Below are 57,671 nucleotides of genomic sequence, written 5' to 3'. Positions count from 1 at the left end.
CTGCTGTGCGTGGCGGTGGTCCGCGCGCACGGGCGCGCCGCCCTGGGCGGGCTGGCGCGGTCGCTGGGGGCGGCGGCGGCCGGCGGTGTCGTGGGATGGTGCGCGGGGCGTGCTCTGGTGCCGGTCATGCCGGTGGACGGTGTGGGGCCGACGCTGGGGGCCGCGGTGGCGGCGGCGACGGTGGCGCTGGTCGGTTACGCGGTGGTGGCCGCCGTGGTGGACCGGGCGGCGGCGGGCGCCGTCGCCGGCCGGGTCAGGAGCGCACTCGAGAGTCGAAGGGGGAAGCGGTGAACGGCAGGATCGCGCTGGTCGTGGGGACCAGTACTGGAGGTGTCGGCCGCCATGTCCGCTCGCTGGGCGCGGGTCTGGTCCGCAGGGGGATGCGGGTGGCCGTGCTCGGTCCGGCTTCGGCGGAGCGGGAGTTCGGGTTCACCCGGGAGGGGATGCGGTTCTCTCCGGTGCCGATCGGGCCGTCTCCGTCGTGGTCGGACCCCGGGGCGGTCATGCGGCTGCGTGCCCTGGTCCGCGGCGCGGACCTGGTGCACGCGCACGGTCTGCGGGCGGGCGCTCTGTGCGCCCTGGCAGGGTTGGCTCCGCTCGTGGTGACCGCGCACAACGCCCCGCCCGCGGTGCGCGGGCCGCTCGCGGCGGCCTACCCGGCGCTGGAGCGCCTGGTGGCTCTGCGCGCCGAGGTGGTCCTGGGGGTGTCGGGGGACCTGGTGCGCCGTCTGCGAGCCGCCGGGGCCCGCGACGCGCGGATGGCCGTGGTCGCGGCGCCGTCCACGGGCACGCCGTTCAACGGGCGCGAGGCCACCAGGGCCGACCTGGGTGTGCTGCCGGAGCGGCCGCTGGTGCTGACCATCGCCCGTCTGGCGCCGCAGAAGGGCCTGGGCACCCTGTTGGAGGCCGTGCCCCTGATCGCCGACCGGCGGCCCGAGCCGGTGGTCGCGATCGCGGGGGACGGGCCGTTGTGGGGCGAACTGCACGATGCGGCGGCCGAGCTGCGCGGCGACGTGCGCATGCTCGGGCACCGTTCGGACGTGGCCGACCTGCTGGCGGCGGCCGACGTGTTCTGTCTGACGAGCCAGTGGGAGGGGCCCTCGCTGGTGATCATGGAGGCTCTGCGGGCGGGTCTGCCCGTGGTCTCCACCCGGGTGGGGGGTATTCCGGACCTGTACACCGGGACGGTGCTGATGGTGCCGCCGGGCGATTCGCGCGCCTTCGCCGCGGCGGTGGGACGTGTGCTGGACGAGCCGGGGCTGGCCGAGGACCTGCGCTCGCGTTCGCGCAGGGCGGCGGCGGCCCTGCCCACCGAGGACGACGCCGTGGAGGCGGCGGCCGCAGTGTACAAGGCGGTGACGCAGGGGTGAGTGGCGCCGCCGGCGCCGGCCCGGTGCCTACGGAGTGTGTCCTGGCGGTAGCGGGTCTGTAACGCCCGGGTGCGGTGAACGCCACCGTGGCGGTGACTTCCCTGGAGAGGATTCTGCTGGCATGCTTGGTGGGGTTCCGGTATGGGCCGATCGGCGGAAGGTACCGGTATCCTTGCATGTCACGTGAGGGGAGTATCCCTGTCGCGACGGTGCCGTCATCACGGAGGACAACGACGTACTCCCGGTTCCGTCGGTCCGAGCCCGGTCGGCTCGGGCGGGAGAGACCTCCGGTACTCGATCGTGCGCGCACTACGTCCGCGCGCGCCTACCGGAGGAGAATCCACCCGTGAACGTTCCCTTGTGGGTCTGGGCTGCCACGATCGGTGCCATGGTCGTGATCCTGGTCATCGACCTGGCCATCGTCGACCACCCCTGGAGCAAGAAGAGCGGCCCCAAGGAGTTCGGGGTCCGCCAGGCGGCCTGGTGGGCGGCCTTCTACATCGGCATCGCCATCGTCTTCGGCTTCGGGGTGATGTACTTCGGCGGTTCGGCCGCAGGAGCCGAGTACTTCGCCGGGTTCATTACCGAGAAGAGCCTGAGCATCGACAACCTCTTCGTGTTCTACCTGCTCATGGGCGCCTTCGCGGTGCCCAAGAAGTACCAGCACGAGGTCCTGCTCATCGGTATCGTCATCGCGCTGGTCATGCGCGGTGTCTTCATCGTCCTGGGCGCGCAGGTCATCAACGCCTGGAGCGAGGTCTTCTACCTCTTCGGCGCCTTCCTGATCTACACCGGGTACAAGATCGTCCGCGACCACGTCAAGGGCGATGAGCACCAGACCGACTACACCCAGAACCCGGCGGTGAAGCTGGTCGGCCGGTTCTTCCCGGTGACGGAGGACTACCACGGCGCGCACATGTTCGTGCGCCTGGACCAGCGCCTGCACGTCACTCCGATGCTCATGGTCATCGTCGCCATCGGTGTCATCGACCTGGTCTTCGCCGTCGACTCCATTCCGGCGATCTTCGGTCTGACCCAGGACGCCTACATCGTGTTCACGGCGAACGCCTTCGCGCTGCTGGGCCTGCGCCAGCTGTACTTCCTGCTGGCGGGCCTGATGGACCGCCTGGCCTACATCAGCTGGGGCCTGTCGGCGATCATGCTGTTCATCGGTGTGAAGATGATCCTGCACGCCCTGCACGAGAACGGTGTCCACGTGATCGACATCGGGATCGGCGCCTCGCTGACGGTCATCATCGGTGTCATGACGGTCACCATCGTCGGCAGCCTGGTCAAGTCCTGGGTGGACGATCGGCGCCGTGCCGCGGTGGAGGCCGCGCGGGAAAGGGACACCACGGCCGACCGCTCCTGATACCGGACGGCTCCCGGTGCGGGGCCTCGAAGTCGTCTCCCGAAAACAGCCCGAATCGAACACGTGTTCGTCTATAGTGGTGGTGTTCCGGCGCTCAGCCGTCGGGGCACCACCACTTTCCCGTGTTGGAAGAAACCGACGTCGGTGGTCGTTAGTCTTGTCGGACGGGGTGGCGGACGGCTGTGACCGCGCCCCTCAACGGCCCGGATCCGCGGCCCTGCGCGGCCGCCGGAGGCCTTCGACCGCCACACCGCGAAGACACACGGGTCCAGCCGACGTCGCGTGACGCGGCCCGTCTCCTGTGCGCCCAAGCCGAAGGATGTCCTACTCGATGGTCGAACAACTGGTAGTCCGGGGAGCCCGCGAGCACAACCTCAAGGACGTCTCGCTGGACCTCCCGCGCGACTCCATGATCGTGTTCACCGGCCTGTCCGGCTCGGGCAAGTCGTCGCTCGCCTTCGACACGATCTTCGCCGAGGGCCAGCGGCGCTACGTGGAGTCCCTGTCCGCCTACGCCCGGCAGTTCCTCGGGCAGATGGACAAGCCGGACGTGGACTTCATCGAGGGCCTCTCGCCCGCGGTCTCCATCGACCAGAAGTCCACCAGCCGCAACCCCCGTTCGACGGTCGGCACGATCACCGAGGTCTACGACTACCTGCGCCTGCTGTGGTCGCGCGTGGGTGTACCGCACTGTCCCGAGTGCCGACGCGAGATCGCCCGGCAGACGCCGCAGCAGATCGTCGACCGCGTCCTGGAGATGACCGAGGGCACGCGCTTCCAGGTCCTGGCGCCGGTCGTGCGCGGGCGCAAGGGCGAGTACCTGGAGCTGTTCAAGGACCTGCAGTCCAAGGGCTACACCCGTGCCGTGGTCGACGGCGCCGCCGTGCGCCTGGACGAGGCGCCCAAGCTGGGCCGCTACGACAAGCACGACATCGCCGTGGTCGTGGACCGCCTCTCGGTCAAGGACACCGCGCGCGGACGCCTGACCGACTCGATCGAGACCGCGCTGAAGCTGGCGGGCGGCACCATCGTGCTCGACTTCGTCGATGTGGAGGCCGACGACCCCGAGCGCGAGAAGGTCTTCTCCGAGCACCTGTACTGCCCCTACGACGACCTGTCCTTCGAACAGCTCGAACCGCGCTCGTTCTCCTTCAACGCCCCCTACGGCGCCTGCCCCGACTGCTCCGGGCTGGGCACGCGGATGGAGGTCGACTCCGAGCTGCTGGTCCCCGACCCCGAGCGGACGCTGTCCGAGGGCGCTCTGGCCCCCTGGTCGGGGGGCTCCACCAGCGGCTACTGGGACCGCATCCTGCAGGCGCTGGGCGAGGCCCTGGGCTTCGACCTGGACACGCCCTGGGAGCGGCTGTCCCGGCGCGCCCGCAAGGCGATCCTGGAGGGCCACGACACCCAGGTGCACGTGTCCTACCGGAACCGGTACGGGCGCAACCGCTCCTACTACACCGAGTTCGAGGGCGTCATCCCCTGGGTGAAGCGGCGCCACTCCGAGACCGAGAGCGACTACGGGCGCGAGCGGCTCGAGGGCTACATGCGCACGGTGCCCTGCCCCACCTGTGAGGGGACGCGGCTCAAGCCGGTCGTGCTGGCGGTGACGGTGGGCGGGAAGTCCATCGCCGAGGTCGCGCAGATGTCGCTGAGCGACAGCGCGGAGTTCCTGGCCGGGATCAAGCTGTCCGAGCGCGACATGGTCATCGCCGCCCAGGTGCTCAAGGAGATCAACGCGCGGCTGGGCTTCCTGCTCGACGTGGGCCTGGACTACCTCAGCCTGGCGCGCTCCTCCGGTTCGCTCTCCGGCGGCGAGGCCCAGCGCATCCGGCTCGCCACCCAGATCGGCTCCGGCCTGGTGGGTGTGCTCTACGTCCTGGACGAGCCCTCCATCGGCCTGCACCAGCGCGACAACGCCCGGCTGCTGGAGACCCTCCAGCGGCTGCGCGACATCGGCAACACGCTCATCGTCGTCGAGCACGACGAGGACACCATCCGCGCCGCCGACTGGGTGGTCGACATCGGCCCCGGCGCCGGCGAGCACGGCGGGCACGTCGTGGTGTCGGGCATCGTCGACGAGCTGCTGACCTCCGACACCTCGCTGACCGGCGAGTACCTGTCCGGGCGGCGCGCCATCGCGGTGCCCGACACCCGGCGCCCGCTCACCCGGGGGCACGAACTCGTGGTCCGCGGGGCGCGGGAGAACAACCTGGACGGCATCGACGCCGCCTTCCCGCTCGGCGTGTTCACCGCCGTCACCGGGGTGTCCGGGTCGGGCAAGTCCACCCTGGTCAACGAGATCCTGTACAAGGCGCTGGCCAAGGAGCTCAACGGCGCCAGGGAGGTGCCCGGACGGCACCTGCGGGTGAACGGCACCGGCAAGGTGGACAAGGTGGTGCACGTCGACCAGAGCCCGATCGGCCGTACGCCGCGGTCCAACCCGGCCACCTACTCCGGTGTGTTCGACCACATCCGCAAGCTCTTCGCCCAGACCACCGACGCCAAGACGCGCGGGTACCTGCCGGGGCGGTTCTCGTTCAACGTCAAGGGCGGCCGGTGCGAGGCGTGCTCGGGCGACGGCACGCTCAAGATCGAGATGCAGTTCCTGCCGGACGTGTACGTGCCCTGCGAGGTGTGCCACGGAGCCCGCTACAACCGCGAGACGCTACAGGTGCGCTACAAGGGCAAGAACATCTCCGAGGTGCTGGAGATGCCGATCTCGGAGGCCCTGGAGTTCTTCGAGCCGATCAACGCCATCCGCCGCCACCTGCAGACGCTCACCGATGTCGGTCTGGGGTACGTGCGGCTGGGCCAGCCCGCCACGACCCTCTCGGGCGGTGAGGCCCAGCGGGTCAAGCTCGCCGCGGAACTGCAGCGCCGCTCGACCGGCCGCACGGTCTACGTGCTCGACGAGCCCACCACCGGTCTGCACTTCGAGGACATCCGCAAGCTCCTGGGCGTGCTCAACCGGCTGGCCGACACCGGCAACACGGTGATCGTCATCGAGCACAACCTCGACGTCATCAAGACCGCCGACCACGTCATCGACATGGGCCCCGAGGGCGGTTCCGGCGGCGGCCAGATCATCGCGCAGGGCACGCCGGAGGAGGTCGCCGCGGTCGCGGAGTCCTACACCGGGCGGTTCCTGGCCAAGCTGCTCTGACACCCCGTCCGCGGTGTGGCCCGGCCTCCGCGCCGGGCCACGCGTGTTCGGGGCGCCCGGCGGTCCCCGGGGGAACGTGGAATGTGCGAGAGGCGTCTTCTCTGCCCGTGGCGTGCACGCCCGCCCGAGCAGCAAAGCCTCCGACCGGAGACCCGGCCGGAGGAAGTCGCAACAAGGTCAGACGGAGACGCCTACACAGAACCCTGGCAGGGCTCCGTCATCGGCTCGCCGCAACCGCACGAGCACTGGCCCATGACGTTGGTGGTGTTGTCCTCGGACTCGTCCTACCGTCGCCTCCCGGACAGACCCCGTGGAGGAGCCCGCGCATGAGGATGACCCACCAGCACGGCCGCCGGGCACTGGAGGCCCTGGGTGCGGAACTCGACGGCTCGTGGCGGCTCGGGATGCTCGACGCCACCGTTTCCGCCACCGCCACCCGCGCGGGAGCCCGCTACTGGCTCCGGGTAGCCCCCGTACGCGATGAGACGTCGTGGGTGCGCGCGGATGCCATCGAAGAATCGCAGGCGCTCGCCGAACGAGTTCCTATGCCCAGGCTCGCCGACAGCACCGAGTGGGAAGCGACCGACCCTGAGGACGGGCAGGTCCGGGTGCGCGCGCACCTGTTCGAGTACGTCGACCAGCGGGCGGTGTCGTCCGAGCCTGCGATCACCACAGAACCGGCAGTGGACGACCGGTGGTGGGAACGCCTCCACGTCTCGCATGAAACCATCCGCTCCTCCACTACCGCCGGGCCGTCCCGGTCGGCAGAGCACGTCGCACGGTGGGTGCGCAAGGTCGCCCCAGACTTGGACACATCGGATCTCCGGTGGGAGTCCTCGCATGGCGATTGGCACTGGGCGAACCTCCTGTCCCCTGAACTGGTCGTGCTCGACTGGGAGGGCTTCGGGCTGGCGCCTGTGGGGTTCGACGCCGCGTCGCTGCTCACGTACTCACTGGCGCACCCGCCGACCGCTGGGCGCGTCCGGTCGGAGTTCGCCGACGAACTGGCCGGGCACGACGGTCTGGTCGCCCAGCTCTACTGCGCATCGTGGATCTCCTCGGCGATCGGCGCGGGATTCCACCCGCAGCTTCGGGAACCCCTGCGACGACACGTGGCAGACCTGCTGGGCTAGTCCTCTCCCCGGCGCTTCGACCTACTCCGTCGTCTGGGAAGTGGAGGGAGAACCGTGGGGGTCGGCCGAGGGGGTTCGGGGCGCCTGGGTTGGACGAGGCGGGCGAACTCGGCGAGCGTCGTCGCCCTGGGAACATCCCGGCGGGGCCGCTCGGTCATGACGTGCCACCCGAGTCCACATGGAGTCCGGCGTACTGGCGGATGATCGTGTCGACGGTGGTCCCGGGCGTGTGGATGTCGCCGTGCTGGGGTTGACCGGTCGGCCCGGTCCACCGGTACCAGTGGCCGTACGCGTTGATCTCGACCTGCTGGCGAAGGTACGGGTCGTTGACGACGAGGGTGTCGTCTCGTCGGTAGTTCAGCATCTGCCGGTGCGTGAACGCCGCACCGAGGTTCCTGAGAGCTTCCATGTCCCGAGCGTCACCCGGCGCAGGCGGGTGTCGCCACACAGTGAGATCTTCCGGCAATCGCCTGACGCGGAGTGGAAGCAGAGCGTAATGTTCCGCTCATGACCGACCCCCCGTTCAGCGAACTTCTGAAGAGATTCCGTGAGATTCAAGGGCTGACGCAACAGCAGCTTGCTGCGCGTATCCAGGCGTCGCCTGCTTCGGTTTCAAGGTGGGCGAACGGGCACGGTATACCGCAAAGGCCAACGGCTGAACTCCTGGACGACTACCTGCAGGCACAGGGGCGGCTCATGGCCGCGTGGAGGCTGGTCGCGAGCGGCAGCACCCTCCCTGAGTGGGCGCGGGGCCTGGCCGACATCGAGATCGTGGCTCGGTACCTCGAATTCCTGTCCCCTGTACTGGTGCCTGGGTACCTTCAATGCCCCTCGTACGCCCGCGAGGTGTTCCGGGCTGGTCAACCTCTGTTGACCACGGACGAGATCGACAACCTGGTGAAGCTCCGGTGCGGAAGACTGAATCAGCTACGGGAACTGGCGGTCACTGCGGTGTTCCCCGTTCTGGGCATCCGAGCGTTCGGCGAAGAGACCCAGAGGGAGCAGGCATCCCACCTGCTGTCGTGGGCTGCGACGGGTAGGGTGATCGTGCTTCTGGTGCCGGACGGCACTGTGCTTGCCGGGATCACGTCGCCGTTGCTGGTCTTCACTTTGCAGGATGGAACGATGGCGGCAAGTTCCGACCACATCAGCGGTAACTTCATCCATGACGATGAGTCTCACCCCCGACTCACTTCGCTGGTCAAGGGCGCTCTCTCATCTGCCCTGCCTGCGAGGGAGTCCCGCGAAATCCTGGAAGGTCTCAGCAATGAATGAATGGCACAAGTCCAGCTACAGCAGCACCGGTGGGCAGTGTGTCGAAGTTCGGGAGCACGCCGCGGGCGCGGACATCAGGGACACCCAGAACCGTGACCTCGGGTACCTCACGGTTCCCGGCCCAGAATGGATGGCGCTGCTCACCCGGGTGCGGGCGGAGAGGTAACCACACCGAACATGCGGAACCCCCTGGCAGGCCGCCGGGGGTTCCGCTGTGTCGGGCTACCCGGTCTCCGTGGGTCGGCCAGGATCGCGCGCGGCCCGGGGAAACGTTGCTCACACCACCCCCGAACGGGACACCCCACCACACCTACTACAGTACGTAGTGATTCCCAGTGCAGGTGAGGAGCGTTCTGTCGTGTCTGGTCAGAGGACGTGCGGGTGCGGAGTGAGCAGGCGGCGCCTGCTCGGAACGGCGGGAGCGGCGGCGACCGTGACCGCCGTGAGCGCCTGCGGCGGTGAGCCGCCCGATCCGCAGGAGATCCGGCGCGGCCAGGTGGTCGGCCAGACCACGGACGTGCCCGTGGGCGGCGGGGCGGTCTTCAGCGACAGCAAGCTCGTGGTCACCCAGCCGCGGGAGGGCGACTACCGTGCCTTCAGCGCCGCCTGCACGCACGGCGGATGCACGGTCCAGGAGGTCGACGAGGTGATCGGCTGCCTGTGCCACGGCAGTGAGTTCGACGTCGCCACCGGCGAGGCGCTCAAGGGTCCGGCCACCGAGCCGCTGCAGGGGTTCACGGTCACCATCGACGGCACCGACATCATCCTGGACTGAGTCCGCACGGCGGTGCGGTACCGCACGAGGGCGCCCGGAGCGGAATCCGCTCCGGGCGCCGTGCTGTGCCCGGTGGGTGTGGCGGGCCGCTCAGGCCTCGCCGGGGTCGCCGCCGGGCGGGTTGGCGGAGCCGTTGCGCGGGGTTCCGCCGGCCGCCCGGGCGGCCGGGTTCTGCCGGAAGGCGGAGGTGGGGAACTGCGCGGCGTAGGGCGAATCCTCGCCGGAGGTGATGAACTCGGTGCGGTGGCGCGGCAGGGACTCGGGGTAGTGCTCGACGAGCCAGCCGATGAGGTGCTCGCGGATCTCGCAGGCGATGTTCCACTGCGCGCCGGTGTCGGCGGCGGTGGCCACCACCCGCACCATGACCTCGCCGGACTCGGTGATGTCCACGACCTGGCAGGACCAGCTGCGCCCGTCCCAGTTCGGGCTGGCCGTGATCAGCCGGCCGGTCTCCTCGCGCAGTTCGGCGACCGGGACCTCCCAGTCCAGCGGCAGGACCACCTTGGCGGTGATCGCCGTCCCCTGCTTGGTCCAGTTCTCGAAGCTGGTGGTGGTGAAGTTGGCGACCGGGACGACCAGGCGGCGCTCGTCCCAGATCTTGATGGTGACGTTGACGAGGCTGAGTTCCTCGACCCGGCCCCACTCGCCCTCGACCACGACCACGTCGCCGATGCGCAGCGAGTCGCTGAAGGCCAGCTGGAGTCCGGCGAAGAGGTTGCCCAGGGTGGACTGGGCGGCCACACCGGCGACGATACCGATGACGCCGGCCGAGGCCAGCAGCCCGGCGCCCAGCGCCTTGACCTGGGGGAAGGTGAACAGGATGGCGGCGATCGCCAGGACCACGATGACCGAGGTCACCACCCGGCGCAGCAGACGGACCTGGGTCTGGTAGCGGCGTGCCCTGCGGTCGGCGTCCCCGTTGGACACCGACAGCCGGTCCAGGATCATGTCCGTGGCGGCGTAGGCCAGGCTGATGCCCAGACCGGTCAGCGTGCCGATCATGAGGATGCGCATCAGGTGCTGGATGGCCTGGTAGGTGCTCCACCCGACGTCGGCGGGGCTGGGCAGCGCCAGGTTGGCGCCGACCACGGCCGCCGCGAGGTAGGCGGTGACGGCCGAACGCGAGACCAGGTACCGCGCCATCGGCCAGACCTTGCCCAGCTGGTGGTTCAGGAGCCAGTGGACCACGAACACCAGGGTCAGGGCGAGGGCGATCACGATGCCGAGCGCGATCCATTGTTGGGCGGTCACGGTCGGGGACCCCCTTGTCGTCAAGTCGGTCAGATGGTTCGTACCCGCCCAACCTAGACCATGGAGAAATCCAATCGTGACGTTTGAGGTGAGGTATGCGCGACGGTGCCCTGTGACACCGGGGCCTCGGGTGGCCAGATGTCACCGGGACCCAGGAGAATAGCGCCATGGCTGCGACTCCTCACCTGCGCCCGGCGCCCGGCTCCATCCCGACCTCCCCCGGTGTGTACCGGTTCCGGGACCAGGCCGGCCGGGTCATCTACGTCGGCAAGGCCAAGAACCTGCGGTCGCGCCTGTCCTCCTACTTCCGCGACTTCGCCGGGCTGCACCCCCGCACCCAGCAGATGGTCTCCACCGCCGCCGACGTGGACTGGACCATCGTCGGCACCGAGGTCGAGGCGCTCCAGCTGGAGTACTCCTGGATCAAGCAGTACGACCCCCGCTTCAACGTCAAGTACCGCGACGACAAGAGCTACCCCTACCTCGCCGTCACGCTGAACGAGGAGTTCCCGCGCGTGCAGGTGATGCGCGGCGCCAAACGCAAGGGGGTGCGCTACTTCGGCCCCTACTCCCACGCCTGGGCCATCCGTGAGACCGTCGACCTCCTGCTGCGCGTGTTTCCCGTGCGCACCTGCTCCCCGGGCGTCTTCCGCGGGGCCCGCAACAGCGGGCGCCCCTGCCTGCTCGGCTACATCGGCAAGTGCGTGGCCCCCTGTGTGGGCAGGGCCACGCCGCAGGAGCACCGCGACCTCGTGGACGACTTCTGCTCCTTCCTGGCCGGCGACACCGGGCGCTTCATCCGCCAGCTGGAGGGGCGGATGGCCGAGGCGGCCCAGGAGATGGAGTACGAGCGGGCCGCACGGCTGCGCGACGACATCGAGGCGCTCAAGGCCGCCCTGGAGAAGCAGGCCGTCGTGCTGCCCGACTCCACCGACTGCGACGTCATCGCCATGGCCGACGACCCCCTGGAGGCGGCCGTGCAGATCTTCCACGTGCGCGGCGGCCGGATCCGCGGCCAGCGCGGCTACGTCGTCGACAAGGTCACCGACGCCGGGCCGGGCGAGCTCATGGAGACCTTCCTCGGGCAGCTCTACGGGGCCTCGCAGGGCACCGACGAGACCGCCGGGACCGGCACGGCCGTCCCGCGCGAGGTCCTCGTCTCGCACGCCCCCGAGGACGTGGGGGCGGTGGCGTCGTGGCTGTCGGAGCACCGGGGCTCGACGGTGGACCTGAGGGTGCCCCGGCGCGGGGACAAGAAGGCGCTCATGGAGACCGTGGACAAGAACGCCCGTGAGTCGCTGGCCCGGCACAAGACCCACCGCGCCGGCGACCTGAGCACGCGCGGGCGCGCCCTCAACGAGATCCAGGAGGCGCTCGACCTGCCGGAGGCGCCGCTGCGCATCGAGTGCTACGACATCTCCAACCTCCAGGGCGAGCACGTGGTCGCCTCCATGGTGGTGTTCGAGGACGGGCTGGCGCGCAAGTCGGAGTACCGCCGCTTCGCCATCCGCGGCAGCGGGCCCGGCGGCGCCGAGCAGCACGACGTCGCGGCCATGCACGAGGTCATCACCCGCCGGTTCCGCCGGTACCTGGAGGAGAGCTCGCGCAGCGGGGAGGTGGCGCGGATGGGGGAGACGGGCGACCACGCCGGTCATCACGGCGACTCCGAGCCTTCACCCGGCAAGTTCGCCTACCCCCCTAATCTGGTGGTGGTGGACGGCGCGCGGCCCCAGGCCGAGGCGGCGCGCCGGGCACTGGACGAGCTCGGTATCGAGGACGTGGCCGTGTGCGGGCTGGCCAAACGCCTGGAGGAGGTCTGGTTGCCCGACGACGAGGACCCGGTCATCCTGCCGCGGACGGGGGAGGGCCTGTACCTGCTGCAGCGGGTGCGCGACGAGGCCCACCGGTTCGCGATCACCTACCACCGCAAGATGCGGGCCAAGGCGCTCACGGGCAGCAGCCTGGACGAGCTGGCCGGACTCGGTCCGGCCCGCCGGTCCGCGCTGATCAAGGAGTTCGGTTCGGTGAAACGACTGGCCTCGGCCACGGCCGAGGAGATCGCGGCGGTGCCGGGCATCGGCCCCAAGCTGGCGGAGGCCGTGCACGCGCACCTGACGGGAGGGCCCGCCGGAGGGGACACCGACCGGTCGGCGGGACAGCAGAGTACTGACGGGGGAGGAGACACATGACGGTCGAACTGGGCGGGGAGCTGCCGCCCGAGGTGGTCATCGTGACCGGGATGTCCGGTGCGGGCCGGAGTACGGCGGCCAGGGCCTTGGAGGACCTGGACTGGTTCGTGGTGGACAACCTGCCGCCCGGACTCCTGCCGACCATGATCGAGCTGGCCGGCCGCACGCACGGGGCGGTGCCCCGGGTCGCGGTGGTGGTGGACGTGCGTTCGCTGGCCTTCACCGAGGACCTGCTGTCCACGGTGGAGGAGCTGCGCAAGCGGGACATCGTCGCGCGCGTGCTCTACCTGGAGGCGAGCGACGAGGCCCTGGTCCGGCGGTTCGAGGGGGTGCGCCGCCCGCACCCGCTGCAGGGTGACGGGCGCCTGACCGACGGCATCGACCGGGAGCGCCAGACGCTGCTGGCGGTGCGCGGTGAGGCCGACCTGGTGATCGACACCTCACAGCTCAACGTCCACCAGCTCAAGGCGCGCGTGATCGGGTTCTTCGGCGAGACCGACGAGGCGCGCCCCCGCGCCAACGTCGTCTCGTTCGGGTTCAAGCACGGCCTGCCCGTCGACGCCGACCTGGTCCTGGACTGCCGTTTCCTGCCCAACCCCCACTGGGTGCCCGACCTCAGACCGATGGACGGGCGCGACGAGCCGGTGCGCGACTTCGTACTGGCCCAGGACGGCGCCAAGGAGATGATCGAGGCCTACGCCGAGGTCCTCAAGCTGACCATCGCCGGGTACCAGCGCGAGGGCAAGCACTACATGACACTCGCGGTCGGATGTACCGGAGGCCGGCACCGCAGCGTGGCCATGGCCGAGCAGTTCGCCGAGCAGTTGCGCGGCCAGGAGGTCGACGTGCACGTGGTGCACCGGGACGTGGGGCGCGAATAGCCCACCCGACGCGGGGCGCCGTGCGCGGCGGTCCGCCGCCCCGCGGAGGGCTTCCGGCTCGGCTTCCCCGTCGGGCCGGGGCCCCGGAACGGGGTCCTGGGCCGGGGGCGGGATGGACCGCGGAGGGACCGAATCGCCAACGGGGGCGTCTTGGCTTACATTGGCCCGGTCACCGCCGGTCCCGGTTCCTCCACGGACGGGGAGCCGGCGGTCCGGGGGCGCGGGTGCCCGCAGCTCCGCCGTGGGCGGTGCGGTCGTCCGTGCTTGCTGCACACGGGACGAGGGGGCAGACCAGAGCCATGTCGAACAGCACCGCACCGGACGAGGAGGGTCGACGCCCGCCGCGGGTGGTCGCCCTGGGGGGCGGGCACGGCCTGCACGCCTCCCTGTCCGCGCTGCGCCGGGTGACCACCGACGTGACGGCGATCGTCACGGTCGCCGATGACGGCGGGTCCAGTGGCCGGCTCCGCGAGGAGCTCGGCGTCCTCCCCCCGGGCGACCTGCGGATGGCCCTGGCGGCGCTGTGCGGTGACGACGAGTGGGGCCACACCTGGCGCGAGGTGATCCAGCACCGGTTCCGTTCCGAGGGCGACCTGCACGGCCACGCGGTGGGCAACCTGCTGATCGTGGCGCTGTGGGAGCTGCTGGGTGACTCCGTGGCGGGTCTGGACTGGGTCGGCCAGCTCCTGGGTGCGCACGGGCGGGTCCTGCCGATGTCGTCGGTGCCGTTGGACATCGTGGCCGAGGTGGCCGGGATCGATGCGCGGCGCCCCGAGGAGACCACGATCGTGCGGGGCCAGGTGGCGTGCGCCAGCACCAGCGGCCGGGTGCGGTCCATCTCGCTCATTCCCGAGGAGCCCCCGGCCAGTCCGCAGGCGGTCAAGGCGGTGCGCGAGGCCGACTGGGTGGTCTTCGGCCCCGGATCGTGGTTCACCAGCGTGCTGCCGCACCTGCTGGTCCCCGAACTCGCCGAGGCCTTGGTCAGTACCCGTGCGCAGCGCATGGTCACGCTGAACCTGTCCCCTCAGCGCGGGGAGACCGACCACTTCCGGCCGGAGACCTACCTGGAGGTGCTGCACGAGCACGCGCCCAAGCTCGGTGTGGACGTGGTGCTGGCCGACCGGGGGACCGTGGAGGACGTCGAACCGCTCACGACGGTGGTCCGCCGACTGGGCGGGCGTCTGGAACTGGACGAGCTGAACCGGGGCGACGGTACGCCCCGGCACGACCCGGAGCGGCTGGCCGCGGCCCTGGAACGCATCCTGACCACCTGACCGTGCGGGCGATTGCCCGGGGCGCGGTCCGGGCACACCCGCATCATGACTGGTCACCGTGTCGACGTCGAGCGGGTCTACGACGAGGTGCGCGAGCACCCGGAGGGCGGCGGGCCCGGGGGCGCGCTGTTCCTCGTGGACCGGCTCTGGCCGCGCGGGGTGCGCAAGTCCGCCCTGGAGGGGGTCACCTGGCTCAAGGAGGCGGCGCCCAGCCGGGAGCTGCGCACCTGGTTCGGGCACGACCCCTCGCGCTTCGACGAGTTCGCCGAGCGCTACCGCGCCGAGCTGCGGGAGCGGCCCGAAGCCCTCGACCCGGTCCTGGAGGCGGCTCGGCGGGGGCCGGTCACCCTGCTGTACGCCGCCCGCGACACCGACCACAACCATGCGCTCGTCCTGCGCGACCACGTGGCGGACCTGCTCGCCGACGGGAGCAATTGACCGCACACCCCCATGAAGGCCCACAGGGCCCCCGGCCAGCGCGGATGGTGGCTCGCCGACACGCCGTGAAGGGGTCGGCCCGAAGCCGCCGGTGACGTAGTCTGCCACGGAGACAGCCGCACGCGGCGGGGCCGCGGCGGCGCACACCGGCGTCAGGCGCGCGACGCCGGTGCAAGCCAGTTCAAGGGGAGGTTCGCGGCGATGGCGATGACCGGCGTGGTGAAGGACGAGTTGAGCCGACTGGCGATTCTCAAGCCATGCTGCCGCAAGGCGGAAGTGTCCACCATCCTGCGCTTCACCGGAGGGCTGCACCTGGTGGGCGGACGGATCGTGATCGAGGCCGAACTCGACACCGGTGCCGCGGCGCGACGGCTCCGCAAGGACATCTCGGAGGTCTTCGGGCACGAGTCCGAGGTCGTCGTGCTCTCCCCGAGCGGCCTGCGCAAGGGCAACCGGTACGTGGTCCGGGTGATCAAGGACGGCGAGTCGCTGGCGCGTCAGACCGGTCTGGTGGACAACCACGGCCGACCGGTCCGCGGTCTGCCCCGGCACGTGGTGGCGGGCGGGGCCTGTGACTCGGAGTCGGCTTGGCGCGGCGCGTTCATCGCGCACGGGTCGCTGACCGAGCCCGGCCGGTCGATGTCGTTGGAGGTCACCTGCCCCGGACCGGAGGCGGCGCTGGCGCTGGTGGGTGCGGCGCGGCGCCTGAAGGTGCACGCCAAGGCGCGCGAGGTGCGCGGGGTGGACCGGGTGGTCGTGCGCGACGGCGACTCCATCGGGGCGCTGCTGACGCTGCTGGGCGCCCACCAGAGTGTGCTGGCGTGGGAGGAGCGGCGGATGCGCCGCGAGGTGCGCGCCACCGCCAACCGGCTGGCCAACTTCGACGACGCCAACCTGCGCCGCAGCGCCCGGGCCGCGGTCGCGGCCGGCGCGCGGGTGGAACGGGCACTGGAGATCCTGGGCGAGGAGGCTCCGGAGCACCTGGTGGCCGCCGGCCAGCTGCGGCTGGCGCACAAGCAGGCGTCGCTGGAGGAGCTCGGGCAGCTGTCGTCCCCGCCGCTGACCAAGGACGCCATCGCGGGCCGGATACGGCGCCTGCTGGCGATGGCCGACAAGCGGGCGAGCGATCTGGGGATCGAGGGCACAGAGGCGAACCTCACGCCCGACATGCTCGTGCCCTGACGGGGGCGCGTCGGCGGTCGGGGGTTCCCGCGCGCCCGCGGACGCCGGAATACCGCCGTCACAACGTTGTTCGACTTTGTTAACAGCACGAACACGTCGATAACTTCCGACAATGGTATAGACCTCTTCGCCGAGCAGTGCCAGGATGGTTCACGAATCCACGAGGCCTGGTGAGCGTGGCGGACGTGGGTCGAGAACGGCCCGCCGCCGATGCTCCGCTAGGCTCTTCGTCAACACCCGGCGCATGTTAACCCTGTTCAAAGCCGTCACTCGGGTTCACATCCGGGTGCATCGTCCCTGGCTGGGGGAATGCGCGGGTGACATTGATGTGCGACATATGAGGAGATTGGTTCCGTGACCATCCGTGTAGGCGTCAACGGCTTCGGTCGTATCGGCCGCAATTTCTGGCGCGCGGTCGCCGCTGGCGGCAGCGACATCGAAATCGTCGCGGTCAACGACCTCACCGACACCAAGACGCTCGCGCACCTGCTCAAGTACGACACGGTGCTCGGCACCCTCGACGGCGACGTCGAGGTGGGCGAGGACTTCCTTCGCGTCGGTGACAAGAGCGTCAAGGTGCTCGCCGAGCGCGACCCGGCCAAGCTGCCCTGGTCCGACCTGAACGTGGACGTGGTCATCGAGTCCACCGGTCGCTTCACCAAGGCCGAGGACGCCAAGAAGCACCTCGCCGCCGGCGCCAAGAAGGTCATCATCTCCGCCCCGGCCAAGGGCGAGGACCTGACCATCGTCATGGGCGTCAACGACGACAAGTACGACGCGGCCAACCACCACGTCGTGTCGAACGCCTCCTGCACCACCAACTGTGTGGCGCCGATGGCCAAGGTCCTGCTGGACAGCTTCGGTATCCAGCAGGGTCTGATGACGACCGTGCACGCGTACACCAACGACCAGGTCATCCTGGACTTCCCGCACTCGGACCTGCGTCGCGCCCGCGCGGCCGCGCAGAACATCATCCCGACCACGACCGGTGCCGCCAAGGCCACCGCTCTGGTCCTGCCCGAGCTGCAGGGCAAGCTGGACGGCATGGCCATGCGCGTGCCCGTCCCGGACGGCTCCGTCACCGACCTGGTCGTCACCCTGGACCGCGAGGTCACCAAGGACGAGGTCAACGCCGCGTTCAAGGACGCCGCCGAGGGTCCCCTCAAGGGCGTTCTCGTCTACACCGAGGACCCCATCGTGTCCTCGGACATCGTGGGTACCTCGCCCTCCTGCACCCTGGACTCCAGCCTGACCATGGTCTTCGGCAACCAGGTCAAGATCGTCGGCTGGTACGACAACGAGTGGGGCTACTCCAACCGCCTGGTGGACTGCGCCAAGCTGGTCGGCTCCGGCCTGTAGGGCGCTGGGCCACCGCCCCGACGGACGCCCGCGGCGCGGTTCCCGCCCACCACGGACGGGCACTGCGTGCTGCGGTGGGCCGTCACCCCGCACCCCCTCGCCCGCACCGCGCGCGAGGGGGTGCCGTCGTGGACGCCACGGCCCAGCCCGCCGTCGCCCACCGGGCGCACGGCGGAACAGGCGGGCCGCCCCCCGACGGAGCCTGGGGCGGCGGCCACCGCCCGCCCTGTCAGTCCCGACCGACCACCGCCCGGGCCGACGCCCGGGTCCCAGACCTTCCGAGGAGACCAGCATGCGGACGATCGACGACCTCGACGTCTCCGGTAAGCGCGTGTTCGTCCGGGCCGACCTGAACGTGCCCCTGGACGGCGACCGCATCGCCGACGACGGCCGAATCCGTGCCGCCCTGCCCATCATCGAGAAGCTGCGCGAGCGCGGCGCCCGCGTCATCGTCGCCGCCCACCTGGGGCGGCCCAAGGGCGCTCCGGACCCGCGCTACTCCCTGCGCCCGGTCGCGACCCGCCTGGGCGAGCTGCTCGGCGCCGACGTGGCCTTCGCCGCCGACACCGCCGGGGAGTCCGCCCGCGCCACCTCGGCCGCGCTCGCCGACGGCGAGGTGGCGCTCCTGGAGAACGTGCGCTTCGAGCCGGGCGAGACGAGCAAGGACGACGCCGAGCGCGGTGAGCTCGCCGACCGCTTCGCCCAGCTCGCCGACCTCTACGTCGGCGACGCCTTCGGTGCGGTGCACCGCAAGCACGCCAGCGTCTTCGACCTGCCCGGCAAGCTGCCCCACGCCGTGGGCGGCCTCGTCCTGACCGAGGTCGAGGTCCTGCGCAAGCTCACCGGCGAGCCGCAGCGCCCCTACGCCGTGGTCCTGGGCGGGTCCAAGGTCTCCGACAAGCTCGGCGTCATCGACAACCTCCTGGGCACCGCCGACCGGCTGCTCATCGGCGGCGGTATGGTCTTCACCTTCCTCAAGGCCAAGGGCTACGAGGTGGGCTCCAGCCTGCTGGAGGCCGACCAGCTCGACACCGTGCGCGGCTACCTGGAGCGGGCCGAGCGCGAGGGCGTGGAGATCGTCCTGCCGGTCGACGTCGTGGCGGCCGAGAAGTTCGCCGCCGACGCCCCCCACGCGCCGGTCGACGTCGAGGCCATCCCGGCCGACCGCATGGGCCTGGACATCGGCCCCCGCAGCCAGGAGCTGTTCGCGGCCAAGCTCGCCGACACCCGGACGGTCTTCTGGAACGGGCCCATGGGCGTGTTCGAGATGGAGCCCTACGCCGGCGGCACCCGGGCGCTGGCCCAGGCCCTGATCGACTCCGGTGCCTTCACCGTGGTGGGCGGCGGTGACTCCGCCTCGGCCGTGCGCGCGCTGGGCTTCGACGAGTCGGCCTTCGGCCACATCTCCACCGGCGGCGGTGCCAGCCTGGAGTACCTGGAGGGCAAGGACCTGCCCGGTATCGACGCCCTCGCCTGACGCCGCGGCCCGGGCGCCCCGCCCGGGCCGCACCATCGTCCGACCGACCTGACGGGAAGTACACACATGTCCAAGCGCCTGCCGCTGATCGCGGGCAACTGGAAGATGAACAACAACCACCTGGAGGCCATCGCTCTGGTCCAGAAGCTGGCGTTCGGGCTGAACGACAAGGACTACGACAACGCCGAGGTCGTCGTCCTGCCGCCGTTCACGGACCTGCGCAGCGTGCAGACGCTGGTCGACGGCGACAAGCTGCGCATCGGCTACGGCGCCCAGGACATCTCCGCCCACGACAAGGGCGCCTACACCGGCGAGATCTCCGGCGCGATGCTGTCCAAGCTGGACTGCGGTTACGTGCTGGTCGGCCACTCCGAGCGCCGCGAGTACCACCAGGAGGACGAAGCCCTGGTCAACGCGAAGGTCCAGGCGGCGTTCAAGAACGGCATCGTGCCGATCCTGTGCGTGGGCGAGGGCCTGGAGGTGCGCAAGCAGGGCCGCCAGGTCGAGCACGTCCTGGCGCAGCTCGACGGCGCGCTGAAGGGCATCACGGCCGAGCAGGCCGAACGGATCGTCGTGGCCTACGAGCCCGTGTGGGCGATCGGCACCGGAGAGGTCGCGACTCCCGAGGACGCCCAGGAGGTGTGCGCGGCCATCCGGGTGCGCCTGTCCGAGCTGTACTCTCCCGAGGTCGCGGGCGCGGTGCGCGTGCTCTACGGCGGTTCGGTCAAGGGCGGCAACGCCCCCGGCATCATGGCCAAGGACGACGTCGACGGCGCCCTGGTCGGCGGTGCCTGCCTGAAGGCGGACGAGTTCGTCAAGATCATCCGGTTCGGCGACCAGTAGGCGTGACCTGCGACACCGCCCTCCCCGGGCCGCGGTCCGGGGAGGGCGGGGCCTGACGAGTGCCGTGGTCGGGCTAGACTGCGCTGAGGGGATTTCCGTGCCTCGCGGTTTCCCCTCCCGTGCCGCCATGGGCACGGTAAAATCCGAAAACGTCCCCGGTCTCCTCCTTCCGTGATCCGAACCGGCCAGGCCGGTGCCGAGCACCGCCGCTGGTACGGGTGGTGAATGGGGGGCCGAGGTGTCCATTCCCCCGCTGCGGGGTCGAGCTACGGGTGAGCGTGTGATCCTCGGTCTGTCCATCTTCGTGATGCTTCTCAGCGCGGCGCTGATCTTCCTGGTGCTCATGCACAAGGGAAAGGGCGGCGGCCTGTCCGACATGTTCGGTGGAGGCGTCATGTCCTCCCTCGGGGGCTCGTCGGTCGTCGAGCGCAACCTCGACCGCATGACCATCGCTGTCGGGATCGTCTGGATCCTCGCCATCGTCGCCCTCGGCCTGTTGATCAACCGGGGCATGTAGCCGGCGAGACGCAGGCACCCCCCCGTCCACAGTCAAGCTCGCCCGAGTGTCGGTGAGCGAGTTCGCCGAAGGAGTTTTTCGTGGGTAGTGGCAGTGCCATCCGTGGCAGCCGAGTCGGAGCCGGCCCCATGGGCGAGGCGGAGCGGGGCGAGGCCGCCCCGCGCGTGCGGGTTCCGTTCTACTGTGCGAACTTGCACGAGGTCGTGCCCAGCTTCGCGAGCGAAGCCGCGGTCCCCGACGAGTGGGACTGTCCCCGTTGCGGATTCCCCGCGGGCAAGGACAAGGCGAACCCCCCGTCGCCGCCGCGTACCGAGCCCTACAAGACGCACCTGGCCTACGTGAAGGAGCGCCGCAGCGAGGAGGAGGGCAAGCTCATCCTCGATGAGGCCCTGGCCAAGCTGCGCGCCGACCGTGCGGCGGTGGAGGCCCACATGAAGGCCGCCCAGAATTAGGGCGTGTGGATGCGCCGCTCGGGACGGGCGGCATCCACCACACACGCCCGAGGACCCGACCGGCGCCGCCCGGTCCGGCCCGTCACCGGGGCCCGTCGCGTTCACCGCGACGGGCCCCGGTCTGTGCGGGGAGCGTCGGCGGGCGTGGGCGCTCATGGGCGCGGCGGGTCCGCCGCCGCGGCGCCGATCGCGGGCCCGGACACGCGCGGCCACGAGCACGGACGTGAAAGCTGACCGGTAGTTCCTCATTCGCGGGACTGGTGTGGCGAGAGCGAATTAGGGTGATCGCCACGCACCCCCAACAGCCCCTCATGAGGAGATGGTGTCGATGTCCACGTGCCCGACCGGCGGCGACCATGACTGGATTCTCGGCGACGACCGCAAGTTCCAGTGCGCCAAGTGCGGCGCTCAGAGCGCGCGCAGGTTCTGAGAGCCGGGGCCCGGCTGGACGGTTCCGCGCGCGGCCAGATCGCCCTTGAGCGAGGCGCGCCAGGTCACCGGTTCTCCCAGGACCTCGGCCACCCCCTTGGCCCAGCGCTCGAGGGGCGCGAACGCGTCCGGTCCCTCTCTCAGGACGGTCCGCCCCTGGTAGGGCACCCCGTCCAGGACCACGACCTCGTCGTCGACCCGCAGTTCGGTGTCGTACTCCCTCGTATTGCGCCTCATGGACGGGACTCTAGCGGGGCGAGTCGGGCGACGCCCGGCCTTCGGTGCGATCGTTCGGAGACGGACACGGCGGTCCACGGGCACCGCGGCACCGACCACACCGGAGAGTTGGAACAATGGGGGCATGGCTTCCCCCGAACCCTCGGACGACCCCCCGGTCCTGCGGGGCCTCCCCTCGGATCTCACGCACACCTCCGGCAGCGTCTCCCACCTGCGCCGGTACGTGAGCCTGCGCGGACCCAACGCGCGGATGTGGATGGCGGCGGCCTACCTCTCGGGCGTCCTCACCGCGGGCTTCCTCGTGGTGCTGGGTTCGCTGCTGTGGAACGTGCTGCGCCAGGACTACACGGTCGGATCGGTGACGCTGTGGGCGGCCGCGGCCCTGACCATGGCCTTCGTCGGTCCCGGGAGCAACATCGTCCTGCTGCGCGGCCTCCCGCAGCGCATCACCCGCCAGGGCATCAGCGCCGACAGCGACGGCGTCATCGTGCTCCAGGAGCGCAAGTGGTGGTTCCCCGGCGAGGGCACGTTCATCGGGTGGAACGAGATCCGGCGGGTGCGCGAGGACCACACCGGTGACCGCCGCCGCACCTACTTCATCGAGTTCGTCCTGGACACCTACCGCACGGACGAGGAACTGCCCACGTGGGCCGAGTCCGCGGAGAGCCTGGGCCTGACCGTGGTGGACGCCCCCACGCAGTTCTACGTCCAGGTCCCCCGGGACCACAAGGAGAAGATCCTGCGGATGATCGAGCGGACGGCGCCGCTGCCCTCGGTCGTGGAGCGCTCACCGCTGAGCCTCGACTGACCTCCGGCCGCCGAGCCGGCGGGTGAGCTCGGCCGCGGCGTCGCGGACCCGCCCGGCGAGCGCCAGCGGGGTGACCGGCCGCGCGCTCGGCACGGTGAGGCTGATCGCCGCGGCGGGTCGGCCGTTGTGGTCCAGGGCGGCCGCCGCCACCGACACGAAGCCCTCGGTGACCTGGCCCTCCTCGATCGACCAGCCCTGGCGGGCCTCCTCCTCCAGCACACGGCGCAGCTCCCCGGGGTCGGCGGGGCCCCGGCCGGTGCGGTCGGTGAACGCCGCCGTGTCCGGGTACAGGGCGCGCACCTGGGCGCGGGGGAGCCGGGCGAGCATGGCCCGCCCCGACGCGGTCAGGTGCGCGGGCAGGCGGACCCCCACCCCCGTGATGAGCGTGGGCGCGTGCGGGGGCTGCTCCTTGAGCAGGTACAGGGTGTCGGCGCCGTGCAGCACGCCCAGGTGTGCGGTGGCGCCGGTGGCCTCCGTCAGGTGGCGCAGCAGGGGCCGGGCCAACCGCTCGATGCCGTCATGGCGCAGGTAGGCCGAGCCGATCTCGAACGCCGCCACCCCCAGGCCCCAGCGGCGCTCCTCGGGCAGGTGGGTGACGAAGCCCTCCTGGGCCATCGCCTCCAACAACTGGTAGACGCTCGAACGCGGCACGTCCAGTTCCACGGCGATCGCCGCGGCCGACACCGGGCCGGGGCGGGAGGCCAGGAAGCGCAGAACGCGCATGGCGCGTGTGGCCGCCGGCACGAAGCTCATACTCGATTGTTCCACGAAAACGACGTCCGCCCAGGTCCGGGCTGTGGCCAAGGTGGGCCAACGTCCCGCCGACCCGTACCCGCCGGTGGTGCCGCAGCGGGGTGTCTGAAATACCAGACGGAACCCTCGTGTCCGGGCTTCTTCGGCGGGTCCTGTGGAGATGGAATGGGTGCATGTCCACAGCAGTTCCTTCCGTCAACGTCGGCGGTGCTCCGCTCACCCCGGCCCAGGTCCTCGACGTCGCCCGCAACGGCGCCCGCGTCACCATCAGCGAGGAGACCCGCAAGGCCGTCCGCCACGGCCGCGAACGGGTCGAGTCCCTGGCCCGGGGCGAGGTGCCCGCCTACGGCGTCAGTACCGGCTTCGGTGCCCTGGCGACCCGCCACATCGCACCCGACCTGCGCGCCCGGCTGCAGCGGTCGCTGATCCGCTCCCACGCCGCCGGGGCCGGCCCCGAGGTGGAGCGCGAGGTCGTGCGCGCCCTGATGCTGCTGCGCCTGCGCACGCTGGCCTCGGGCAACACCGGCGTGGAGGTCACCACCGTCGAGACCCTCGCGGCCCTGCTCAACGCCGGAATCACGCCGGTCGTGCACGAGTACGGCAGCCTGGGCTGCTCCGGAGACCTGGCGCCGCTCTCGCACGTGGCGCTGGCGCTCATGGGCGAGGGCCGGGTCCGCGACGCCGCCGGTGAGCCCGTTGCCGCCTACACCGCGCTGCACGCGGCCGGGATCCGTCCGGTCGAGCTGGGCGCCAAGGAGGGCCTGGCACTGATCAACGGTACCGACGGCATGCTCGGCATGCTGGCCATCGCGTGCGAGGACCTGGCCCGGCTGCTCAAGGTCGTCGACATCACCGCCGCCATGAGCGTGGAGGCGCTCCTGGGCACCGACCGGGTGTTCGCCGCCGAACTCCAGCGGATGCGGCCCCATCCCGGCCAGGCCGCCTCCGCCGCCAACCTCACCGCGCTGCTGGCCGACTCGCCGATCGTCGCCTCCCACCGCGGCCCCGACTGCCACCGGGTCCAGGACGCCTACTCGCTGCGCTGCGCCCCACAGGTCGCCGGTGCCGCGCGCGACACCCTCGACCACGCGCTCCTGGTCGCCGGGCGCGAACTCGACAGCGTGATCGACAACCCCGTGGTCCTGGACGACGGTCGCGTGGAGTCCAACGGCAACTTCCACGGCGCGCCCGTGGCCTACGTCCTGGACTTCCTGGCGATCGCGGTCGCCGACACCGCATCCATCGCCGAGCGGCGCACCGACCGGATGCTCGACGTGTCCCGCTCCCACGGTCTGCCCGCCTTCCTGGCCGACGACCCCGGAGTGGACTCCGGGCACATGATCGCCCAGTACACCCAGGCCGCGATCGTCTCCGAGCTCAAGCGCCTGGCCGTGCCCTCGAGCGTCGACTCCATTCCCAGCTCCGCCATGCAGGAGGACCACGTGTCCATGGGCTGGTCGGCCGCGCGCAAGCTGCGCCGCGCCGTGGACGGGCTCACCACCGTGCTCGCCGTGGAGCTGCTCACCGCCGCCCGGGCACTGGACCTGCGCTCGCCGCTGGAACCCGGGCCGGCGACCGGAGCCGTCGTCCGCGCCGTGCGCGAGCACGTCCAGGGGCCGGGCCCCGACCGCCACCTGTCCCCGGAGATCGCCGCCGTCGCCGCCCTGGTCGCCGACGGCACCGTCGTCGAGGCCGCCGAGTCGGTCACCCCTTTGTCCTGACCCTCGGCCCGCACCACCCCAGGAGACGCCCATGAGCACCCCGCGTACCGTCCGCGCCGCCCGCGGCACCACCCTGTCGGCCAAGGGCTGGCCGCAGGAGGCCGCCCTGCGCATGTTCCACAACAACCTCGACCCCGAGGTGGCCGAGCACCCCGAGGACCTGGTCGTCTACGGCGGCACCGGCAAGGCCGCCCGCGACTGGCGCAGTTTCGACCGCATCACCGCTTCGCTGCGCGACTTGGAGGGCGACGAGACCCTGCTCGTGCAGTCGGGGCGCCCCGTGGGGATCATGCGCACCCACGAGTGGGCGCCGCGCGTGCTCATCGCCAACAGCAACCTCGTGGGGGACTGGGCGAACTGGCCCGAGTTCCGCCGCCTGGAGGCCCAGGGCCTGACCATGTACGGGCAGATGACCGCGGGGTCGTGGATCTACATCGGCACCCAGGGCATCCTCCAGGGCACCTACGAGACCTTCGCCGCCGTGGCCGCCAAGCGGTTCGGGGGCAGTCTGGCCGGGACCGTCACCCTCACCGCGGGCCTGGGCGGCATGGGCGGCGCGCAGCCGCTGGCGGTCACCATGAACGGCGGCGTGGCGATCGTCGTGGAGTGCGACTCCAGCCGTATCGACCGCCGGATCGAGCACCGCTACCTGGACGTGCGGGCCGACGGTCTGGACCACGCGCTCGAACTCGCGGCCCGGGCCCGCGACGAGCGCCGCGCCCTGTCCATCGGTGTCCTGGGCAACGCCGCCGAGGTCTTCCCCGACCTGCTCGCCCGCTCCGCGCCGATCGACATCGTCACCGACCAGACCTCCGCCCACGACCCCCTGGCCTATCTGCCCGCGGGGGTCGCCTTCGAGGACTGGAAGGCCCTGGCCGCGGCCAAGCCCGAGGACTTCACGCTGCGGGCCCGCGCGTCCATGGCGGCGCACGTGGAGGCCATGGTGGGCTTCCAGGACGGGGGCGCCGAGGTCTTCGACTACGGCAACTCCATCCGCGACGAGGCGCGTGAGGGCGGCTACGCGCGCGCCTTCGACTTCCCCGGCTTCGTGCCGGCCTACATCCGCCCCCTGTTCTGTGAGGGCAAGGGCCCGTTCCGGTGGGCCGCGCTGTCCGGTGACCCCGCCGACATCGCCCGCACCGACCGGGCCGTCCTCGACCTGTTCCCCGACAACGACCACCTCGCCCGGTGGATCCGGATGGCGGGTGAGCGGGTCGCCTTCCAGGGCCTGCCCGCCCGCATCTGCTGGCTCGGCCAGGGTGAGCGGGCGGCCGCGGGTGAGCGCTTCAACGAGCTCGTCGCCTCGGGGGAGATCTCCGCGCCGCTGGCGATCGGCCGCGACCACCTGGACACCGGATCGGTGGCCTCGCCCTACCGCGAGACCGAGGCGATGAAGGACGGATCGGACGCGATCGCCGACTGGCCGCTGCTGAACGCTCTGGTCAACACCTCCTCCGGGGCCTCCTGGGTGTCGATCCACCACGGCGGCGGCGTCGGTATGGGCCGGTCCCTGCACGCGGGCCAGGTCAGCGTCGCCGACGGCACCGAGCTGGCCGCCGCCAAGCTGGAGCGGGTGCTCACCAACGACCCCGCCATGGGCGTGATCCGGCACGTCGACGCCGGCTACGAGGAGGCCGAGCGCGTGGCCGAGGCGCAGGGCATCCGCGTCCCCATGCGCGAGAGCGGCGGGGAGCACGTGTGAGCACACCGCACCCGGTCCCCGATTCCGGGGCCTTCGACCGGCTCTGGGCCGACCTCGCCCCCGTGGGCCGCGACGCCGACAGCGGCGGCTACCACCGCTTCTCCTGGACGGGCGCCGACACCGACGCGCGCGCCTGGTTCACCGAGGCGGCCGCGGCCCGCGGCCTGGACGTGCGCACCGACCGCAACGGCAACCTGTGGGCCTGGTGGGGCACGCCCGGTCCCGGCGCCGTGGCGACCGGCTCCCACCTGGACAGCGTTCCCGACGGGGGTGCCTTCGACGGCCCCCTCGGTGTGGCCTCGGCCCTGGCGGCCGTCGACGAGCTGCGCCGCCGGGGTGTGACCCCCGCGCGCCCGCTGGCCCTGGTCGTGTTCGTCGAGGAGGAGGGCGGCCGCTTCGGCGTCCCCTGCCTGGGCAGCCGCCTGACCACCGGGGAGATCGCGCCCGAACGGGCCAGGGGCCTCACCGACGCCGCCGGGGTGACCTGGGAGCGGGCGATGGCCGACGCCGGGCTCGACCCGCTGGGCCTCGGCGCCGACCCCGACACCCTCGGCCTGCTCGACGCGTTCGTCGAACTGCACGTGGAACAGGGGCGCGCCCTGGCCGACACCTCGCACCCGGTGGGCGTGGGGAGTTCCATCTGGCCGCACGGGCGGTGGCGGATGGACTTCACCGGTCGCGCCGACCACGCCGGGACCACCCGCCTGGTCGACCGCAACGACCCCACGCTGCCGTTCGCGCACGCGATCCTGGCCGCCCGGTCCCTGGCCGAGGCGCACGACGCCCGCGCCACCGTCGCCAAGGCCCTCATCACCCCCAACGGCACCAACGCCATCCCTTCGTTGGTGCGTGCCTGGCTGGACGCCCGTGCCGCCGACGAGGACGCGCTGGGCGCCGTGGTCGAGGGAGTGCGCGAGGCCGCGCAGGAGGCGGCCCGCGAGCACGGTGTCGGCCTGGCGATGACCAACGAGTCCCGCACGCCGCTGGTCTCGTTCTCGCACGAGCTGCGCGACCGGCTGGCCGCGGTGGTCGGCGGCGGACTTCCACCCTCAACGGACACTGCTGTGCCTGTCCTTCCCGCCCGTCGCCCACCATCGTCCGGGGGCGCTTCGCGGGACGGCGGACTTCCACCCTCAACGGACACTGCCGTGCCTGTCCTTCCCGCCCGTCGCCCACCATCGTCCGGGGGCGCCTCGCGGGGCGGCGGACTTCCACCCTCAACGGACACTCCCGTGCCTGTCCTTCCTACTGGCGCGGGGCACGACGCCGGGGTGCTCGCGGCGCACGTGCCCACCGCGATGCTCTACGTGCGCAACCCCACCGGGGTGTCGCACTCGCCCGGGGAGTGGGCCCGCCCCGACGACTGCCACGCTGGTGTGACCGCCCTGGCCGACGTGCTCCAGGACCTGCTCGCCCGGCCCGCCGGGACGGTGGCGTCGTGACCGGTGTGACCGCCGCCCGCCGCCTGTGGTGCGAGTGGGCCTGGACCGGCTCCGGCGGCGGCTCCCCCGAGCACGGTGTCCTGCTGGAGACCGGCGCGGACGGACGCCTCTCACGTGTCGAGGCCGGTGTTCCGCGTCCCCCGGAGGCGGAGCACCTCGCGGGCCTGACCCTGCCGGGTCTGGCCAACGCCCACTCCCACGCCTTCCACCGGGCCCTGCGCGGGCGCACCCACACCGGCTCGGGGTCGTTCTGGACCTGGCGCGAGGCCATGTACCGCGCCGCCGACCGGCTCGACCCGGACCGCTACCACCGGCTGGCCCGCGCCGCCTACGCGGAGATGGCGCTGTCCGGGGTGACCTGCGTGGGTGAGTTCCACTACCTGCACCACGGTGCCGGCGGCTCCCGTTACGACGACCCCAACGCCATGGGCCGTGCCCTGGTCGCCGCGGCGGCCGAAGCGGGGGTCCGCCTCACCCTGCTGGACGTGTGCTACCTGTCCGGTGGCCTGGACGCCCGCGGCGAGCACCTCCCGCTCGCCGGACCGCAACTGCGGTTCGGCGACGGCTCGGTGGACGCCTGGGCCGAGCGTGTGGCGGCCCTGGACCTGGCGGACGCCCACGCGCGGCCCGGCGCCGCCGCCCACTCGGTGCGCGCGGTCCCCGCCGACCGCCTCCCTAGCGTGGCCGCCTTCGCCGAGGAACGCGACCTGCCCCTGCACGTCCACGTCTCCGAGCAGCCCGCGGAGAACTCGGCCTGCCTGGCCGCCTACGGTCGGACACCCACCGCCCTGCTCGACGACTCCGGTGCCCTGACCGAGCGCACCAGCCTGGTGCACGCCACCCACCTGACCGACGCCGACGTCGCCGCGGTACGCCGGTCCGGTGCGACCGTGTGCCTGTGCCCCACCACCGAACGCGACCTCGCCGACGGCCTGCCGCGGACCGGCGACCTGGTGCCGGCCCCGCTGAGCCTGGGCACCGACCAGCACGCCCAGCTGGACATGTTCGCCGAGGCCAGGGGAGTGGAACTGCACGAGCGGCTGCGCACCCACCGGCGCGGCGTCCTGGGCACCGGCACCCTGCTGCGCGCGGCCACCGTCCAGGGGCACGCCAGCCTGGGCTGGCCGGACGCGGGCACCCTCACTCCGGGAGCCCGGGCCGACCTGGTCAACGTCGCCCTGGACGGCGTACGCCTGGCCGGGGCCGATCCGGCGCACAGCACGGACGCCGTGCTCTACGCGGCCACCGCCGCGGACGTGCGCCACGTCATGGCCGACGGCCGGTGGACCGTCCGCGACGGCATCCACACGGCGGTGCCCGACACCGCCGGCGAACTCGACACGGCGATCAAGGAGCTACTGCGATGAGCGACCTGCCCTCGACGATCCTCGTCGACGACATCGGCACCCTCGTCACCAACGACCCGGCGCTGGGCCGGGGCGCGGTCGGCGAGATCGAGAACGCGGCGCTGGTGGTCGAGAGCGGCCGGATCGCCTGGACCGGGCCCTCCGACCGGGCGCCCGCCGCCGACGCCCGGATCGACGCCGCGGGGCGGTGCGTCCTCCCCGGGTTCGTCGACAGCCACTCGCACATCGTCTTCGCCGGCGACCGCAGCCGTGAGTTCGCCGCCCGGATGAGCGGACGCCCCTACTCCGCCGGCGGTATCCGCACGACCGTGGCCGCCACGCGGGAGGCCTCCGACGCCGAACTGCTCGACGGCGCCCGCCGTCTGGTGCGCGAGGCCGCCGCCCAGGGCACCACCACCCTGGAGGTCAAGTCCGGGTACGGACTCACCGTCGCCGACGAGGAGCGCAGCCTCGCGGTGGCCGAGCGGGTCACCGACGAGGTCACCTTCCTTGGCGCACACGTGGTCGCCCCCGAGTACGCCGACGACCCGCAGGGCTACGTCGACCTCGTCACCGGGCCGATGCTGGAGGCCTGCGCGCCCCACGCCCGGTGGATCGACGTCTTCTGTGAACGCGGCGCCTTCGACGAGGAGGCCTCCCGGCGCGTCCTGACCGCCGGGACGGCGCGCGGGCTGCTGCCGCGCGTGCACGGCAACCAGCTGGGGCACGGCCCCGGTGTGCGGCTCGCGGTGGAGTTGGAGGCCGCCTCGGTCGACCACTGCACCTACCTCGCGCCCGAGGACGTCGACGCTCTGGCCCAGGCCGCCAAGCGCACCGAGCCCACGGTCGCCACCCTGCTCCCGGGGGTGGACTTCTCCACGCGCCAGCCCTATCCCGACGCCCGGGCCCTGGTGGACGCCGGGGCCGTGGTCGCCCTGGCCAGCGACTGCAATCCCGGGTCCTGCTTCACCTCCAGCCTCGCCTTCTGTGTCGCGGTGGCCGTGCGCGACATGGGCCTGACCCCCGACGAGGCCGTCTGGGCGGCCACGGCCGGCGGTGCGCGGGCGCTGCGCCGCACCGACGTGGGCCACCTGGCGCCGGGGGCCCGCGCCGACCTGACCCTGCTGGAGGCGCCCAACCACCTGTACCTGGCCTACCGGCCCGGGGTCCCGCAGGTGGCGGCGGTGTGGAAGGACGGGGAGCTGGTCGCCGGCCGACCCTGACCGCACGCGTTGATCCGCCGGTAACCGAGCCCGCGCGCGAACTCAACGGGGGGTTGACGTCGCCGAAACGCGGCGGCCCGATCCTGGACTCACGTCGGTGCGCGTCCCGTCGTCGCGGTACAGCGTGGTTCCGCGGCGGCGGGGGCACCTTCCTCCCAGGAGGTCGCAGTGGCTCTATGGCGGATCAGGACCGCGGTGGAGGACCGCCCCGGCGGTCTGGCGGGCGTGGTCGACGCCCTGGCGGGCTGTGGCGGCGACATCGTCGGCCTGTCCATCCACACGGACGTGTCGGGTGTCGTCGACGAGTTCGTGGTCGACATCCCCGGCAGTCACACCGAAGCCGTCCGGGTGCTGTCCGAGCGCTGCCCCGCCGGCACGGTGACCGCCGTTCCCGCCCAGAGGCGCGAGGTCGGAGACGACGTCACCCGGGCGCTGCTGCTCACCGCGCGGCTGCGCGCGCACCCCAACCGCCTGCCGGACGCGCTGGCGGAGCTGCTGCGGGCCGACGACGCCCGCTGGACCAACCTCACGCGGGCCGAGAGCGCGGACGAGACGGCGCCGGGCACCACGATGCTGGTGCCGGTCGGCCCCCTGCGCGGGGTCCTGGTCGCCCGTTCCTCGCGCCCCTTCACGTGGACCGAGACGAGCCGGGCCGATGCCCTGGTGCGCTCGGTCATGCCCTCCACGGGTCCGGTGCCCACCGACCGTGTCGTCCGCACATCCCAGGGGCAGGGGCTGTCCCTGCGCCAGGTGCGCGAGGTGGACGCGTCCGCCCTGCGCGACCTGCACCGCCGCTGCTCCGACGAGACCGTGCGCAACCGCTACATGGCGGGGATGCGCGAGCTGAGCCCGCACATGCTCCGGGTGTTCTGCGACGCCGAACGGGGGCTGACGCTGGCGGTGCGCCCGCAGGGCCGGGAGGAGCCGGTCGCCCTGGGCCACCTGATGTACACGCTCGACCCGGGCGTGGGCGAGATCGCCTTCCTGGTGGAGGACGCCTGGCAGGGGAGCGGGGTGGGGACGGCGCTGACCCGGGCGCTGACGGTGATCGCCGCGGACTGGGGCCTGGCCGAGGTCCGGGCCGAGACCACGCTGGCCAACACCGGGATGCTGAGGATCATGCGCCGCTTCGGCGCGTCCGTGCAGACGCAGGGCGGCACCTACGTGCACGCCCGGTTGCCGGTCGCCGAGGCGCTCCAGACGGGTCTGGGTGAGCAGGCGCGGCGGGGCGGGCAGGTCGCGCGCCTGATGAGCCAGGGCTGAGGCCCACGGCAGGCGGGTGTCGGCGGCCACCGGGGGTTGTCGCCGACACCCGTTCGGGCGTGTTCCGCGGAACACGCCCTCAGGCCCTACTGGGCGGCGGACTCGTCGCCGGAGGCGGCACCGCCGTTGTCGGCCGCCGCCTTCTTGGTGGCGCGGCGCTTCTTGACCGGGCGCGAGTAGTCGACGAGGGGCTCCAGCTTCACCTGGTGCTCCTTGAAGCACTCCTCGCAGGCGTCCACCTCGCGGATGGCGCCCTCCCAGGCGAACTGGATGACCTCAGACGCCTCGACCTTCTCCTCGCGGACGGCGTGGGGGTCGCAGTACTTGCGCGTGAAGACCTCGGTGACCACGGCGGGGATTTCCCTTCGGTATGGCGTGAACAGGCGGACCCCTGATCATACACGTGTACGAACACGGCATCCCGGGTATGCTCCGGGATTCCGTCATGGGTTCGGGGTCGCCCCGAAGCCTAGCGAAGACGGAGGGTCGTTGGGCCCACGCACGGCCCGTGTGCCCGGGATGACCTGGGGCTCCGAAGGGGGTGTCGGCGCCCCCGCGTCCGCCGGTCGCGAGCGGTGTTCCGGTGTCGGGAATTTCGCCCCGAGTTCCCTTTGCCCGTTTCCCTGGGAACGGCGGATCGTCTTCACGCGTCACGAATTCCCACATTCGCCGAACAGGGGTGGGGGCGGATGGTTATGGTGTGGCCTATCTGCACTGACGGCGGTCCGACCGTGCGGCCGCCTCGTAAAAACCGGGAAGCCGCGCCCGCTCGGCGCGCCCCGGTGCCGGGCGGAGGCCGTGGGGGACGGAATCCGGGACTCGAATCTGGGGGAGAGCTGTGGTCGAGTATATGGAGGGAACCTACAGAAGCCGTGGCGGCGGCCCGGGGGAGGCCGCCCCCGGTGAGGTGACCTGGTCGGACTCGGTCCGGCGTCGGGAACGGGCCGACGCGGCCTACGCCTGGGAGCGCCTCTCGGTCGATCCGCGCTTCGTGAAACTGCGAAGGAGGTTCGCCCTCCAGGTCGCCGTTCTGGTGTCATTGTTCCTTTTGAGTTACCTCACCTACCTTCTGCTCTCCGCCTATGCGCGTGATGTGATGAGCTACCAGGTCGCCGATTCCGTCAACGTCGCCCTGCTCCTGGGAATCGGCCAGTTCCTGCTGACATTCGTGCTGGCGTGGGCGTTCGGCCGTTTCTCCGCGCGCGCCATCGACCCTCTGGCCGCGGAGATCCGCGACCGGGCCCGCAACGACGGCGCCATCACCGGGCGGGTGTCCCGGCGATGATCCCCACGGCCCCCTCGACCCCGAAATCCCTCGTCAGCGCACTGGAGGGCCAGTTCGGCCCCGCGCACGCCTGGACGCTGGCGCTGTTCGCGCTCTTCGTCCTGGTGACCCTGGTCATCTCGATCCGCATGCGGCGCACCACACGCGGCGCGGTCGACTACTTCGCCGGCGGTCGCGGCTTCTCCAGCACACAGAACGGGCTGGCGCTGACCGGCGACTACCTCTCGGCCGCCTCGTTCCTGGGCATCGCGGGCATGATCGCCCTGCAGGGATACGACGGCTTCCTCTACTCCATCGGGTTCCTGGTCGCCTGGCTGCTCGTCCTGCCGATGGCCCAGCTGATGCGCAACACCGGCCGGTTCACCATGGCCGACCTGCCCGCCTTCCGGATGCGCCGGATGCGCGTCCGCCTGGCGTGCTCCGTCTCCACCGTCACGGTGTGCGTGTTCTACCTGGTCGCGCAGATGGTCGGCGCGGGCGCACTGGTCGCGGTCCTGCTCGGGCTGCACGACGGCGGCTCGTTCCTGGGCCTGGGCGCGGACCAGGCCCGCACCGGGGCGATCATCCTGGTGGGCGTCCTGATGATCGTCTACGTCATGTACGGCGGGATGAAGGCGGCCACGTGGCTGCAGATCATCAAGGCGATCCTGCTGCTGACCGTCACCGGGCTGCTGACCGCCCTGGTGCTGTCCCTGTTCTCCTTCGACCCGCGCGCGCTGCTCGGCGCGGCGGCCGACGCCAGCGGGCACGGCCCGGCGTTCCTGGAGCCCGGCCTGCGCCTGGGCGTGGAGGTGCCCGGCGACCCCGTCCAGACCGCCTTCAACAAGCTCGACCTCATCAGCCTGGGCCTGGCACTGGTGCTGGGAACGGTCGCCCTGCCGCACATCCTCATCCGCTTCTACACGGTCCCGGACGGCCGCGCGGCGCGCACGTCGGTCAACCGCACGATCGTGATGATCGGCGCCTTCTACCTCATGACGCTGGCGCTGGGCTTCGGAGCGGCGGCCCTGGTCGGGTCCGAGCGCATCCTGGCCGCCGACGCCTCGGGGAACACGGCCGTGCCCCTGCTCGCCGAGCAGGTGGGACGGCTGGCCGCCGGGCCGGTGGGCGGCGCGGTCATGCTGGCGCTGGTGTCGGCGGTGGCCCTGGCGACCATCCTGGCCGTCATCGCCAGCCTCACCCTGGCCTCGTCCTCCTCCATCGCGCACGACGTGTTCGGGCACATCCTCATGTGGGGGCGACCGCGCGAGTCGCAGGAGGTGGGCGTGGCGCGCTTCTCGGCCTGTCTGGTCGGGGCGGTCGCCATCGTGCTGGCGGTCCAGGCCCAGAACCAGAACGTCGCCTTCCTCGTCGGTCTGGCCTTCGCCATCGCCGCGGCGGCCAACCTGCCCGTCATCGTGCTCACCATGTTCTGGCGGCGCTTCAACACCCGCGGCGTGGAGTGGGGGGTCTACGGCGGGCTGTCGGCCACGCTGGTGCTGATGCTGTTCTCCCCGGTGGTGTCGGGCCGGATCCACCCGGTGACCGGGGAGAGCATGTCGGTGCTGCCCGCCTGGATCGACATCCAGCTGTTCCCGATGGAGAATCCGGCGCTGGTCGCGGTGCCGATCGGGTTCGTGTGCGCGATCGTCGGGAGCCTGCTCTCGCCGGAGCGCGACTCCGCCCGCTTCACCGAGCTGCGGGTGCGCTCCCTCACCGGTTGGGGAGCGGACCAGGGCTGAAGCACCGCTCTGAGGGCCGTCCGGGCGACCTGGGTTCGCGGGGGCGACTCAGGCCTTCGGGCGTGCCGTGGACAGGGCCTCGGCCACCTCGCGCAGGTAGTCCGGCAGGCGCGGGGCGTTGGCCGCGACGCGGTCCCACGCCCGGACCGCGTCGGCCAGCTGCCGGCTCGGCCTGCGCCGGTCCGGGTGCTTGGCCGCGGCTCTCTCCTCGCGGCGGAACGAGGTCCGCACCGCCCAGAAGACCAGCGCCATGAACGGCCGGAAGGGGCCGCGGCCGCGGGCGTCCAGGACCGCCTCGACCGACCACCGTCCGTCGGGGGTGAGGGAGGGCGACAGCCACGCGGTGATGTCGACCAGCCGGTGGGCGGCCTCCAACCGGGCGGGCGGGGCCGCACCGGCTCCGGTTTCGCCCGCCAGGGCCGCGTACCAGGCGCGGGTGTCGACGGTCAGGGAGCCCTCGGCCGAGCGCAGCCAGGCGCCGCGGCCCGGCAACCGGATCGAGGCGGTCGCGGTGAGCAGACCGGCTCCGGCGTCGTGGGTCACCGTTCCCGAGGTGACGGGCGGCGCGTCGGAACCGACGGTGTCGGGCATGGCGTACTCCACCCGCGACGTGTCGTGCTCGTCCCAGTCGAGGACGGTCACTCCGGTGCCGCTCCAGCCCTGCTCCGCGTACACGGGCTCCAGGGGCACCCCCTCGGCGGTGAGTTCGGCCACGTGGTAGTGCGTGCGGGGCGCGAGGTGGCGGCCGGACTGCAGTTGCAGGGCCAGGACGGCGGAACGCACCCGCAGGGCCTCAATCTCCTCCGGGTCGAGGCCGCTGGTGCCGCGCAGGCGCTCGGCGGCCTCCCGGCGATCCCGGCGCGCCTTCCGAACGGCCGCGCGGTCGACCAGGCCGAGGCTCTCGGCGTGCTCGTCCAACCGGTCGCGGGTCGCCTCGTCCGGTGTCAGAAGCCAGCCCCGGCCGTCGAACCGGCAGGAGCGCGCGACCTCGTACGCGGCGGCGACCGTCTCTCCGACCACCTCCCGGGCCACCGGGGTGATCTCGAAGGTGTGGCTCAGACGGGGCACGGTGTCTCCGGTCTCCATGGTCGGTGCAGGGCGGTGAGGCCATTGTGGTGCACGCGGTGGGGCGCACGCCACGGACACCGCCCGAATACCGTTTGCCGGTGCCCCCGGCGCACGGCAGGATGGCGGCCATGCAGATCAGAGACGCGCGTTCCGACGACTGGCCCGGAATCTGGGCCTTTCTCAGCGGGATCGTCGCCGCCGGCGACACCTTCACCTGGGACCCCGGCATCGACGAGGACCGGGCCCGGGACACGTGGATGAAGCGGGCGCCGGGACGCACGTTCGTCGCCGTCGACGAGGACGGCACCGTCGTCGGCACCGCCGAGAGCCACCCCAACCAGGCCGGCGGGGGCTCCCACGTGGCCAACGCCGGGTTCATGGTCCACCCCGACCACAGCGGGCGGGGGATCGGGCGCGCCCTGTGCGAGCACACCGTGGAGCGGGCGCGCGCCGACGGCTTCCGCGCCATGCAGTTCAACGCGGTGGTGGAGACCAACACCCGCGCCGTCGCGCTGTGGCGGTCGCTGGGCTTCGAGATCCTCACCACCGTTCCCGAGGCGTTCCGGCACCCGGTCCAGGGTTTCGTGGGCCTGCACGTGATGTACCGGAGGCTCTGATGACCAGGTACGTCGCGTTCCTGCGCGGGATCAACGTGGGGGGCCACCGGCGCCTGCCCATGGCCGACCTGCGGGACCTGCTCACCGGGCTGGGCTACACGGACACGGCCACCTACGTCCAGAGCGGCAACGCCGTCCTGAGCACCGGGACCGACGACGGCGAGGCCGTCGCCTCGGCGATCACCGCGGCCGTCCGGGAGCGGTTCGGGATGGACGTGCCGACCGTCGTGCGCTCCGCCGAGCGGATGCGGGCCGTGGTGGCGGCCAACCCCCTGGAGGTGCCCGACCCGGCACGGTTCCTGGTCCTGTTCGGTACCGCCCCCTTCGACACGGCGGCCCTGCGCGCGGTGGACCTGTCGGCGTACCCGCGCGAGCGCCTGGCGGCCACCGACACCGAGGTCTACACATGCCACGAGCAGGGCCTGCGCTTCGCCAAGCTGCCGGACGTCGTGGGCAGGTACACGGCCGGTGCGGTCACCGCGCGCAACTGGCGGACGGTCCTGCGGATGCTGGAGATGGCGCAGGGTTGATCCCGCCCGCGGCGCGCCACTGTCCGAGAGTGGTCCTCGGTGATCCGCGGGCGGTGCACGGCCGTCCGCACGAGCAGGGGAGAGGGGTGTCGCCCGTGCCGAGACGGTGGACGGTGATCCTGCGCGACCTGGCCGACGCGGCGAGGCCGATCCGGGCGGAGGACTGCCACGGACTGCTCAACCTCTGGTGGCCGCAGCCGCCGCGGGAGCACGCCGCGGCCAAGCGCTGGTCCATGAACGGCTGGCCCGTCCCGCTGGGCGACCACCTGTACCACTGGACCCTGACGTGGCTGGACGACGGGGTGCCGCCCCCGGTGGACCCCGTGGACCTGGTGGGTGAACCCCAGCGGATCGGCGACCACCTGCTGGAGCCGCTGTCGGTCACCAGGACCTTCGACCACACCTACGCGCAGGTGCTGACCGCGCCGCGCGGCCCCTCCGCGCTGCGCTCGGCCGAGGTGCGCAGTTGCACCCCCGTGGTGATGACCACCCGCGACGCTTCCGGGGAGCGCATCCCGCACATCTGGCCCCACCCGCGCCGCCTGTTCGGTGCCGTGCACCGGTCCGGCGGCGGGATCGTCGGGGGCAGCGGCGCCGTGGGGGCGGTCGCGCGGTTCGCGTCGCCGGACCTGGCCGAACCCTGGCTCGAACTCGTCCAGGAAGGGCTGGCGCGGGTGCGCCGGTCACCGCTGCAGGGGCAGGAGCTGCGGCTGGCGGAGCACCGCCACGCCGAGAACCGGACCGTCCTGGGCTGGCAGGGCGGGTTCACCCTCGATCTGGTCGGCGGGGACCGCGACCACGCCGACGCCTTCGCCGCGCTGCTCGAACTCCTGGAGCTGGCCGGCGCGGGCAAGTACACGGCCCAGGGGTTCGGCGCCCTGCGCGTGGACACCGTGACCAGTGAGCGCTCCACCTCCGGGGCCCCGGTGGCACGGGCGCACCGGTCACCGCACCGGGTGGCGCGGCCGGCCGGGTCCCGGCGCCCCGCCGAAGCACGTTCGCACGCGGTGGCCGAGGCCGAGGAGTTCGGCGGAACGCTCTTCGACTGAATCCCCACGATCGCCGGTTCCCGCTCGAGGACGGGAGCGGGGGCCGGTGCCGGCACGGCGACGCCCCGGACGCGCGCACCGGTGCCACCCGCCCCGTGGACGGGGGCGGGAGGCACCGGAGCGCGCCCTCACGCGTGCCGCCGTGCCCGGTCCGGCGGTCCGGCGTCCTGGTCGCGCAGTGTGCGGGCCAGCCCGCGCAGGTGCGGCACCAGGTCCTGGACGGACAGGGGCGGCGGCGCCGCCGCGGGGTCGGTCAGGTCGCGGCCCTGGCGGGCGACCGGCTCGGCTGGGTGCTGGGCCACCATGGGAACCTCCGTAGCGGGGGTGGGGACGTGCATCCAGCTCTCTCGGACAGCGAGGCGGCCGCCCGCCCCGGCCGGAACGGGACACCTCTGGCGCAAGGGATGCCCGGGGTGCTGGGCCGTGGCCGCGCGAGCGGTACCGGGCGGCGCGTCCGGCACCGCCCCGGGCGCACACGAGAACGGGACGTGGGCCCGAGTCCCATATCTGGATACTGTTCAAGGACGCAGGGCTGGTATCGGTGGTGTTCCGCTCGATGCCGGCGGCCGCCATCGTCCGAGAGAGGGCGGGAGAGAGCCCTTCGCGCGTGCGGCCCCCGCTGCGCGCGAGGGGTGCCACGCACCCGCCCGGACCGGGCCGGGCCGTGGCCCGACCATCCGGACCCGACGGACCCGACGACGAGGAGCTCGACACGGTGACGCGCGCCAGCGAGCAGCCGCCCCGCCGCCCGGGAGGGGCCGCCCCCGCCCGGCCGCCGGAGCGCGGCGTGGTCGTCGGCGTGGACCTGCGCGGGATCCAGGCCTACGTCTACAGCGGCCGCCGCATCCTGGACGCGGTGGGTCGGGCCGCACTGGTCGCCGAGCTCACCGACACCTCCGACCCCCGCCACGGCATCGCCGACCTGGTCCCCGAGGACTGTGTCGTCCTGCGCGACGCGGGCGGGGCGCTCACCGTGGTCCTGCCCGACTCCTCGGCGGCCCGCGCCTTCACCGCCCGCTACACGCGCCTGCTGCGCGACCGCGCCGGCGATCTCACCCCGGTCGTGGCGCACGTGCCCTACGGGCCGGACGCGTCGGCCGGGTCCGCGGCGGGGGAGACACCCCGGGGGGTGGACGAGGCGCTGGAACGGCTCCCCGTCCGCCTGCGGACCGCCCGGCGGCGGATGTCGGCGCTGCACACTCCCGCCCGCGGCTACGGGATCACCGCCGTGTGCTCCGTCGGCGGCGGCCCCGCGGAGTCGGTCGACAGCAGCCGCGCCCAGGACGAGCGCGCCGGAGTACCCGAGCGCGTCGCGGCCGACGTCGCCCGGGCCCGGGGGATCGGCCGGCGCTGGCACCGCGCGCACAGCGCGGCCTGGCTGGCGGGCGCCGCCACCGCCACCGGCCGGCCCCGTCTGGAACTGCCGATGGAGATCGACCGCCTCGGCCGCGACCACGGGGACCTCAGCCGGATCGCGGTCGTGCACATCGACGTCAACGGGCTCGGCGTCATCCTGGGCGAGTACCGCGACCGCGCCGGGGACCCGGGGGTCCCCGGCTCCGGCGCGGCCGCCCAGCGCCGCCTGTCCACCCGCATCGCGGGTCTGACCGAGGGCCTGGCCCGTGCCCTGGTCCGGGCCGTGGCCGCCACCGTGCGCGCCGACCCCGGGCAGGGCGCGACCGTGCCCGGCTCCGGGGCGGCCGCACCCCTCACCCTGGACCGCTCGCCGACCGGGACCGTGCGCCTGCCCGTGCGCCCGATCGTGGTCGCGGGGGACGACCTCACCGTGCTCTGCGACGCCCGCCTGGCCCTGAGCCTGACCCGCTACGCCCTGGACTGGCTGGACGCCGACCCCGAGCGGATCGGTGCCGCGGGCGACCCCCGTGTGGCCCTGCACCGCGCGCTGGCCCGTGCGCACGGCGGGGCGGACGCCCGGGCGGTCACCGGGGCGGACGGGACGCACACCACGTTCGTGCCCACGGTCGGCGTGGGCATCGCCGTCCAGCCCGTCGGCGCCCCCCTGTCCCTGGGCTACGACCTGTGCGAGGCGATGTGCCGCCGCGCCAAGGACCACAGGGTCGAACGGGTGGAGGGCGGTGCCCCCGACGACCACGCCGTGGCCTGGACGACGCGCTTCGACGGCGTGGACCGCGTGCTGCGCCGCCTGGACCGGGCGCGCTCGTCCGCGCCGCCGCGCACCGCGCTGCCGCTGACCGGGGCCGCCTTCGCCGACTTCCTGGACCGCTACCTGTCCCCCTGCGCTCCGGGCAGCCTGCTCGCCGACGGCGACACCCGGCACCGGAGCTGGCTGGTCTCGTCCCTGGTCCCGCTCCTGGAGGCGGGAGGCGACCCCTCCGCCGAACTCCACCGCCGCGCCCGGGCGAGCGGGGTCCGCACCGCACTGCCCCGGGACTGGACCCCCGGCGCCCTGCTCGACGCCGTCGAGGTGATGGACCTGCACCTGGATCCGGGCCTGGCGGCGGCCCTCGAACCCCACCGGCCCCAGGACCGAGGGCGGACAGGGGCCGGTGGCCCTCCTTCCGGACCGACGGGCGCACCGCTGTGAGCGCACCGGACCGGATCGTCGTCCGCCTGGCCGCACCGGCGCTGTTCGTCGGGGCCAGCGCGGACGGCACGGGCGCCGACACCGACGTCGTCACCGACGCCCACGGGCTGCCCTACCTGCCACGGCACCGCCTGGCGGCACGGCTGTCCGAGGGTGCCGGTCGCGCGTCGCAGGTCGCCGCCGACCTGGCGGGCCCGGCCGGGGACGTCTTCGGACGCAGCCGCTCGCACGGCCCCGGCCGGATCCTGCGCCTGGGCCACGCCGTGGTCGACGACGACGTGCGCGCCGCGGTCGCCCGCGCCCTGGCCGGTCGCGCCGAACCCGAGCGCTCCACCCTGCGCCGCGCGGTCACCGACGCGTTCACGGCGCTGGAGTCGGCCACGGCGGTCGGCCCCGACGGCGCTCCGGTCCCGGGCGGGCTGCGCACCCACCGCGTCCTCCTGCCCGGGCTGGTCCTGACCGCCGCGCTCACCTGGTCGGTCTCGCCCGGGCCCGAACACTGGCGCATTCTGGCCCGCGCCTGCCTGGCCACCACCCAGATCGGCTTGAAGGCCACCCGCGGACGAGGCAGGGTGGACGTACGGCTGGCCGGGCCCCACGGCGCCGATCCCCACGCCGCGACCCTGCGCCTGGCCGCGCCCCCGGCCCCGGGGGCGTCCGACCAGCGGCAGGAGGCGCGCCCGTGAACCCGAGTCCGACCCCGCGGCGGCCGCGCCGCCGGGGACACGGTTCCCGGGCGGCCGTGCACGGCCGTGTCCCCGGACCCCGAACACCACCGCCCGTTCCGGGGGCGCCGAGGTGAACGCCCCCGATGTCGCCGTGGGCGCCTACCTCCCCCTCCGGTTCGTGCTCACCGGCTCCCTGGCCGTGCGCACGTCCTTCGACCCGCTGCGGGTGGACTCCGAGCACGTCATCGGCGGGCGTGCCCAGCGCGGCATGCTCGCCGCCGCCCTGAGCGCGGCCGGACGCACCCGCGAACTCCAGGAGTGGGTGGCCCGGGGCCGACGGGTGCGCTTCGCTCCCGCCTACCCCCGGCTCGAACCCGGGGACGTGGCGGCGCCGGACGGGTCGAACCCGCGCGCGGCGGCGGCCTACCCGCCCCCGGCCTACCTGTACACACCCGGCAAACACGGCCGGACCACGGCCGACGTCTTCGGCGAGACCGACCCCGACACCCCCTACCGTCCCGTACGCGACCTGATCACCCTGGACCGCGCGCTGCGCGCCGAGGTCCGCACCACCGCCGAGCGCTACCTCGGCCGCACCAGAACCGGGGACCCGGGGCAGGGCCTGCCCTACTTCACCACCGGCATCGACCCGGGCCAGGTGTTCGAGGCGCGCTGGCAGCTGCGCGCCCCCGACCGCGCGACCCTGGCGGATGTGGCCGAACGCCTGGTCGCCGCGCTCACCGAGGCGGAGGGCACCCTCACCCTCGGGTCCGGCGGCACGCGCGCCCACGGCGACGTGAGCGTGGCCCCCGTCGACCCGGCGCACCCGCTCTCGCCCGACCGCGCCGATCCGCTGGGCGGCCCGCGCTCGTGGGCGGCCGGGGAACCCGTCGACCTGCTGCTGCTCTCCCCGGCGCTGGTCGTGGGCACCGGCGGACAGGCCCGGCCCCAGGCCCTGGCCCGCGCGGTGCTCGACCTCCTGGACCGCCTGTGGCCGGGGGTCGGTGCCCGGGTCCTGGCCGAGCACGTCGAGGCGGGTCTGGTCGGTGCCTACCACCGGGGCTACCGGGGCCCGATGGCCCAGCGGTGGGCGGCCCGTCCCGGCTCGGTGGTGCGCCTGTGCCTGGACCGCGAACTGACCACCGAGCGCGTCCGCGAGCTGGAGGCGCACACCCTGGGCGAGCGCGCCGTGGACGGACACGGGCAGTTCACCCTGCTGGCCCCGCCCCCGAGCGGACCAGCGCCGCTCGCCCCCGTGGCCGTGCCCCGCGCCGCGCGCGCACCGGGAACCGTCGCCCTGCCCGACGGCCGTCCCGTCCCGTCCGCGGCGCCCCTGGAACCGACCGGGCAGCTGCGGACCCTCGACGACGCCCTGCTGTGGAACGCGGCCGCTCCGCCCGTGCGCGTCCACGCGCGGTCGCTGGCCCGTTCCTCGGCCGCCGGGCTGGCGCCGCTCACCCCCGGGCTGCTGGGCCGCCTGCGCGAGGTCCTGGCCACCCACCCCGGCCAGGACTGCGGCCTGGCGCTGGCCGAGTTCGTGGCCACGGTGGCGGTGCGCTCCGACGGCGCCCCGGCCGCGCGCCGCCCCCTGCACGAGAAGGCGCTGCGCGTGCTGGACCGCGCCGTCCTGGTGCCGCCCGGGCACGGCGACCGCGTCACCGTGCGCGCGTGGCTGGCGGGCCTGGCCGATCCCGTCGCCTGGTGGCCGGACCACCGGCCCGACGCCCGTGCCGCCCCCGCCTACACCAGGGCGCTGTCCGCCGTGGACCTGGCCAACCCCGACGGGCGCCCCCGCACGGAGCACCCCAGCGGCCTCACCGAGCACGTCCTGGGCTGGGAGCGGCGCAACGCCGATCGCCTGTGCGTGCTCCTGGTGTCCTCCTGGCTGGCCGAGGCCGCCCGCGTGGTCCACCGGGACTCCGAGCGCCCCGCTCCCGGCGAGCGGAAACCGGTGCGGTGAGCGGGCACGGCCACGAGGGGCGGCCGGACACACCCCGGACGCCGCGGATCGTGTGGGAGTTCGGCCTGCGCCTGCTCCTGCTCACCGACACCCACATCGGTGCCGCCCAGACCCCGCCGCGCCACGCCGCCGAGAGTGACGTGGACCTGCTCGTCGACCGCGATCCGCGGACCGGGGTGCCGCGGTTGCGCGCCACCACCCTGGCCGGGCTGCTGCGGCACGAGCTGGTCGAGCGCACCGGCGGCCCTGGCCCGGCCCGGGCCCTGCTCGGCTCGGCGGCGCCGGCCGCCGGCTCCGGACCAGGCCCCGGTACCAGCGCCCTGGACATCGACGACGGCAACGCCGAACTTCCCGAGGGCGCCGGTGTCACCGTCCGCACCGGAACCCGCGTCGATCCGGAGACCGGCGCGGTCCGTCCGGGACGGACGTGGCAGTGGGAGGTCCTCCCGGCGGGCACGGTGTTCACCGTCCCGATGCGCCTGCACGTTCCCGGGCCCGAAGACGAGGCCGGGCTGCTCGGCCTCCTCATCCTGGCCTCGGCCGGACTCGACGGCACCGGCCCCGGACGCCACGTCGGCGGTCGGACCGGGCGCGGATACGGGCGGATGCGCGCCGCCCACTGGAACGCCCGCCGCCACGACCTCGCCGGGGAGCGCGGCTGGTTCGCCTACCACGCGCGCACCTGGGAGGAGCGCTGGGCCGAGGCCGCCGCACCGGGCGGCACCGCGGGAGGCGCCGCCGACGCGGCCGACGCGCTGACACGGTGCCTGGACACCGTCGGCCCGGCCCCGGTCGCGGCCCGAGCCAGAGCCGTCGCCGCCGGCCACCCCGACCGCCGCCACCGGGCCGAACTCCGGCTGCGGCTGGCCGTGGCCGAGCACCCGGGCCCGCGGGCATCGGACGCCGGGGCCGCGGACCCCGACGGGACCGGCCTGCGCCCCGGCCTGCTCATGATCGGCGACGCCCCCGCCGACGGGAGGCTCGGCGAGGTCGACCGCGCCCACCGGTACCGCCCGGCTCCCGCCGCACCGGCCCGATCCGCCCGTCCCGCCGCCGACGACGGGGTCGACGTGGACCTCGTGCCCGTCCTGGGCGACACCGCGCTGTTCGCCCTGGTCAAACGGATCGGCGAACGCCTGGCCAGGGACGCCGCGGAGCACCTGGGCGGTGACCCGGCACGGTGGCGGGCCTGGAACGCGTCCTGGTGGGGCTCCGACGCCGAGGAGAGCGGCCCCCGCCCGTCGCCCGCCTTCGCTCAGGGGGGTGCTTCGCGGGGGGCTGAGCTACCGCCCTCATCGGTGGGCCTGCGGCCCCAGCCCTCCAGGATCCGGCTGCGGGCCGCACCGGCCATCACGGGGGGCGCGCCACTGACGACCACCCGGCTCACCGTCGACGCCCTGTTCGGCGACGCCGTCGACGGCCGCCTGTACACGAGCGACCTGCACTGCGGCGGCAGCGCCGACGTCGTGCTGGACGTGCGCGACCCCGACGACGCCGTCCGGGGCATGCTGGCACTGGTGGTGCGCGAGCTGGCCACGGTCCCCTTCGACACCCTCGGCTCCGGCGGCGGCAGCGGCAACGGCCGCCTCACCGCCACCCGAGCGTCCCTGACCACCGTGCCCGGCGACGGAGGACCACCACACACCGTCGACGTCTTGGAGGCCGTCCGCCACCCGGACACCGAGGACGGCCGGACCGCCCGGCGCTGGCTGGTCGCGCTCCGTGCCAGGCTCGGCCCGGACCGCCCGGCCGCCGCCGGCCCATCCCACAGCACCGCATCGGAGGAGGAGCCGCACCGGTGAACCACGACCCGCCACACCCCGCCGCTCTCGTCGTCCGAGCCCTGACCGGCCGCCAGATCGACGACGTCCTGCACGACGTCTTCGTGCGCGGCGTCCGGTGCCGACTGCTCGACTCCGGAACCGACGGCCTCACCGGCGATCCAGCGGCCCCGCAGTGGCTGATCGCCGAGTTCGGCGACGGCCGCGTCACCGGAGCCTGCCCGCACGACCGCTGGCGCCGCTCCGACGAGGAGCCCACCGCACACCTGTCCGCACCCTCCCTGGACCCCGACACCGACCGCTGGCGGGTCCTGGAAGTGCTCGTGTTCGGCCCCCACGCCCAGATCCGGCTGGGCGAGGGCGCCGAAGCGGGGTGGATCAGCGGCGACGCCCCCGACCTCCCCGAGGCCCCCGACGACCCCCTGCGGCCGCGCGACCGGTCCTTCCTCCTCCAGGGGTGGAACGGCCCCGGCCACAGCCGCACCCTGCCGGGCACGGTGCCGGTGTCGGTGACCGCCGAACCCTCCGGGGCCCAGGCCGTCCTCCCCGTGCGCTGGCACGACTTCTCCGGCAGGGCACGCCCGGAGGCCGGCGGTCGGAGCGCCCTGGAGAGCACGGGCACCTGGCTGACCGTCCGCGAGTACTGGGCGAGCGATCCCGAGACCGGTGCGGTGGGAGTGGCCTTCCACCGGCTGACCGGCCTGTACACGGGTACCAAGCCCACAGGGCCGGAGTTCGACGCCGGTACCGGAGACCAGATCCAGGAAGCGGACCGCTGATGGCCGACCCCCGCGACGTCGCCGCCCGGCTCGGCGACACGTCCCGATCCCCGACCGCCGGCGGCCACCGGGCCGACCGCTTCCGCGCCACGGCCCCCTACGGGCTGGTCCGGCTCGCCGACACCCCCATGCCCGCCGACGACCTGCACACCGGACACCGCACCGCCGACCTGCTGCGCAGCCATGACCGCACCGTCGACGGCACCCGCACCGGATGGATCGATCTCACCGCGACCACGCTCACGCCCACGTTCGTCGGGCAGACCCTGGACCGGACGGGCGTGAGCCGCTCCACCCGCTTCCCGCACGGGGACCGCGCACTCCCCGCCATCCCGGGATCGACCCTGCGCGGACTGGTCCGCAACACCGTGCGCATGCTCACCAGCGGTGAGACGGGTCCGGTCAACACCCCGATGCTGTTCTTCCGCGCGCCCGTGCGCATCGACCCCCACAGCACCGACAGCGCCCTGTCGACCAGGGCCCGCAAGGTCATGGCCCACCAGCACGCCCATTACCGCAAGCGCCGCGCGGGCCTGCGCACCAAGCAGGGCTTCCTGTTCCATTCCGCGGCCGACGCCCGCTGGTACGTGGTCGAGGTCCCGGCGACCTCCCTGTCCGGAGAGTCCGGCCAGGCCCTCAAGGTCACCTTCGGCGTCCTGCGGGAGAGCCTGCGCACCTGGGACTTCGGGGTGAGGGAGTTCCCCGACCCGCCGCGCGGCGGAACCTACGTGCCCACGACCCACGAGCAGCACGGGCACCTGCAGTACCGGTGGGTGTACGCCGTCCACCTGCCCGGCCAGCGCAGGATCGCGGCGGTCGCCCCCACCGAACACCAGGCCAGGGCCTACCTGCGGGCGCACACCCGCGCCCACCCCGGCCGCGCCCGCGGGGGCGGGGTCGTCGGCGCCCTGGTCGTCCTGACCGGGGTCGCGGCGGGCGAACGCCGCAACGCCTACCTCTTCCCCCGGCCCGCGAACCTGGACGTCGGCCGCCTGCCCGTCTCCGACGCCATGGTGGAGCTCTTCGAGTCCGCCGAACAGGTCACCGGCTACCAGCGGGCCGCCTTCCCCGACACCCTGGGCGCCGGGCACGAGGACCCCGAACGCCCACCCGTCGCGGGAGCCGGCGGGGGCGGGCTTCCCCGGCGCGGCCCCGAACCGGTCTGGTTCGACGTGGACCTGGCCGGCCGCGTGGTGTCGTTCGGCCGCTCGGGCGGCTACCGCATCGCGGTCAGCGACGAGAGCCCCGTCCGGCGGGCGGTGCCCGGACCGGTCCTGGGGCCGCAGCGGGGCGACACCGACCGCGAGGAGCGGGCCGGCCGGCCCGTGGACGTGTGCCGCGCCCTGTTCGGCGACACCGACACCTTCGCGGGCGAGGCCGGGGCGTCCAAGGGCCGGGTCTCCTTCGGCAACGCGCTGAGCACCGACCCCGACCCGGACTACCCCGACGGCTCGGCCCTGCGCGTGCAGCTGCTCTCGCCCCAGCGCGGCTGCTTCGCCAACTACCTCGTGCAGGGTCCCGACACCCAGGCGGGGGACCGGCCCGACATCGTCACCTGGTCGCACGAGGGACACGTGCGCCTGGGCGGCTACAAGGCCTACCTGCACCGCCACCGCGCCGACCTGGGCTCGCCCGTGCGCTACGACGAGCGCGCCCAGGAGGAGCTCGGCCTGACCGTCCTGCCCGCCGGACACCAGGGCGAGCCGCCCAGGGACACCCAGCGCGATATCATCCCGCTGCGCGACGGACTCACCTTCCACTCCAGGATCACCTTCACCAATCTCACCGACGCGGAACTGGGAGTGCTGCTGCGCGCCCTGCTGCTGGACAACCCGGTCGACGGCGGCGACCCCGCCGACCCCGAGTACGCCCACAAGGTCGGCATGGGCAAGTCGCTGGGCATGGGCAGCGTGCACCTGCGCCCCGAGCTGTACCTGGTGGACCGCCGGGCCCGCGCGGTGGACCTCGCGCCCGACGCCGGGGTCACCCGGGCCGGCGTCGAACAGGTGCGGGAGCTGTTGGACGGGTTCGGCCTGGCCCTGGTGGCCCGGCGCCTGGGCGGACGGGCCGACCCCCGGCGGTGGCGGGAGGTCGACCAGGCCGTCGACGTGTGCCTGGCCGGCCGCTGGCGGGGCCGCCTGCCCTGGGACCGCACGCGGGTGATGTCGCTGCGCGAGTTCGCGGAGTACCCGGTCCTGCCCCCGCTCACCACCCGCTTCGGTGTCGGGCAGGGGCAGCCGGGCGCAGGGTGAGCACCCGTCCACCGCGACCCGCGCGCCGCCGGTCCGCGCCGGGCCGGGGCCCCGACCGGGAGCGGGACGCGCGGCCCGCCGGGCGGTGCCGTCCTCACCCGTCGATGGCCTCGGCCAATGCCTCCAACAGGTCGGCGCGCAGGTCGGCGTCGTCCTGGGCGCCGACCCACCGCGAGGGCACGTCCGGGGCCGCGGCTCCGGGGACGGCCGCACCCCGCGCGGACCCGCTCCGGGCTCCGGCGTGCGCGACCGCCTCTCCGGGGCCGCCCTCGTCGAGCACGTCGCGCAGCAGGGAGTCGAGCGCGCCCTGGGGGTCGGCGTCGAAGACCGCGCGTTCCTGCTGGGCCCGGTCGGCGAGGGTGCGCGCGGTGCGGGCCAGCCAGTCCCGTTCCACCGCGTCCAGGACCTCCCGCCTCGTGGGCGCGTCCGGCCGCGTTCCGTGCGTGTCCGGCACCGGGGCGTAGGGCGCGCTGCGGGCCCGGCCGCGCGCCTGCTGCACCAGGTGGAAGTGGTCGGGCATGTCCACGGCCATCCGGCCCAGCACGCCCGTGAGCCGACGGGCCACGTCCTCGCCGCTGATGGTCGGCAGCAGTTGCCGCAGGAGCAGCCGTCGGCGCTGGTCGGGGGTGCGGCCCGGGTCGGCGTCGCGGCCGCAGGCCAGTTCGGCGAGCTTGCGCAGGAGGTAGTCGCCGGTGGCTGTGGAGACCATGGGCGGTTCCTTGACCGCGGTGAGGGAGCGCCCGTGCAGGTCGGCGACGGGCACGGCGCTGCCGTCCTCGGTGAAGGAGGCGTTCTCGCCCTGGTGGATCTCCTCGGGCAGGTCGGCGGCGGGGTTGCCCCAGCCCGCGGTGAGCACCAGCATGGCCAGCGCCTCCTGCTCGACCACGTCGGTGGCCACCCGCGCCACGTCCCGGCGCTGGGCCCAGCGCCGGGGGCGCTCGGAGAAGGCGCAGCGCACCGTGCCGTTGGCGGCGTGCTGGGGGTAGACGCGCCGCAGGTTCTTGTAGGAGCGGTCGCGGCGGATGTCGTCCAGGGCATCACGAAGCCGGTGGGCCGCGGTGCGGTCCACCGAGCCGTCCCGCGGCGCCGCGCGTCGCATACGCACGGCGAGGACGCTGTCGGGGTCGCCCTGGTGGACCGGGCACGGGCAGTGCTCGGCGCACAGGTCGACGTAGTCGCAGAACTGCTCGGAATGGCCGGCGCAGCCCTGGGCGGTTCCGTCCGTGGAGCAGGGCCCGCACCCGATCACACGCGTGAAGGCGCGCAGGAACGAGGCGGAACCGAACAGCTCCCAGGCGGAGCAGTGGTGCGTGCTCACGAACTCTTCTCCCCGGTGTGATCCGGGGCCGGGTCGCTTTCCCAGCCCTCCGGGAAAGCGCGTGAAAGAGACGCGAGACCTCAGCTGACACCCCCGCTTCCACGGGAGGTCACACGCCAAAATAGTTCCGCCGTGAGGAAACTGTCAATTGCCTCCGGGGTGGGAGAAGCGCCGCCGACCCATTCGAATCGGTCATTGGCAACAACGGTCTCAATTATTTCGTCGCAGCGGGTCGCACAAGGTCGCGCGGCTGTGTCCGAGAGACTGCGGTGAGACCCCCCGGGCAGGGGGTGACACAGGTGGCCGCGGCACACCGACGCGGGCACGCGCCGAGAGGAACGGAGGTCGCCGGATGCCGGTGGTCAACCTGACGCCGCATGTGGTGACAGTCGTCGACGCCCGCTCGCGTGTCATCCAGCGCTGGCCGCGCGCCCCCGAACCGGCGCGGGTCGAGGCGGTGCGCGTCCCGGTGCGCGGTGCGGCGGGCGTCCCCGCGGGCGTGCCCCTGGTCGCGGAGAGACGCACCCGCGCCAACCTGCCCGAACCGCAGGAGGGCGTGTGGTTCATCGTCTCCTCCGTGGTCGGATCGGCCCACCCCGAGCGCCGGGACCTGCTCGTGCCCTCGGACCTGGTCCGCGACGGCAAGGGCGTGGTGACCGCGTGCCGGTCGTTCGTGATCAGCGGAACCCCGGTCAGGGCTTCGCCGGACCAGGGCAGGACGGCTCCGGAGCCGGGGCGCAAGGGCGGCCGGGACCAGGGCCAGGGGGCGGCCGGGGGCCGGGGCAGGGCCGGGGACGGGGAGCGGACGGCGGACAAGGAGAAGGACATGGTGGGCTCGTGACCGGTGGGCGCGACCGGAGGGGAGCGGCACCGGCCCGGTACCGTGGACCCGCGCACACGCCCCGGACCGAGAGGGAGGTCGTGGACAGCCCCCGTGCCGCCGTGGTGCTCGTCGGACGGAGTCCGACCCCCGCCCTGCTGTCCGCGCTGACCCTGAGGGCCGAGCGGCTGGTCCTGGTGGCCAGCGACGGCACCCTGCGGGTGGCGCGCCGGGTGGCCGCGGCCGTGGAGGCCCTGACCGACACGGCCTCGGTGCGCGTGCTCAGCGTGGGTCCGGACCCGCACGACTTCCAGGCGGCCGAGGACGCGCTGGCCACCGTGCACCGGTCGCTGGGCGCGGCGCCCTGGTTCCTGGACTACACCGGGGGGACGAAGGTCATGAGCGTGGCTGCGGCGCTCTTCCACGACCGCGTCCTGCCCCCGGACCGCCACCCGGCGACCCGACGGTGGCGCCACTACCTCGACCCCGGCCGCGACGCCCTGCGCACCCACGACCCCGCCTGGCCCGAACGCCCCGTCGACACCGGCCGCGTGGACCTGCGGACCCTGGCGCGCGTGCACGGCGCCGAGTGGTGCGATGACCGCGACCCCGAACCCGTGCGCCTGGTCGCCCAGGGCGGCCGGCAGGCCCTCGACGCCCGGTATCCGGACCTGGCGCCCGCGGTCCGGCGCGGTGTGATCGCCGAGGGGCGCGTGCTGTCCCACCTGCGCCGCCACCTGGCCGCGGCACCCGACACCGAGGTGCTCGGCCCCCGCCGGGTCGCCGACCCCTTCCACGCCGACGGCTCGATCGCCGACTTCGACGCCCTCGTCCGGCACGGCCACCGGGTGCTGTGCGTGGAGGCCAAGACCCGGCCCGGCGACGTCGTGGGCCGCGCAGGGTGGACCGTGGCCAAGGCGCGCCGCGTCTTCGGCACGGCCGCCCAGGTGCTCTTCGTCCACACCGGGCCCGCCGTGCCGAGCCTGCGCGAGCAGATCACCGCCGTCAACCCCGCTCTGACCGCCCGCCAGGTCCACGTGTGGAGCATGGCCGACTTCCTCGGGCGGCTCACGTCCTTCGACGACCTGCGCAGGGCCTTCTTCCCCCCGCCGATGCCCCTGCGCCCTCCCACGGGGCGCGGCGCCGAGCCCGAGCCGCCCCCGTCGCCGCCGGCCTCCCGGCCCCGCCCCCCGGAGCGGCATCCCGGCCCCGGCGAACGCCCCCGCCTGGTCACCTCCCTCGGAGGCAGCCGCCTGGGGACCCTCACCGCCCTGCACGCCCACCGCCCCGGCCGGACCCTGGTCCTGCCCTCCCGGCAGAGCGTGCGCGACCACGTCCGCGAGTCCGCCGCACGCACCCTGTACGCGGCCGAGCGCCCGGGCGACCCCCGGCCGGACGCGGCCCGCCTCAAGGAGACCGGCTACCGCGACCGGGTCCGCTTCACGGCCGACCCCGTGGAGGGCTCCGACGCCGACGCGGTCGCCGCCGTGGCCCTGGAGTGGCTGGCGGCCGAGGGCGGCGCCGTCGAGGACGGCGCGGCGCCCCCGGCGGTGATCGCCGACATCACCACCGGCACCAAGGCGATGAGCCTGGGGCTGGCCCTGGCCGCCCGGGAGGTCGGCGCCTGCACCACCTACCAGCTCGTCCACCGGCGCTCGATCGTGTGCCTGGTCCACGGCGAGGCGGCCCTGAGGGGCCGGGCGGCGGTGGACTGGCCCCTGGTCCTGCCCGGGTACGCCCCCCTCGCGGGCCCGCTGGAGGCGCGGGTCGGTCCGGTGGCGCGCACCCAGGTGGACACCCGGCTCCTGGACGCGGCCCGGGTCGAGCTCGCACGCGCCGCCTCCGGGCCGGTGAGCGTGTGGATGGACGCCTCCCTGACCGACCCCGAGGAGTCGCTCACGGCCCAGGAGCGCCCCAGCCTCGTCCTCACCTTCGGCGACCGGGCGGTGGGCCTGACCGCTCCCTCCTGGCGGCGCCTGCGGTCGCGCGGGGCCGAGCCGCGCGCGGTCTCCCGCGGCGCGTGGGCGCAGAGCGTCTTCGCCGCCACCACGCACCTCGGTGTCCGCTGCGACGTGGCGGGCACGGTCCTGGCGCTGAGCCGGCCGGGCGCCGACGTCGGCCGGGCGGGTGAACTCGTGGAGTGGATCGCCCACGCCGACCCGCGGGACCGGCAGCCCGGGGAGGGCCTGGCGTTCGGCGAACCGCTGCGGCCGCTCCTCGTGGCCGCCGCCCCGGGCGCCCTGCCCGCCGTCCTGTCCACGGACGTCAGCCGGCTCTGAGCGCGCCCGCCCCTGGCCGCGCGCACCGCGCCGGACCACGGGTGCACGGTGTGACCGGTCGTGCCGGGATCTGTCACGTGTCCCGATCTTGACATCCGCGCGAGAACCGCAGGCCCGGAGAACCCGTCTACGTCGGCGACACCATCACGCCCGGCCGCTCCTCGGCCGGGCCGACAGAAACGGAGCCGCCGCATGCGGTACGGCGCACGGGCCCTGGCGGCCGGTCTGGCCACGGTCCTGGTCGGCGGTTGCACGGCCGTCCCCGACCTCTTCCCGGCGGCCGGGGGACCGCCGGGGACGGGCGGTTCGGCCCAGCCGGCCGCACCGGCGCGGTTCGCGGGCCAGGACGTCGAGTGGGCGCCCTGCCACACCGGCGACGACCTGGACGCGGCGGTCGAGGAGGGTGGCGAGCGCGACTGGCTGTCGGCCCTGGAGTGCGGCACGGTCGCCGTGCCGCTCGACTACGCCGATTCCGGGGGCCGGACCATCGACCTGCACCTCGTCCGCGCCGCGGCGACCGGGGACGGGGAGCGGATCGGCTCCCTGGTCATCAACCCCGGCGGCCCCGGGGTGACCGGCTCGGAGGCCCTGTTCTGGGAGACGCTCAGCCCCCGCGTGCGGGCCTCCTTCGATCTGGTCTCCTTCGACCCGCGCGGCGTCGGCCGGAGCGAGGGCCTTGAGTGCGGGAACTGGGACGCCATCGACCGGGCCATGGTCACGATGGCCGGCACCGAACCCGCCGACCTGGTCCCCGAGCAGCTGGAGCCCCTGGAGGAGGCGGCGCGCGAGTACGCAGACGACTGCGCCGACACGGCGGGGGAGGACTTCCTCCGCACCATCGGCACCGTGAACGTCGTGCGGGACCTGGACATCATCCGCGACGCGCTCGGCGACGACGAGCTCAGCTTCCTCGGCTTCTCCTACGGCACCTACGTCGGCGCGCTGTACGCCGAGACCTTCCCCCACCACACCCGGGCCCTGGTCCTCGACGGCGCGGTCGAGACCGACCACAGCAACGCCGAGTCCGCCTACGAGCAGGCCCTGGGCTTCCAGGCGTCGTGGGAGCACTTCGTCGAGTACTGCGTGTCGGACCTGACGGAGTGCCCCTTCGACGGCGCGGAGGGGGCGGAGGCCGCCATGGACGACGTCCTCGCCCGGCTGGACGCCGATCCGCCCATGGTCGGCGAGCAGCCCGTCGGCTCCGCCGACTTCTCGTGGATGGTCATGATGGCGCTCTACGACGAGTTCCTGTGGGAGGACATCGCGCAGGCGGTCCTCGCGGTGCGCGACGGGGACGACGAGGCGATCGACACCTGGTTCCCCGACCTGTACGACTACGCCTTCGAGACCGCCGGCACGTCCGTCCCCCGCTCCGTCGACGCGGCCCCGATGGACGACACCGCGGCCATGACCGCGATCAACTGCGCCGACCGCGACGACCCCGAGGACATCGAGGCCTACCGCGAGGCCACCGTACGGGAGGCCGAGGCCGCGCCCCACTTCGGCGGAGGGGTGTGGGCGGTGGTGCCGTGCGCCTACTGGACCGAGACGGAGGAGGCGCCCACGGGGTTCACCGCCCCCGACGCCCCGCCGGTCGTGGTCGTCGGCACGCTCGGCGACCCGGCCACGCCGTACGCGTGGGCGCAGGAGCTCGCGGAGCAGCTCGAGACGGCGACTCTGGTGACCTACGAGGGCGGGGGACACACCATCTACGGCTACGGTGTCAGCGCGTGCGTGGACGACGCGGTCGACGCCTACCTCATCGACGGGACGCCTCCAGAGGAGGCACTGTCCTGTCCCGGGGAGTTGTAGGGCGGCCACGGAGGTCACGGCGCCGTCGGTCCCGGTGGGGGCCGTCCCGCTGTTCACGGGCGCCCCCTCGGGGCGCTCCTGCGGCCGACCCCCTACGTGCTGGTGTGCGTCCCGCTGTTCGCCGTGCCCACGTGGCGTTCGCCCTCCTCCGGCGGCGCGCCCGCGCGGTAGCGGCCGGGCGGCAGGCCGAACTCGCGCTTGAACGCGTTGGCGAAGGCGAACTGCGACCCGTAGCCCACTTGCGCCGCGATCGCGCTGAGCGGCAGGTCGCCCTTCCGCAGCAGGTGCGCGGCGATCGTCAGCCGCCACCAGGTGACATAGGCGAGCGGGGACTGGCCGACCATGCCCGTGAAGCGCTTGGAGAAGGCCGCGCGGGAGAGCCCCGCGCGCTCGCCCAGCTCCGCGACCGACCACGGATGGGCCGGGTCCTCGTGTACCGCCCGGACCGCCGCGCTCACCGCCGGATCGCGCAGCGCGCCGACCCAGCCGCAGCTGTGGGCCTGGCCCTGCTCCTCCAGGTACGCCCGCAGGATGAACAGCAGCAGCATGTCCAGCAGGGAGGGGATGATCGCGTCGCTGCCCTCCCGGGGCCGGTCCAGTTCGCCGCCCAACAGGTCCACGGCCGCCGCCAGCTCCGGACGCGCGCCCACGCGGTGCGGCAGGTGGACCACCCGGGGGAGCTCGGTGAGCAGCGGATGGCGCCGGTTCGTGCACGAGTGGTAGGAGCCGCCGACCGTGACGCAGGCGGGCACACCGCCGTCGGCGCGGTCGCCGATCGCGGCCGACCGGAACGGCCGCAGGCCCTCGCGCCCGCAGACCAGATCGGCCACGGGCGCGCCGGGTCGGCCGCCGCCCAACTCGGCCCCGCCCTCGCTCAGGTGCGCCGCGCCGCGCAGGTCGGTGACGGGGGTCCCCGGGGAGTCGGCCAGCGTGTAGCCCTGGCCGTGCGGGAGGAACACCACGTCGCCCACGGCCAGCCTGCGGGGCTCCTCACCCTCCACGAACAGCTGGGACGATCCCTGGAGAACGACCTGGAACGACCCGCCGCCGCTCCCGGGCAGGCGCAGCCCCCAGGGCGCGTACCACTCGACCCGGGCCGCGACCGGCCGACCGGTCCGGACGGTGGTGATCACGTCGCTGAGTACGTCCATGCCGCGATCATATCCCACGACATGTTGCGGTGGACGATCACGTATATAAGGGATCGCTTCGCGCATTGGAAGTATCGAAGGCCGTGAGTACGGTCGATCCCGTACCTACCAGAGACAGGGAAGCGACCATGACCACGACCACCACCTCCCCCGAGACCGTTCGCCGCGCCTGGCCGCTCCGGCTGGGCGCCGTCGCCGCCGCGACCGTCGTCAACGCGCTGATCGGCGCCCTGGCCCCGCTCACGGGCGTCAGTATGGTGATCTCGATGCCGGGCATGGAGCCCGGTCCGGTTCCGGTGGCCGCCTTCGCCATGTGGACGGCGGTCTTCGGCCTCCTCGGATGGGGCACCCTCGCCCTGGCCGAGCTCGTTCTCAGGAATCGCGCCCGGGTGGTGTGGACGACCGCAGCGGTGGTCGTCCTCCTGCTGTCGTTCCTGCCGTCGATGTCCGTCGGCGGGGACGCCGCCACCGAGGGGGTCCTGCTGTTCACGCATGTCGTGGCGGCCGCGATCCTCATCCCGGTGTTCTGGCGCTCCGCTCGGACCGCCTGACCCGGCCCGTACCGCGGGCCGGTCCCCGGAGGTCTACCGGGGCCCGGCCCGCCGCCGCGCGCGGGCCCTGCGCGTACACTCAGAGCATGGATGGCGCACACGCGGTGAGGCAGGGCCCGGTCCGGGCCTCCCGTGTGACGCCCTCGACCGCCGACACCGCCGACACCGCCGCGACGGTCAGCCGGTCCACCTCCGTCGTGCCGGAGGCCCCCCGCACCGGCCTCCGGGCCCTGCACGGCCACGGTTAGCGACCTCACCGCCACCTCCTCCGGCCCTGCCCGCCGTTCCGGCGGCCCCTCCGCTGCGCCCGCGATCCCGCCCGGCGCCGCCCCACTCCCCGCCAGCCCGCGGCGATCCCGTCGGCTGCGCCCACCGGTACCGGTCGTTCGACGGCCGCGCCACTCCCGAAGGGACCGCTGTGAAACTGAGCGAGCTGCTGAACGGCCACGACCACCAGGTACTGCGCGGCGACCGGGACGTCCCGATCACCGCGGCGCCCTGCCTGGACGCCGACCGGGTCACCACCGGATCCCTCTACGTCGCCCGGCCCGCGCACCCGACCGGAGGCACCGAGGGCCTCGGCACGGCGATCGCGCGGGGCGCCGCCGCCATCCTGGTGGAGGGGGAGGTACCGGACGGCGCCTGGCGCCAGGCCACCGACGTGTGCGTGGTGCGCGTGCCCGACACCCGCACCGCCGTCGCGCTCGTGTCGGTGCGCTTCCACGGCGAACCGGGCCGCGGCATGGACGTCGTGGCCATCACGGGCACCAACGGCAAGACGTCGGTGTCGTCCATGTACGAGTCGCTGCTGAGGATCTCCAAGCGCGCCCGGGTCGGGGTGATCGGGACCTCCGGCGCGCGGACCGGGGACGACCGGATCCCCATGCCCAGGTCGGTACTGAGTACGCCCGAGGCACCGGACCTGCAGTACCTCCTGGCGCGGATGCGCGCACGGGGCTGCGACAGCGTCGTCCTGGAGGCCACGTCCATGGGATTGCTGAACCACCGGGTGGACGGGTCGTGCGTGGACGTGGGCGTCTTCACCAACCTGTCCCAGGACCACCTCGACGACCACGGCACGATGGAGAGCTACCGGGACGCCAAGCTGCTGCTGTTCGGCGGAATGTGCCGACGCGCGGTGGTCAACGCCGACGACCCCGTCGGCGCCGGGATCCCCGCGCTGATGCCGGGCGCGGTGACCACCTACGCCATCGACGCCCAGGCCGACTACCGGGCCACCGACCTCGTCGTCGACGCCTCGGGGACGCGCTTCGTCCTCCACCACGACGGCCGCAAGTACCCCGCGGCCGTGCCCGTGCCGGGCCGCTTCTCGGTGTCCAACGCCCTGGCCGCCCTGGCCGCCTGCCACCTGCTGGGACACGAGCTCGGGAGCCTGCTGGCCGCGCTGGAGCGGATGCCGCAGATCCCGGGCCGGTTCGAGCACTTCGGCACACCGGACGGCGTCTCGGTCATCGTGGACTACGCCCACTCACCGGACTCGCTGGACAAGGTCCTCACCACGATCCGCGGCTTCGCCCCCGGCCGGGTCATCACCGTCTTCGGCTGCGGCGGGGACCGCGACACCA

The 57,671-nt window shown here is 73.4% G+C and carries 50 protein-coding genes and 1 pseudogene (2 of these 51 running past the window's edge); 42 read left to right on the top strand and 9 right to left on the bottom strand.

Annotated elements, in window-relative coordinates:
- The 5 genes from murJ to M1P99_RS01965 form a co-directional block, all read left to right on the top strand.
- A protein-coding gene (murJ, locus tag M1P99_RS01985; protein WP_304450987.1) for a murein biosynthesis integral membrane protein MurJ crosses the window boundary here: on the top strand, positions 1-291 show its 3' portion. The gene continues 1,311 nt to the left of window position 1, outside the view; only the last 291 of its 1,602 coding nucleotides appear in the window; the start codon falls outside the window, past its left edge; the stop codon is at positions 289-291.
- A complete protein-coding gene (locus tag M1P99_RS01980) occupies positions 288-1,370 on the top strand; it encodes a glycosyltransferase family 4 protein (RefSeq protein WP_304450986.1) in 1,083 nt (360 codons plus the stop codon). The genes murJ and M1P99_RS01980 overlap by 4 nt, the downstream gene beginning before the upstream one ends.
- 346 nt (positions 1,371-1,716) lie before the next feature.
- Positions 1,717-2,742: a TerC family protein gene (locus M1P99_RS01975; protein WP_304450985.1), complete on the top strand. Its 1,026-nt coding sequence runs from the start codon at positions 1,717-1,719 to the stop codon at positions 2,740-2,742.
- Between the two features lie 331 nt (positions 2,743-3,073).
- Positions 3,074-5,908, top strand: coding sequence for an excinuclease ABC subunit UvrA (gene uvrA, locus M1P99_RS01970; RefSeq protein ID WP_304450984.1), 2,835 nt, complete (start codon positions 3,074-3,076; stop codon positions 5,906-5,908).
- A gap of 326 nt (positions 5,909-6,234) precedes the next feature.
- Entirely contained in the window at positions 6,235-7,041 is an 807-nt protein-coding gene (locus M1P99_RS01965) for a phosphotransferase (protein ID WP_304450983.1), read from the top strand.
- Between the two features lie 154 nt (positions 7,042-7,195).
- Here M1P99_RS01965 and M1P99_RS01960 read toward each other — a convergent pair whose 3' ends face one another.
- Positions 7,196-7,450, bottom strand: coding sequence for a hypothetical protein (locus M1P99_RS01960; protein WP_304450982.1), 255 nt, complete (start codon positions 7,448-7,450; stop codon positions 7,196-7,198).
- 98 nt (positions 7,451-7,548) lie between these two features.
- Between M1P99_RS01960 and M1P99_RS01955 the strand changes: the two genes are divergently transcribed.
- The 3 genes from M1P99_RS01955 to M1P99_RS01945 all read left to right on the top strand — a co-directional run bounded on the left by M1P99_RS01955 (position 7,549) and on the right by M1P99_RS01945 (position 9,091).
- A complete protein-coding gene (locus M1P99_RS01955) occupies positions 7,549-8,316 on the top strand; it encodes a Scr1 family TA system antitoxin-like transcriptional regulator (RefSeq protein WP_304450981.1) in 768 nt (255 codons plus the stop codon).
- Positions 8,309-8,482, top strand: a complete 174-nt coding sequence (locus M1P99_RS01950) for a DUF397 domain-containing protein (RefSeq protein WP_304450980.1) — start codon at positions 8,309-8,311, stop codon at positions 8,480-8,482. The genes M1P99_RS01955 and M1P99_RS01950 overlap by 8 nt, the downstream gene beginning before the upstream one ends.
- Positions 8,483-8,704: 222 nt before the next feature.
- A complete protein-coding gene (locus M1P99_RS01945; protein ID WP_304450979.1) occupies positions 8,705-9,091 on the top strand; it encodes a Rieske (2Fe-2S) protein in 387 nt (128 codons plus the stop codon).
- Positions 9,092-9,181: 90 nt separating this feature from the next.
- On the opposite strand, the gene M1P99_RS01940 is transcribed toward M1P99_RS01945, so the two are convergent.
- Complete coding sequence (locus M1P99_RS01940; RefSeq protein WP_304450978.1) at positions 9,182-10,342, bottom strand: mechanosensitive ion channel family protein; 1,161 nt, start codon at positions 10,340-10,342, stop codon at positions 9,182-9,184.
- 167 nt (positions 10,343-10,509) lie between these two features.
- Between M1P99_RS01940 and uvrC the strand changes: the two genes are divergently transcribed.
- The 10 genes from uvrC to M1P99_RS01890 all read left to right on the top strand — a co-directional run bounded on the left by uvrC (position 10,510) and on the right by M1P99_RS01890 (position 20,954).
- Positions 10,510-12,531 carry an excinuclease ABC subunit UvrC gene (uvrC, locus tag M1P99_RS01935; protein WP_304450977.1) on the top strand — a complete coding sequence of 674 codons (2,022 nt, stop codon included), beginning with the start codon at positions 10,510-10,512 and terminating at the stop codon, positions 12,529-12,531.
- Complete coding sequence (gene rapZ, locus M1P99_RS01930) at positions 12,528-13,412, top strand: RNase adapter RapZ (RefSeq protein WP_304450976.1); 885 nt, start codon at positions 12,528-12,530, stop codon at positions 13,410-13,412. Before uvrC ends, rapZ begins: the two co-directional genes overlap by 4 nt.
- Before the next feature lie 299 nt (positions 13,413-13,711).
- Positions 13,712-14,686 (top strand): uridine diphosphate-N-acetylglucosamine-binding protein YvcK, encoded by a 975-nt coding sequence (yvcK, locus tag M1P99_RS01925; protein WP_304450975.1) that lies wholly within the window; start codon positions 13,712-13,714, stop codon positions 14,684-14,686.
- 45 nt (positions 14,687-14,731) lie between these two features.
- On the top strand, positions 14,732-15,124 hold the full coding sequence (locus tag M1P99_RS01920) for a DUF488 domain-containing protein (RefSeq protein WP_304450974.1): 393 nt from the start codon (positions 14,732-14,734) through the stop codon (positions 15,122-15,124).
- 201 nt (positions 15,125-15,325) lie between these two features.
- Positions 15,326-16,306, top strand: coding sequence for a DNA-binding protein WhiA (gene whiA / locus M1P99_RS01915; RefSeq protein ID WP_121182622.1), 981 nt, complete (start codon positions 15,326-15,328; stop codon positions 16,304-16,306).
- Positions 16,307-16,660: 354 nt separating this feature from the next.
- Complete coding sequence (gene gap, locus M1P99_RS01910; protein WP_304450973.1) at positions 16,661-17,665, top strand: type I glyceraldehyde-3-phosphate dehydrogenase; 1,005 nt, start codon at positions 16,661-16,663, stop codon at positions 17,663-17,665.
- 292 nt (positions 17,666-17,957) lie between these two features.
- Positions 17,958-19,142, top strand: a complete 1,185-nt coding sequence (gene pgk, locus M1P99_RS01905) for a phosphoglycerate kinase (RefSeq protein ID WP_304450972.1) — start codon at positions 17,958-17,960, stop codon at positions 19,140-19,142.
- A gap of 66 nt (positions 19,143-19,208) precedes the next feature.
- Positions 19,209-19,985 carry a triose-phosphate isomerase gene (gene tpiA, locus M1P99_RS01900; RefSeq protein ID WP_304450971.1) on the top strand — a complete coding sequence of 259 codons (777 nt, stop codon included), beginning with the start codon at positions 19,209-19,211 and terminating at the stop codon, positions 19,983-19,985.
- Between the two features lie 280 nt (positions 19,986-20,265).
- Entirely contained in the window at positions 20,266-20,502 is a 237-nt protein-coding gene (gene secG / locus M1P99_RS01895; protein WP_304450970.1) for a preprotein translocase subunit SecG, read from the top strand.
- Positions 20,503-20,582: 80 nt separating this feature from the next.
- A complete protein-coding gene (locus M1P99_RS01890; RefSeq protein WP_082376156.1) occupies positions 20,583-20,954 on the top strand; it encodes an RNA polymerase-binding protein RbpA in 372 nt (123 codons plus the stop codon).
- 408 nt (positions 20,955-21,362) lie between these two features.
- Here the strand turns inward: M1P99_RS01890 and M1P99_RS01885 are convergent, their stop codons facing one another.
- Positions 21,363-21,620: a hypothetical protein gene (locus M1P99_RS01885; RefSeq protein WP_304450969.1), complete on the bottom strand. Its 258-nt coding sequence runs from the start codon at positions 21,618-21,620 to the stop codon at positions 21,363-21,365.
- A gap of 124 nt (positions 21,621-21,744) precedes the next feature.
- Here M1P99_RS01885 and M1P99_RS01880 point away from each other — a divergent pair, with 124 nt between their 5' ends.
- On the top strand, positions 21,745-22,428 hold the full coding sequence (locus tag M1P99_RS01880; protein ID WP_304450968.1) for a hypothetical protein: 684 nt from the start codon (positions 21,745-21,747) through the stop codon (positions 22,426-22,428).
- Here the strand turns inward: M1P99_RS01880 and M1P99_RS01875 are convergent.
- Positions 22,408-23,181 (bottom strand): IclR family transcriptional regulator, encoded by a 774-nt coding sequence (locus M1P99_RS01875; protein WP_304450967.1) that lies wholly within the window; start codon positions 23,179-23,181, stop codon positions 22,408-22,410. The genes M1P99_RS01880 and M1P99_RS01875 overlap by 21 nt on opposite strands.
- Before the next feature lie 173 nt (positions 23,182-23,354).
- On the opposite strand from M1P99_RS01875, the gene hutH reads away from it, so the two are divergent.
- The 6 genes from hutH (at position 23,355) to M1P99_RS01845 (ending at position 31,878) form a co-directional block, all read left to right on the top strand.
- The gene (gene hutH, locus M1P99_RS01870) at positions 23,355-24,902 is read left to right on the top strand and encodes a histidine ammonia-lyase (protein ID WP_304450966.1); all 1,548 of its coding nucleotides are present in this window, start codon (positions 23,355-23,357) and stop codon (positions 24,900-24,902) included.
- A 31-nt stretch (positions 24,903-24,933) separates the two neighbouring features.
- Entirely contained in the window at positions 24,934-26,604 is a 1,671-nt protein-coding gene (gene hutU / locus M1P99_RS01865; RefSeq protein WP_304450965.1) for a urocanate hydratase, read from the top strand.
- Complete coding sequence (locus M1P99_RS01860) at positions 26,601-28,046, top strand: allantoate amidohydrolase (protein ID WP_304450964.1); 1,446 nt, start codon at positions 26,601-26,603, stop codon at positions 28,044-28,046. The genes hutU and M1P99_RS01860 overlap by 4 nt, the downstream gene beginning before the upstream one ends.
- Positions 28,047-28,051: 5 nt before the next feature.
- Positions 28,052-29,413: a formimidoylglutamate deiminase gene (locus M1P99_RS01855; RefSeq protein WP_304455529.1), complete on the top strand. Its 1,362-nt coding sequence runs from the start codon at positions 28,052-28,054 to the stop codon at positions 29,411-29,413.
- A complete protein-coding gene (hutI, locus tag M1P99_RS01850; RefSeq protein ID WP_304450963.1) occupies positions 29,410-30,615 on the top strand; it encodes an imidazolonepropionase in 1,206 nt (401 codons plus the stop codon). The genes M1P99_RS01855 and hutI overlap by 4 nt, the downstream gene beginning before the upstream one ends.
- 168 nt (positions 30,616-30,783) lie before the next feature.
- Positions 30,784-31,878: a GNAT family N-acetyltransferase gene (locus M1P99_RS01845; protein WP_304450962.1), complete on the top strand. Its 1,095-nt coding sequence runs from the start codon at positions 30,784-30,786 to the stop codon at positions 31,876-31,878.
- An 86-nt stretch (positions 31,879-31,964) separates the two neighbouring features.
- Here the strand turns inward: M1P99_RS01845 and M1P99_RS01840 are convergent, their stop codons facing one another.
- Positions 31,965-32,228, bottom strand: a complete 264-nt coding sequence (locus M1P99_RS01840) for a hypothetical protein (RefSeq protein WP_304450961.1) — start codon at positions 32,226-32,228, stop codon at positions 31,965-31,967.
- Between the two features lie 488 nt (positions 32,229-32,716).
- Here M1P99_RS01840 and M1P99_RS01835 point away from each other — a divergent pair, with 488 nt between their 5' ends.
- Positions 32,717-33,163 (top strand): DUF485 domain-containing protein, encoded by a 447-nt coding sequence (locus M1P99_RS01835; protein ID WP_304450960.1) that lies wholly within the window; start codon positions 32,717-32,719, stop codon positions 33,161-33,163.
- Positions 33,160-34,884, top strand: a complete 1,725-nt coding sequence (locus M1P99_RS01830) for a cation acetate symporter (RefSeq protein WP_304450959.1) — start codon at positions 33,160-33,162, stop codon at positions 34,882-34,884. The genes M1P99_RS01835 and M1P99_RS01830 overlap by 4 nt, the downstream gene beginning before the upstream one ends.
- Before the next feature lie 48 nt (positions 34,885-34,932).
- Here M1P99_RS01830 and M1P99_RS01825 read toward each other — a convergent pair whose 3' ends face one another.
- Complete coding sequence (locus M1P99_RS01825) at positions 34,933-35,970, bottom strand: hypothetical protein (RefSeq protein ID WP_304450958.1); 1,038 nt, start codon at positions 35,968-35,970, stop codon at positions 34,933-34,935.
- Positions 35,971-36,080: 110 nt separating this feature from the next.
- Here M1P99_RS01825 and M1P99_RS01820 point away from each other — a divergent pair, with 110 nt between their 5' ends.
- The 3 genes from M1P99_RS01820 (at position 36,081) to cas6 (ending at position 38,148) form a co-directional block, all read left to right on the top strand.
- Positions 36,081-36,569, top strand: coding sequence for a GNAT family N-acetyltransferase (locus M1P99_RS01820; RefSeq protein WP_304450957.1), 489 nt, complete (start codon positions 36,081-36,083; stop codon positions 36,567-36,569).
- Complete coding sequence (locus tag M1P99_RS01815; protein WP_304450956.1) at positions 36,569-37,099, top strand: DUF1697 domain-containing protein; 531 nt, start codon at positions 36,569-36,571, stop codon at positions 37,097-37,099. Before M1P99_RS01820 ends, M1P99_RS01815 begins: the two co-directional genes overlap by 1 nt.
- Before the next feature lie 86 nt (positions 37,100-37,185).
- Positions 37,186-38,148 carry a CRISPR system precrRNA processing endoribonuclease RAMP protein Cas6 gene (gene cas6 / locus M1P99_RS01810; protein ID WP_304450955.1) on the top strand — a complete coding sequence of 321 codons (963 nt, stop codon included), beginning with the start codon at positions 37,186-37,188 and terminating at the stop codon, positions 38,146-38,148.
- Positions 38,149-38,276: 128 nt separating this feature from the next.
- Here the strand turns inward: cas6 and M1P99_RS01805 are convergent, their stop codons facing one another.
- A complete protein-coding gene (locus M1P99_RS01805; protein ID WP_304450954.1) occupies positions 38,277-38,450 on the bottom strand; it encodes a hypothetical protein in 174 nt (57 codons plus the stop codon).
- A gap of 485 nt (positions 38,451-38,935) precedes the next feature.
- On the opposite strand from M1P99_RS01805, the gene M1P99_RS01800 reads away from it, so the two are divergent.
- From M1P99_RS01800 to M1P99_RS01775, 6 genes are all read left to right on the top strand, one after another.
- Positions 38,936-40,714: a hypothetical protein gene (locus M1P99_RS01800; protein ID WP_304455528.1), complete on the top strand. Its 1,779-nt coding sequence runs from the start codon at positions 38,936-38,938 to the stop codon at positions 40,712-40,714.
- Entirely contained in the window at positions 40,711-41,400 is a 690-nt protein-coding gene (locus M1P99_RS01795; RefSeq protein ID WP_304450953.1) for a hypothetical protein, read from the top strand. Before M1P99_RS01800 ends, M1P99_RS01795 begins: the two co-directional genes overlap by 4 nt.
- A gap of 112 nt (positions 41,401-41,512) precedes the next feature.
- Complete coding sequence (locus M1P99_RS01790) at positions 41,513-43,342, top strand: hypothetical protein (RefSeq protein ID WP_304450952.1); 1,830 nt, start codon at positions 41,513-41,515, stop codon at positions 43,340-43,342.
- Positions 43,339-45,144, top strand: a complete 1,806-nt coding sequence (locus M1P99_RS01785; RefSeq protein WP_304450951.1) for an RAMP superfamily CRISPR-associated protein — start codon at positions 43,339-43,341, stop codon at positions 45,142-45,144. Before M1P99_RS01790 ends, M1P99_RS01785 begins: the two co-directional genes overlap by 4 nt.
- A complete protein-coding gene (locus M1P99_RS01780) occupies positions 45,141-45,902 on the top strand; it encodes a hypothetical protein (protein WP_304450950.1) in 762 nt (253 codons plus the stop codon). Before M1P99_RS01785 ends, M1P99_RS01780 begins: the two co-directional genes overlap by 4 nt.
- A complete protein-coding gene (locus M1P99_RS01775) occupies positions 45,902-48,154 on the top strand; it encodes a TIGR03986 family CRISPR-associated RAMP protein (protein WP_304450949.1) in 2,253 nt (750 codons plus the stop codon). The genes M1P99_RS01780 and M1P99_RS01775 overlap by 1 nt, the downstream gene beginning before the upstream one ends.
- A 94-nt stretch (positions 48,155-48,248) precedes the next feature.
- On the opposite strand, the gene M1P99_RS01770 is transcribed toward M1P99_RS01775, so the two are convergent.
- Positions 48,249-49,472: a hypothetical protein gene (locus M1P99_RS01770; protein WP_304450948.1), complete on the bottom strand. Its 1,224-nt coding sequence runs from the start codon at positions 49,470-49,472 to the stop codon at positions 48,249-48,251.
- 352 nt (positions 49,473-49,824) lie between these two features.
- Here M1P99_RS01770 and M1P99_RS01765 point away from each other — a divergent pair.
- The 3 genes and pseudogenes from M1P99_RS01765 to M1P99_RS01755 form a co-directional block, all read left to right on the top strand.
- Positions 49,825-50,163: pseudogene (locus tag M1P99_RS01765) on the top strand (hypothetical protein); the annotation flags it as partial.
- A 230-nt stretch (positions 50,164-50,393) separates the two neighbouring features.
- Entirely contained in the window at positions 50,394-52,571 is a 2,178-nt protein-coding gene (locus M1P99_RS01760; RefSeq protein WP_304450947.1) for a CRISPR-associated protein, read from the top strand.
- Positions 52,572-52,763: 192 nt separating this feature from the next.
- Entirely contained in the window at positions 52,764-54,383 is a 1,620-nt protein-coding gene (locus M1P99_RS01755) for an alpha/beta hydrolase (protein WP_304450946.1), read from the top strand.
- 92 nt (positions 54,384-54,475) lie between these two features.
- Here M1P99_RS01755 and M1P99_RS01750 read toward each other — a convergent pair whose 3' ends face one another.
- Positions 54,476-55,534: an AraC family transcriptional regulator gene (locus M1P99_RS01750; RefSeq protein ID WP_304450945.1), complete on the bottom strand. Its 1,059-nt coding sequence runs from the start codon at positions 55,532-55,534 to the stop codon at positions 54,476-54,478.
- A 128-nt stretch (positions 55,535-55,662) separates the two neighbouring features.
- Here M1P99_RS01750 and M1P99_RS01745 point away from each other — a divergent pair, with 128 nt between their 5' ends.
- From M1P99_RS01745 to M1P99_RS01735, 3 genes are all read left to right on the top strand, one after another.
- The gene (locus M1P99_RS01745; RefSeq protein WP_304450944.1) at positions 55,663-56,085 is read left to right on the top strand and encodes a DUF6069 family protein; all 423 of its coding nucleotides are present in this window, start codon (positions 55,663-55,665) and stop codon (positions 56,083-56,085) included.
- A gap of 86 nt (positions 56,086-56,171) precedes the next feature.
- On the top strand, positions 56,172-56,333 hold the full coding sequence (locus M1P99_RS01740; protein WP_304450943.1) for a hypothetical protein: 162 nt from the start codon (positions 56,172-56,174) through the stop codon (positions 56,331-56,333).
- A 170-nt stretch (positions 56,334-56,503) separates the two neighbouring features.
- A protein-coding gene (locus tag M1P99_RS01735; protein WP_304450942.1) for a UDP-N-acetylmuramoyl-L-alanyl-D-glutamate--2,6-diaminopimelate ligase crosses the window boundary here: on the top strand, positions 56,504-57,671 show its 5' portion. The gene runs 308 nt beyond the window's last position; 1,168 of the gene's 1,476 nt are visible here — the first part of the coding sequence; its start codon is at positions 56,504-56,506; its stop codon lies off the right edge, out of view.

This window comes from Nocardiopsis sp. YSL2 (assembly GCF_030555055.1).
GTDB lineage: Bacteria > Actinomycetota > Actinomycetes > Streptosporangiales > Streptosporangiaceae > Nocardiopsis.
Note: the sequence above shows the minus strand (reverse complement) of the source record. Positions and strands in the feature narration are given on the sequence as shown.

What these genes read in the sequence shown, in the direction of transcription:
- uvrA (WP_304450984.1), top strand. Translation starts at nt 3,074, where the DNA reads ATGGTCGAACAACTGGTAGTCCGGGGAGCCCGCGAGCACAACCTCAAG.
- M1P99_RS01965 (WP_304450983.1), top strand. Translation starts at nt 6,235, where the DNA reads ATGAGGATGACCCACCAGCACGGCCGCCGGGCACTGGAGGCCCTGGGT.
- M1P99_RS01960 (WP_304450982.1), bottom strand. Translation starts at nt 7,450, where the DNA reads ATGGAAGCTCTCAGGAACCTCGGTGCGGCGTTCACGCACCGGCAGATG.
- M1P99_RS01955 (WP_304450981.1), top strand. Translation starts at nt 7,549, where the DNA reads ATGACCGACCCCCCGTTCAGCGAACTTCTGAAGAGATTCCGTGAGATT.
- M1P99_RS01950 (WP_304450980.1), top strand. Translation starts at nt 8,309, where the DNA reads ATGAATGAATGGCACAAGTCCAGCTACAGCAGCACCGGTGGGCAGTGT.
- uvrC (WP_304450977.1), top strand. Translation starts at nt 10,510, where the DNA reads ATGGCTGCGACTCCTCACCTGCGCCCGGCGCCCGGCTCCATCCCGACC.
- rapZ (WP_304450976.1), top strand. Translation starts at nt 12,528, where the DNA reads ATGACGGTCGAACTGGGCGGGGAGCTGCCGCCCGAGGTGGTCATCGTG.
- yvcK (WP_304450975.1), top strand. Translation starts at nt 13,712, where the DNA reads ATGTCGAACAGCACCGCACCGGACGAGGAGGGTCGACGCCCGCCGCGG.
- M1P99_RS01920 (WP_304450974.1), top strand. Translation starts at nt 14,732, where the DNA reads ATGACTGGTCACCGTGTCGACGTCGAGCGGGTCTACGACGAGGTGCGC.
- whiA (WP_121182622.1), top strand. Translation starts at nt 15,326, where the DNA reads ATGGCGATGACCGGCGTGGTGAAGGACGAGTTGAGCCGACTGGCGATT.
- pgk (WP_304450972.1), top strand. Translation starts at nt 17,958, where the DNA reads ATGCGGACGATCGACGACCTCGACGTCTCCGGTAAGCGCGTGTTCGTC.
- tpiA (WP_304450971.1), top strand. Translation starts at nt 19,209, where the DNA reads ATGTCCAAGCGCCTGCCGCTGATCGCGGGCAACTGGAAGATGAACAAC.
- M1P99_RS01885 (WP_304450969.1), bottom strand. Translation starts at nt 21,620, where the DNA reads ATGAGGCGCAATACGAGGGAGTACGACACCGAACTGCGGGTCGACGAC.
- M1P99_RS01880 (WP_304450968.1), top strand. Translation starts at nt 21,745, where the DNA reads ATGGCTTCCCCCGAACCCTCGGACGACCCCCCGGTCCTGCGGGGCCTC.
- M1P99_RS01875 (WP_304450967.1), bottom strand. Translation starts at nt 23,181, where the DNA reads ATGAGCTTCGTGCCGGCGGCCACACGCGCCATGCGCGTTCTGCGCTTC.
- hutH (WP_304450966.1), top strand. Translation starts at nt 23,355, where the DNA reads ATGTCCACAGCAGTTCCTTCCGTCAACGTCGGCGGTGCTCCGCTCACC.
- hutU (WP_304450965.1), top strand. Translation starts at nt 24,934, where the DNA reads ATGAGCACCCCGCGTACCGTCCGCGCCGCCCGCGGCACCACCCTGTCG.
- hutI (WP_304450963.1), top strand. Translation starts at nt 29,410, where the DNA reads ATGAGCGACCTGCCCTCGACGATCCTCGTCGACGACATCGGCACCCTC.
- M1P99_RS01830 (WP_304450959.1), top strand. Translation starts at nt 33,160, where the DNA reads ATGATCCCCACGGCCCCCTCGACCCCGAAATCCCTCGTCAGCGCACTG.
- M1P99_RS01825 (WP_304450958.1), bottom strand. Translation starts at nt 35,970, where the DNA reads ATGGAGACCGGAGACACCGTGCCCCGTCTGAGCCACACCTTCGAGATC.
- M1P99_RS01820 (WP_304450957.1), top strand. Translation starts at nt 36,081, where the DNA reads ATGCAGATCAGAGACGCGCGTTCCGACGACTGGCCCGGAATCTGGGCC.
- M1P99_RS01815 (WP_304450956.1), top strand. Translation starts at nt 36,569, where the DNA reads ATGACCAGGTACGTCGCGTTCCTGCGCGGGATCAACGTGGGGGGCCAC.
- M1P99_RS01775 (WP_304450949.1), top strand. Translation starts at nt 45,902, where the DNA reads ATGGCCGACCCCCGCGACGTCGCCGCCCGGCTCGGCGACACGTCCCGA.
- M1P99_RS01755 (WP_304450946.1), top strand. Translation starts at nt 52,764, where the DNA reads ATGCGGTACGGCGCACGGGCCCTGGCGGCCGGTCTGGCCACGGTCCTG.
- M1P99_RS01750 (WP_304450945.1), bottom strand. Translation starts at nt 55,534, where the DNA reads ATGGACGTACTCAGCGACGTGATCACCACCGTCCGGACCGGTCGGCCG.
- M1P99_RS01745 (WP_304450944.1), top strand. Translation starts at nt 55,663, where the DNA reads ATGACCACGACCACCACCTCCCCCGAGACCGTTCGCCGCGCCTGGCCG.
- M1P99_RS01740 (WP_304450943.1), top strand. Translation starts at nt 56,172, where the DNA reads ATGGATGGCGCACACGCGGTGAGGCAGGGCCCGGTCCGGGCCTCCCGT.